Raw genomic sequence first — 56,874 nt, forward strand, 5'->3', positions numbered from 1 at the left:
CGAGGCTGCGTCAGCGGCCTCCCTGACACCCCGCAGACGCAGCCTCGCTTGCGCTCGGCAGCTGCTACTTAGGGGACAACAGAGCAAAAAAGGGCGGTACCCTCACAGGTACCGCCCTTTTTGCCGCCTGCGCCGTTTACAGCTTGGCGGACAACAGCGCCTCAAGCTTCTCCTGGTCTCGAGCAAACTGACGAATCCCCTCCGCCAGCTTCTCGGTCGCCATCGCATCCTCGTTGGACTCCCAACGGAACTGCGCTTCAGTCAGATGCACCCGCGCTTCCCCGGCATGCCCTGGCGACAACTTACGCTCCAGCTTGCCTTCATCCGCCGCCAGCTTCTCCAGCAGGTCCGGGCTGATGGTCAGGCGATCACAGCCGGCCAGCTCTTCAATCTGGCTCAGGTTACGGAAGCTCGCACCCATCACCACGGTCTTGTAGCCATTAGCCTTGTAGTAGTTGTAGATGCGCGTCACCGACTGCACGCCCGGATCATCCGCGCCGGTGTAGTCGTTGCCATTGGCTTTCTTGTACCAGTCGTAGATACGGCCTACGAACGGTGAAATCAGGAACACCCCGGCTTCTGCGCACGCTACCGCCTGGGCAAACGAGAACAGCAGGGTCAGGTTGGTCTGGATGCCTTCTTTTTCCAGCTTCTCCGCCGCGCGGATGCCTTCCCAGGTGGAGGCGATCTTGATCAGCACGCGGTCACGGCTAACGCCAGCTTTGTCGTACAGGTCGATCAGACGGTGCGCACGCTTGAGTACGGCGTCAGTGTCGAACGACAGGCGCGCGTCCACCTCAGTGGAGATACGCCCTGGCACGACTTTCAGGATCTCTTGGCCCACGGCCACCGCAAAACGGTCGCTGGCCAGGCCGACATCGCCGTTGCAGTCCTGCACACACTCATCCAGCAGCTTGGCATAGCCCGGAATCGACGCAGCCTTGAGCAGCAGGGAAGGGTTGGTAGTGGCGTCTTGAGGCTTGAGCTTGGCGAGGGTAGAAAAATCGCCGGTATCGGCTACGACAGTAGTGAATTGCTTGAGTTGTTCCAGCTTGGAAGTCATGGGCGTGCTCTGTCCTATGGGTCTGATGACATTACCCGAGCGCTGGCAGGCGCTCAAGGGCGCAAATGCGTTCGATCGTTTGCGAGGGCAACAACCTGAAAACAGCCGTTTGAATGCCCGGCCGTACTGCTGAATAGGAGGCCAGAACGGCCGACAGGTTCAACCCAACTGCCCGATGTCGGATATCGCCTTCATGCCAACTGACGCCTTCCCTGGCACACACTGCACCAAATGTGGGAGGGGGCTTGCCCCCGATGGCGGTGTGTCAGCTCATCCAATAATCAACTGACCCCCTGCAAGCTATCCAATCAACGCCCTTCCAACAATGCCCCAGCCTGATCCAACAATGCCAGCGGATCCGCAGCCTTATGAATATCCACCGACAACAACTGCCTGAATCTGCGCGCCCCAGGGAAACCGGTGCCCAACCCCAGCACATGCCGCGTAATGTGATGCATCGTCCCGCCAGTCGCCAAATGCTCAGCAATATAAGGCCGCAACTGCGCCAACGCCTCAGCCCGGCTGATCACCGGCGATTCACTGCCAAACAACTGCTGATCCACCTCCGCCAGCAGATACGGATTGTGATAAGCCTCCCGGCCCAGCATCACCCCATCAAACGTCTGCAAATGCTCATGGCAGTGCTCCAGCGTCTTGATGCCGCCGTTGAGAATAATCTCCAACTCCGGGAAATCCTGCTTCAACTGCGCCGCCACGTCATAACGCAACGGCGGAATGTCGCGGTTCTCCTTCGGCGACAACCCCTCCAGAATCGCAATCCGCGCATGCACGGTAAAACTGGTGCAGCCGGCGTCCTTCACCGTTCCGACGAAATCACACAGCTCGGCGTAACTGTCCCGGCCGTTGATCCCGATACGGTGCTTTACCGTCACCGGAATCGACACCGCATCACGCATCGCCTTCACGCAATCGGCCACCAGGGCCGGGTGAGCCATCAGGATCGCGCCGATCATGTTGTTTTGTACGCGGTCGCTGGGGCAGCCGACGTTCAGGTTTACTTCGTCGTAACCGGCGGCTTCGGCCATACGGGCACAGGCGGCCAGATCGGCGGGGACACTGCCGCCGAGCTGGAGCGCCAGAGGGTGCTCGGCTTCGTTATGACGCAGGAAACGGTCGTGGTCGCCATGGAGAATCGCGCCGGTGGTGACCATCTCGGTGTAGAGCAGGGCGTGCTTGGAGAGCAGGCGCAGGAAGAACCGGCAGTGGCGGTCGGTCCAGTCCATCATGGGGGCCACGGAAAAGCGGCGGGAGAGGGCTTGCGGTGGAGCTATGACTGAGGGCATTGGGATCTGGGATGGAGAATGCGAAGGGTGGGCAGTTTATCAGGAATGGGTTGGAGGGGCTGGGTGTTGATCGTGCGATGCGAGGCCCAGTGTTAAATAAATCTGTCTCCTTTTTTGCTTTTTTTCGTCCCTTTTTTTCTTCAGATCGCAGGCGGGGGAAAATCATCGTGAAAAAAAGTCTTTATGGTGGGATAATAATGGCTCAATGCCATTATTTTTTATAAGTACTATTAATGAAAACGACATTTTCCGCGAAATTGTTTATTGTTTTTATTGCTTTATTATTAGTCTGCGTTGTTTGTTTGTTGATCGAAGCATTGCTCTAGAACGTTCTACGAACGATTCGGCTGCTTATATTGCCGTGTGAGAAATCTGCCCAATACAAAAAAACTACCCAGAATAAAACCCAAGAAAGCACCCAGTACGATGAATGTTGTTGAGTTTTTGCTGTTAACGGTTTTGACTTCGTCGAGAACGTTGAACGCGCGGACGCTTTTTCCAGAAGCCAGCGGTGGCAAGTTAAGTGCGATGGCTTCGTTGTTGGCCGTATCCAGTGCTGATTTCAGTTGCGCTCTTGCTGACTCTTCAGTCGTGGCTGTTGTCGATGCGACGTACAGGAAAGATTCGTTTTTGCCTGTCTTAGGTGGTGCTTCCTTCAGTGTAATGGCTTGAGCCGCCATTACGCCCATGGCGGTGTAGAACACATCGTTTTGTATTGAGCTGTACAGATCGGTTGCCAGCGATTGCGGGTTCGCAGCAGAGGCCGGTTCTTTTTGTTTGACTTCTTCATATAAGCTGTATAGCGAGGCTTTGGTGATGTAAGTGCTGGCAGTCCATTGTACGGGGGAGGTTGCATAGATTGCATATGAAACAATAGTGCCCACTACTGTTGTGGCTATAAGGATTTTCTTACTTGTCCATAAGGCTTGGATAAGTGGAATCAAATCTATTTCATCATTAGCGTGGTGGGTGTTCGAGTTTTTTGAAATGCTCACAAAAAAATTCCTTTACGTTACGTTTCCGAATTGTAGAGAAAAAAACGCAATACGGCATGTATTATTATTAGTCGATTCAGGTGTGAGTTATTCTTATTTGCATAAGTGGAGGTCGCTCTTTGTGGAGTCGTTCCTGCTTGCCACCGCATGAGCCGTAGCTGTCACGCATTGACGTTTCATCATGCCCTTGGCCTTACAGCATAGGATCGCCTGCACGATAAAATCGAAATATCGGGGGGGCAGGCCACGATATCCTTGTCTCAGTCCACTATGCTTTCCGGGAAATCTCCCACACTTTTCTCGGCTTGCCCCTCAGACCACCCATAGCTAACCTCCTCAAGCTGCTGCCAACCCAGCGGCCGGATGTGGAAGTCCGACCAAGCTGAAGGCGCTCAATCGCCCATAAACACCTACCGGCGTTTTTTTACGCCTGTATTATGTGTTTCGGCGGCTGTGCGCGGGGCACTTCGGTGCGCCGGGTCCTTAGCCCTGGTCTTCCACACCTGCGTACAGCTGCCACCCTCATGTGGAAGTGAGTTTGGCAGTTCCTGAATAGTTAAGGAGCTTCGCCATGTACAAGGTCACACCTAACCCACCTCATGCTTCAAACGCTGCACCAGCCGAACAACCCACTGGCAACGTCTTCCTCGTCAGCCCCAATATCGACACCGAAACCCTCCTGGCCAACGCCGCCGAAAACCTTGCATCCGCTAACCAAATGGCAACAACCCTGGCTTTCGACCTCGACGAATCCCAGCGCTCCATTGCCTTGGGCATTCAGCCGCTAATCGAGTTGAGCTCTCTGCTCGTCGACCGAGCCCAAGAGCAAGTAGCCCCGGCAGCCAGCGCGACCACATCCTGACACCCAACCTTGCCGCCTTAGCCCAAGAAGGCTGCAACCTGTTCCCCCCCAGTATTCCTTAGGGGAATGCTTGCTCACGTTCAAGTAATTACTGCGCACTGACACCGAGTGAATCATGCAATAAATGCATGCTTACATGGCTAACCTCTCCACTCTCTATATCTATCAAACTCAACGCACCGTCCGAAAAAGAACAACCGGTATCGATATAAACGACATTGCCCAATGGATGCACATGGGGGACTGTCGAGTGGCCCACATATAACGTATCCAAACCTGTGATCGGTGCCTGGTTTTGCTGCTCTATTTTTTCCCTGGCATAGAGTGCGGTTTTCAACGCTTGTTGTTGGGCGGATTCCCCTCGCACACCACTGATAGCGTCTTTGGCGTCTTGCCAACTATGGGTAGCACATGAAAGAAACGCTTCAGCATGGACAATGCCGATTTTTCGACCATCCGATAAGCCGATCTCAATCATTACTGGGAGGGTTTGCAGTACGTTGTAAATCTCGTTCTGGACGCTGGGAGCCAGCGCGTACAGCCACGCTCCGCCGTTTCGCGTGTGCCTGTTAATGTCGCCGCTTCCCGAGAGGCAATCAATCAGCATCTGTTCGTGGTTGCCGCGTACGCCGTAGAACCAGGGCTCGCTGAGCCACTTCAATACATCAATAGAGTCAGGGCCTCTATCAATAAGGTCGCCCACACAAAACAAGCGATCCTGTTGGGTGTTGAAGTTTACTTTTTCCATGAGTGACGCGAGTAGCTTGAAATGCCCGTGAATATCACCCACCACGAAGTCGCGGCCCTTTGGGTTGGATTCAAATACGTCGATGGTGTACATGTTCAGGCTTCGGTGGGGTGGACATTAATGGACTATATCATTGCCACTGCCTGCGAAAACCTGGCATCCCCCCGAATCAGGCAACCTGAACCCACCCTGTCACCCAGTAAAGTTTCATAATTCCCTACACCGTTGAGGTCTACGATCTTGCTCAAGAGAGGACCCTCGCGCCTCCAGTCCACAGGGAACTGAAAAAATGATCTCGAACCTCCTCAAAGTCGTGATGATTGCTGGCACGTTGCTGTTGGGCGCTTGTTCTTCGGGTTCGTCCGGTGTGAGCAGTGACCCTTGTTTTTCAGGCGGATGCCAGGCGTTTGGGGACCACAGCCCCAGCAAGGCCGCGAAGATGAATTTTGGCGGCAGTGGGCTGGGGAGTAGTTATGGGGAGTATGGGTCGGGGTTGTTGCATGATGATTGATGGGGGGGTGGGTCAGTCATTGGTGTGTTGACTGACCCACTGCTATCGGGGGCAATCCCCTCCCTCAGGCGTTAGTGGCCGCCCTTCATCCGGCGGGCGATCAGGTAGAGGCCCAGTCCGACCAGTGCCGTAGCCGCGCCGATGTAGCCGGTGCTGGTCCAACCAAACCCAGCCGTAATCGCCATCCCGCCAAACCATGGTCCCAGCGCATTGGCCAGGTTGAACGCCGCATGGTTGGACGCTGCCGCCAGGCTCGGTGCTTCGTGGGCGATGTCCATCAGGCGGATCTGCAGCGGTGCGGCCAACGAGACCATGGTGCCGACCAGGCCCATGCTCAGCAGCACGCCCCATAGCGAGGACGCCGCGAGGGGGAAGAACAGCAACACGGCCATCGACCACACCAATATCCAGCCCACGGCGCGAAACTGCATGCGATCAAACAGCTTGCCGCCGGCGATGTTGCCGATAATCCCGCCCACGCCAAACGCTGCCAGCCCAAATGGAATCCACTGCGGCGACACCTTGGTCACTTCCAGCATGGTCGGCGCCAGGTAGCTGAACACGCAGAACATCCCGGCAAAGCCAATGGCACCAATGGACAGGGCCATCCACACCTGGGGTTTGGTGAAGGCGCGCAGTTCCTTGCGCGGGTCGCTGCGTTGTTCGTCGTGGCGGTGGGGCACGAATTGCCAGACCAGGGCGATGGTGCACAGGGCGATCACGCTCACCAGTGCAAACGCCGAGCGCCAGCCCAGGTGCTGGCCGAGGAAGGTGGCAATCGGGTTGCCGAGCAACATGGCCAGGGTCAGGCCCATCATGACCCGCGCCACGGCGCCGGCGCGTTTGTCGTTGGGCACCATGCTCGAGGCGACCACGGCGGCGATGCCGAAGTAGGCGCCGTGGGGCAGGCCGCTGATAAAGCGGAAGGCCACCAGTGAGCCGAAGGTCGGGGTGAAGGCGGTGGCGAGGTTGCCCAGGGCATACAGGCCCATCAGCAACAGCAGCATATGTTTGCGTAGCAGCTTGGCACCGAGGATGGCCAGCAGCGGGGCGCCGACCATCACGCCGAGGGCGTAGGCGCTGATGGCGTGGCCGACTTGGGGTTCGCTTAAGCCCAGGTTTTGGGCGATATCGGGCATCAGGCCCATGATGGCGAATTCGCCAGTACCGATCGCGAAGGCGCCCACGGCCATGGCAGCTTCCATTTTGGCGGCGCTGCGCGCGGGCAGTACGTGCCCGGGTGTTTGGTGGATAGACATGGATCGCTCTATGTTGAAGGGTGGCACGGGGGAGAACCGTCGATGCTACGCAAGCAACGGTGAAGGCGTCTAGAACAGCCATTTTTGGCAGAGTTCAGTTTCATTAAACACCCTGTGACCCCACGTCGCGCTTGCCACGCTTGACATCCGCGCGTTAAAACCCGCGATTTAGAGCTGTCAATTGGCCAAACGACGCATAAACGCCGTTTAGCGTGATATTCTGCGCGCCGTCTTGGTCTAGTCTTTCCCCGGTGCGTACACCCGTATACGTCCCGGCGGTTGGCTGTCGCCCAGGTAGCTGAAGCCAATAATGATAAGAAGTCAGCGCAGAAGGGACATAAAAGTGAGGTCGATACGTCGGCCTTGTGTGCCCACCCTGCGGTCCCCGTATATATGTGTAAACCTCGCGGTGCGTTGCCTGGCGCAGCGTGATTGAGGGTTGCCCATGATCCGGGACGGTAGGGCGGATGGCGTTTTATCATAGGTGCTACTGATGTTTAAGAAAGTAAACACTGCCCTGCTGGGGCTGGCTTTGTCGATGGGGATCACGTCCGTTCACGCGGAAGAGGCAAAGAAAGTCGATGTGCTGCTGATCGGCGGCGGCATCATGAGTGCAACCCTGGGTGTCTGGCTTAACGAGCTGGAGCCGGGCTGGTCGATGGAAATGGTCGAGCGCCTCGACGGCGTCGCCGAAGAAAGCTCCAACGGCTGGAACAACGCCGGTACCGGTCACTCGGCCCTGGCTGAGCTGAACTACACCCCGGAAGATAAGAACGGCAACGTTGAGATCCCGAAAGCGGTCGAGATCAACGAAGCGTTCCAGATCTCCCGCCAGTTCTGGTCCTGGCAGGTCCAGCAGGGCGTGCTGAAGAACCCGCGTTCGTTCATCAACTCCACACCGCACATGAGCTTTGTGTGGGGCGATGACAACATCAAGTTCCTCAAGAAGCGCTACGAAGCCCTGCAAGCGAGCCCGCTGTTTGCCGGCATGCAGTACTCCGAAGACCCGGCGCAGATCGCCAAATGGGTTCCGTTGATGATGGAAGGGCGTGACCCGAACCAGAAAATCGCGGCCACCTGGAGCCCGCTGGGTACCGACATGAACTTCGGCGAGATCACCCGCCAGTTCGTCGCTCACCTGCAAACCACGCCTAAGTTCGACCTGAAACTGTCGAGCGAAGTGCAGGACATCACCAAGAACGCCGACGGTTCGTGGCGTGTCAGCTACAAAAACCTGAAAGATGGCACCAAGACTGAAACCGACGCCAAGTTCGTGTTCATCGGCGCCGGCGGCGGTGCACTGCACCTGCTGCAGAAGTCGGGCATTCCTGAAGCCAAGGAATACGCTGGCTTCCCGGTTGGTGGCTCGTTCCTGGTGACCGATAATCCAACCGTCGCCGAGCAGCACCTGGCCAAGGCCTACGGTAAGGCTTCGGTTGGCGCGCCACCGATGTCGGTTCCACACCTGGACACCCGCGTGCTGGATGGCAAGCGCGTGATTCTGTTTGGCCCATTCGCGACCTTCTCGACCAAGTTCCTGAAAGAAGGTTCGTACCTGGACCTGCTGACCAGCACCACCACCCACAACATCTGGCCAATGACCAAAGTCGGTATTCGTGAATACCCACTGGTCGAGTACCTCGCCGGCCAACTGATGCTGTCGGATGACGACCGCTTCAAGGCGCTGCAGGAGTACTTCCCGAACGCCAAGCAATCCGACTGGCGCCTGTGGCAGGCCGGTCAGCGCGTGCAGATCATCAAGCGTGACGAAGAGCAGGGCGGCGTCCTGAAACTCGGTACCGAAGTGGTCAGCTCCGCCGACAACACCATTGCAGGCCTGTTGGGTGCATCGCCAGGCGCGTCCACCGCGGCTCCGATCATGCTGACCGTGCTGCAGAAAGTGTTCAAGGACAAGGTTGCCACCCCAGAGTGGCAGGCAAAACTGCACCAGATCGTGCCAAGCTACGGCACCAAGCTGAACGACAGTCCTGAGGCTGTTGCCAAGGAATGGGCCTACACCGCCAATATCCTGCAACTGCCTACACCGCCTGTTATTCCGCAAAAGGCTGCTGTCAAGGCGACCGAGGCTGCCAAGCCTGCGGCTGAACCGAGCAAGCCGGCGTCTGACCTGGCGCTGTAAGCCGCTGCGAGGTTCTGAGTCAGGACCTTGCCGGTAACAAAAAGCCCGCTGAACCGGTAACGGTCAGCGGGCTTTTTTTTGCGTGATTAACTGCGGGAGCGCTCGACAGGAGGCAGTTCAACCGTACGCTCGGCGGCAGCCAGCGCGGCCTTCAAACCAGCCTGGTCCAGGGGGACGCAATAGGCAGGCTTGCCCCGTTCCAACCGCCAGCTGTCATCCAGGCTACCGGCATCCACGGCGTCGAACCCCAGTTCGTCGAGTAGCGTGATGACGCGTGCCTTCGCTGCGGCGTCATCCGCGGCCACCGGCAACGCGCGGCGGTCGGGAGCGCCGTGGGGGCGGGCGTCCTGCGTCAGGTCGGGGGCGAAGATCGCGTTGAACACTTTCACTACATGTGAATGGGGCAAATGCTCGGCGAGCAACCGGCTGGTGGTGGTTTCAAAGCGATCCAGGGCCGGGATATGCCCGTCGCGGTTCGGGTAGTAATTATTGGCGTCCATCACGGTCTTGCCTTCCAGCCATTGCGCCGGGACGCTGCGGTAATGCTCCAGGGGGATCGCCACGAGCACCACATCGCCGAATCTGGCGGCGTCGTCGGCGCTGCCCACCTGCACGCCGAGTATGCCGCTCACTACGCTGCTCATGGTGTGTGGGCCGCGGGAGTTACTCAACATCACTTCGTGCCCGGCCGCCAGCGCCAGTTGGGCCACGGCGCGCCCGATAAAGCCTGCTCCAATAACACCAATCTTCATGGTCTTGCTCCAATGAATGGGGGAGCGGCTATGATGATTGGCAACTAATTGGCGATAAATCGTCGTTTTGGTGTGGGTGTTGTTACTGGGAGTAGGGAATGATGGATCGGCTGTCGAGCATGAATGCCTTTGTGATGGCTGCTGAGTTGGGCTCGTACGCGCGGGCTGCCGAGCGCTTGAGCATGTCGCCGCAGATGGTGGCCAAACATGTCGCCGCGTTGGAGCAACGGCTGGGTGCTCGCTTACTTAACCGCACCACACGAAGGCAAAGCCTGACGGAGTTGGGGAGCGCGTACTACGAGCGTTGCAAACATATCCTGGTAGAAGCCGAGGCTGCCGATTCACTGGCGCAGATCATGAACGACACGCCGCGCGGCAAACTGAAAATCACCGCTCCGGTAACCTTTGGCTCCAACAGCCTGATGCCGTTGATTACCGGGTTCCTGCGCGATAACCCGGATGTGGAAATCGACCTGCACTTGACCGACCGTTTCGTGGACCTGGTGGAGGAGGGCTATGAAGCCGCTTTTCGTATCGGCCCCCTGGCGACCACCGGTCTGACAGCCAGGCCGCTGGCACCTTACCGCTTGGTGGTCTGTGCTTCGCCGGAGTACCTGGCGGCACGCGGAACCCCGCAGGCTCCGGCGGACCTTGAGCGTCACGAATGCCTCGGATATGCCTTCTGGTCGCGGCCGGCGGATCGCGAGTGGGTGTTCTCCCAGGATTCGACGCCGTACAAGGTGCAGGTTGCCAGCCGTTTGCAGATCAATGAAAGCAGAGCCTTGATGTCCGCCGCGCTGGATGGCTTTGGCATCGTGCTCGGCCCCGAAGACTTTTTGCGTGGGGCATTGGCCAGGGGCGAATTGGTCCGGGTGCTGCCGGACTATGAAGCGCCGAGCCGGCCGATGCACCTTGTCTACACGGCGAATCGCCAGCGTACGGCCAAGCTGAGACGCTTTGTCGAAGCGGTGTTGGGACGCTTCGGTCACCCTTGATGCGTGCTGCTTCAGCAATCCGACAGACACAACCTGTTAAAAAAGTACCCAGACCTGAGCAGGAGCACGGCTAAAACACGGAGGCATTTTTTACCGGTGCAAGTGTGGGGCGATAACGCCCGAGGGGGTTGTATGTTGTTACGTTACGCGGCATTAGCGGCAGTTGTCGTCGCGGCGTCCGGGTGTGTGCAGGAGCGCGTGGTGCATGAGCGCCGGCCTGTGCAGCGTGAATATGTCGAGGTGGTGGCGCCACAACCGCCGCCGGTTCAGGTCATCGAAGTCGAGCCTGCCGTACGTGAAGGCTACATATGGTCACGTGGTTACTGGCGCTGGGAAGGCGGTCGCTACGTTGCCGTACACGGCCATTGGGAGCCGGTGCGCGAAGGCTATCGTTATGTGCATCCGCATTGGGTGCAGCGTAATGATGGTTACCACTGGCAGGGCGGTGGCTGGGTTCGTTGAGCCCCGACTAGGATGGCTTCCTTGTACCCAGGAACCGTATTTCCCGTAGCAGCGCGGCACCGAGTTGATCGGTGCCCAGCTCCTTGTATCCCACGGCCTTGACCTCTCCGTTCTCTTCGGCCTGGATGATGATCACTGGCGTCTGTTTGCCGGTGGCTTCGTCGATGTGTAAAGCGTATTGGGGAATATCCACCTTGATCGGCGTACCCGCCGCTTTGCCTTGCACATTGATCAGGAACGCTGCGCAGCCGGTGTCGACATCCACACTGGTGGCAGAGCGCCCGCTGACGAAGCAGCTCTTTGGCAGGTCGGGCCAGATGATCTCGGCCAGTGCGAGGGACGGCGTCAGGGCCAGGGCAGCAAGAAGAAGCGTGCGCACGTGGGGGCTTTCTCTCGATCAGGGATAAGCGCGATTTTTACCAAAGCCTGCCCGTTGCCGCAATGCTACGGCTCAGGCCAGACGCTCCATACCTGCTGCCTTGGCCGCACTGAGGTCAAAGGTGGCGGTGTATTCGCAGCCGGCGGCGTGGGCGCAGCGCTCTATTAGGCAGTCGGCAAAATCGGCGTTGTTGGCCGTGAACCGTCGAAGCGCCTGCCAGATGACTTCGGCATGTTCGATGGTCAGCTCACGGGTGCGCAGCAGGGTTTCCAGAACGACGACGATGTCATTTTTAGCGGATTGGTAGCAGCTCTGTAACACCCATACCAATTCCACCACGGAGACCAGGCTGACAAACCCTGGCGAAAGCGTGGTGAGGGATTCGATCAATTCGGATGCCTTGGGGGATTGAACGGGATCATCCTGGGTGACGTAGCGCACCAGTACATTGGTATCCAGTCCGATCATCCAGCCTTCGCTCCCTGCGCCGCGATGGCACGGTTCATGTCGTCAATGGACACAGCCCTGGCAGGCTTCTGGATCAGCCCCTTGAGGTCATGGACAGTCTTGCTCGCTGCAATGATGGAAAACTTGCCATCTTCCGTTTCGACGAACTCGACGCGGTCGCCTGTTTCCAGGCCCAGTGCAGCCCTGACTTGGACGGGGATGGTGATTTGCCCTTTTGAGGTAAGTGTGGCGGTCGCCATAGTAAAGATCTCCAACATAATATTCCTTACCTTAGGGTAAGGAATGATGGAGGACAATATCCGTTGGTCCATAGGTCGCTCTTCAGAGGAGGGGTGAGTCGGAGTCATAAAACCCTAGCCCGAACTCAGCCCCGCCACACGCTTACCCATGCCGCAAACAGATACAAACTATGACCGACCGCCCGTTGAAGCCTGGCGGCTGTCATCAAATGCGCGACAGTGCCGGGCTAGCTCACTGCACCACGCGATAGCACGGTACATACGCCGCGCCGCCCGGCAACTTCATGCGGTGCTGGGCGACAAACGCCTGCAACAGCTCATCCAGTGGCTTCATGATGGCCGGGTCGCCGTTGATCTCGTACGGACCGTGTTGTTCGATCAGGCGAATGCCCTTGTCCTTCACGTTACCCGCCACGATCCCCGAGAACGCACGGCGCAGGTTGGCCGCCAGTTCATGGGGCGGCAGCGTGTGGCTCAGCTGCAGACTGGCCATGTTTTCGTGGGTTGGGTCGAACGGGCGCTGGAAGCCTTCGTCGATCTTCAGCAGCCAGTTGAAGTGGAACGCGTCGTTGCGCTCACGGCGGAACTGCTTCACCGCCTTGAGGCCGGCAGTCATCTGGCGGGCCACTTCGGCCGGGTCGTCGATGATGATCTGGTAGTGCGCCTGCGCGGCTTCGCCGAGGGTGGCGCCGACGAAGGCATGCAGTTGTTGCAGGTACGGCGCGGCTTGTTTCGGCCCGGTGAGAATGACCGGGAAGGGCACGTCGCGGTTGTCCGGGTGCATCAGGATGCCCAGCAGGTACAGGAACTCTTCGGCCGTGCCGGCGCCGCCGGGGAAGATGATGATGCCGTGGCCCACGCGCACGAAGGCTTCCAGGCGTTTTTCGATGTCCGGCAGGATCACCAGTTCGTTAACGATGGGGTTCGGCGCTTCGGCGGCGATGATGCCCGGCTCGGTCAGGCCCAGGTAGCGCCCGCCGGTAATGCGTTGCTTGGCGTGGGAAATGGTCGCGCCCTTCATCGGGCCTTTCATCACGCCTGGGCCGCAACCGGTGCATACGTCGAGGCTGCGCAGGCCGAGTTCGTGGCCGACTTTCTTGGTGTATTTGTACTCTTCGGTATTGATCGAGTGCCCGCCCCAGCACACCACGATCTTCGGTTCCACACCCGGACGCAGCGTGCGGGCGTTGCGCAGCAGGTGGAACACGTAGTCGGTGATGCCCTGGGAGTTGCTCAGGTCGATGCGCTGGCTGTCCAGCTCGTTCTCGGTGTAGACGATGTCGCGCAGGGCGCTGAACAGCATTTCGCGGGTGCTGGCGATCATTTCGCCATCGACGAAAGCATCGGCGGGGGCGTTCAGCAGTTCCAGGCGCACGCCACGGTCCTGCTGGTGGATGCGCACTTCAAAGTTCTTGTAGGCGTCGAGGATGGTCTTGGCGTTATCGATATGCGCGCCGGTGTTGAGGATCGCCAGGGCGCACTGGCGAAACAGGGTGTAGATGCTGCCGGTACCGGCTTCGCTCAGTTGCTGGACTTCACGTTGGGACAGGGTTTCGAGGCTGCCCTTGGGGCTGACGGAGGCATTGATGACTTGGCGTTGGGGCATTCTGATTCCTTGAAAGCGCAGTCATCGCACCTGTTGAGGTGCGATGACTTGAGAATGGTGGGCGCAGGTTAGAGCGCACGAGCCGAATATTTACCTCAGGCGCAGGGCCGAGCGCAAATACCGTCCAACACCATCATGCCGCAGAACTTACTCAATCAGCTTCCAGTTTTTGTAGAAAACTCGACGCAGGGTGAAGACCAGCCCGGCAAATCCCGCGATGACGGCGTTAAGCACCGATGGCAGCGGCGTCGGCCGTACGATGTCGATAAACAGACAGTAGCGCTTGGCGTCATTTTTGTTGAAGGACGCATGCATCAGCGTGTCATCGAAGATAAACAGCGGGTCGTCATGCCAGTAATGCTTGTGCTTGCCGACCTGGATGTACACGCCGTCGTGATGGGGCGCCGGTGCCATGTTGTAGAGCACACGGAACATCATGCGCAGGGGGCCGAAGTGAAAGGACGTCGAGCGGTTTTCGTTGAATACCGACACACCGATGGTTTTCACGAATGGCAGCTTTTTGCGCAGTTCAGGAATATCCAGGGTGGTTTCGATCGGCCGCCCGTACCACTGGAAAAACAACATGCCGCGCTTCTTCTCGGCCATGCGTGCGTCCAGGTAGCCGATGATTTCATCCTTGTGGGACATGGCGTCATCGAGCACCTGTTGCAGGTCTGCGCGCCAGGCGGGCGGCAGGTCGCGCATCGTGTAAACGTGACGGTTGCGCGAGCTCAGCAGGTCGAACAGGGTGTTGAACGGCGCCAGCAGCCAGGTGTTACGGCCGCTGCCGATAAAGTATTTCTTGAAGGTGGGCTTGTCATACAGGCCGTTACGCAGGAAGTCGTAAACGCCACACACCAGGACCAGGCAGAGGAACACCAGCGTGGTTTCGGGGAACACATCGATAATCAGCAGTACGCCGAGCACCCAGGCGACCGATACGGCTTTCTTACGCAAAGCAGACTTGTTCATGCAACACAGCTCCAGGAGGACGCCATTCGACAGGTCCGGATCCGTGGCCGCGAGTGGTGGGTTTTGAAACATAATGAAACAACTCCGTCATGATAAGGCGTCCGGCAGCGGATTGGCGTTTTAAATAGTGCGAAATTGTGAAGGCTCGACACAGTTTTAACCCTTGTGGGCTTGTGTGGATTGGATTTTGTAAACAGAAGATTTGCGACTATCGTGACGCTTCGGTTTTTCGGACGTCATAGACCGGTACGATTGAAGTTGAATGGCCACCACTGGCCTTCGGCACCTTGGAAGAGGCAGAAATTTTATGATCATCAAACCGCGGGTTCGTGGCTTTATCTGTGTGACCGCTCACCCTGTTGGCTGTGAGGCGAACGTCAAGGAACAGATCGACTACGTAACTGAGCACGGCGCCATCCAGGATGGCCCGAAGAAGGTGCTGGTCCTCGGCGCTTCCACCGGCTACGGCCTGGCCGCGCGCATCAGTGCTGCGTTTGGCTGCGGCGCCGATACCTTGGGCGTGTTTTTTGAGAAAGAAGGCGAAGAAGGCAAGCTGAGCTCCGCCGGCTGGTACAACAGCGCTGCGTTCGAGAAGTTTGCGGTTGAAAAAGGCCTGTACGCCAAGAGCATCAATGGCGACGCGTTTTCCGACGAGATCAAGCGCCTGACCATCGAAACCATCAAGAAAGACCTGGGCAAGATCGACCTGGTCGTCTACAGCCTGGCCGCCCCGCGCCGCACCGATCCCAAGACCGGTGAAGTCTACAATTCCACCCTCAAGCCAATCGGCAAGGCCGTGACCCTGCGCGGTATCAACACCGACAAAGGCGTTGTAGTCGACACCACCCTCGAGCCTGCAACCCAGGAAGAAATCGACGGCACCGTGAATGTCATGGGTGGCGCGGACTGGCAGCTGTGGATCGACGCCCTGCGTGATGCGGACGTGTTGGCCGAAGGCGCCAAGACCACCGCCTTCACCTACCTCGGCGAGAAGCTGACCCAGGACATCTACTGGAACGGCTCGATCGGCGAAGCCAAGAAAGACTTGGACAAGAAAGTCCTGACCCTGCGCGACAACCTCGCGGCACTGAAGGGCGACGCCCGCGTATCGGTCCTCAAGGCCGTGGTCACCCAGGCCAGCTCTGCGATCCCGATCATGCCGCTGTACTTGTCGTTGCTGTTCAAAGTGATGAAAGAGCAGGGCACCCACGAAGGCTGCATCGAGCAGGTCTACGGCCTGTTCAAGGACAGCCTGTACGGCAGCCAGCCGAAGCTCGACGCTGACGGTCGCCTGCGTGCCGACCTGGCCGAACTGGAACCCAAGGTCCAGGACGCCGTGGCGGCCTTGTGGAACCAGGTCACCGACGAGAACGTCAACGAGATCAGCGATTTCGCCGGCTATAAGGCTGAGTTCCTGCGCTTGTTCGGCTTTGAAGTCGATGGCGTGGACTACGACGCTGACGTGAATCCGACCGTGAAGATCAATGGCTTGATCCAAGCGTAAATGATGTGACTGATAGCGGCCTGATCATCGGGTTATCAGGCCGCTGTCTTCCCAGTCATGATTCAGGCAAGGCTATTTTTTTTGCCTGGGTGAAGGCGGACCGCCTCACGTTGGTCACTTCTTTCTCCCACAGGGGATTCAGCGGTACGTAATAACCGCTGTCCTTGGCGGTCTTGATCAGTTCTGCCATTTCCCTGCTGTCGTGGATGATGCTGATTTCATCGAATCGACCCAGTTTTACCGGTAGGAAAAACGTCGCCGGGTAATTGGCAGCCACTTCCGTGGCCGGGCTGCCCGAGTCCGCGTTGTGATGAACCACTCTCTCTCCCTCGCCGACCAATTTTTGATTGATCAGCCCTATCATCTGCTCTATCCGTGGTGTTGCGTTGCCAAGGTGGGGATCTTCTTTCCGGTAGAAATGGCCGGGGCTGTCGAAGTCTGCGCGTAGTACCTCAGGAACTTGCTTATAGCGTTCAACTCGACCCTTGAAGACACTGTGGGCCACGTCCGGTACGGGGAGTTTGTCTTGGGGGCCGAAGTCGTTGATATGGGGCGCGATCAGGTGCAGGTCGTAATCGGCGGTCAACGGTTTGCCTTCTGCATGCTTGGCCAGCACTTCAAGGGGCTTGCCCTGATGGGTGATGAAGTAGCTGTCGCTTGAAGGTGACGTGCGATGGCCTTCGAATGTATAGGTTTGCTGACTGGGCCCACGGGCGCTTAATTGCAATGTGCCGTCAGCGCCTTGAACGGCCAGTTGGGTTATGTGGCCGAGCTTGACCAATACATCAAGGCGCTGGCTCGACAGCTGCAGGGGCGTTGCAACTGCATGGCCTTCTTGGATACACGCTTGGATTTGCTCATTGGCGTTGGCTACTTTGGCTGGTGTTTTTTCGGCAACTTGTTCAAGTTTGCTGAATGCCTGGTCTGTACAGATCAGACCTGCCTGAGGGCCCCAGTTGGCGCTCTTGCCTTTGATATGGAAGTCCTTGGTGGGGTGCCCGGCTTCTATCAGGCCTGTTGCGACGGTTTCGACCGGGCGTATGCCTATGATGGAGTTGGTGGTCATTGCGATGTCTTGCAAGGGGGCAAGATGGCTTGGCACGATGCCTGTTTCGTCCTTGACCCGATCGACCAGCACTGCTGTGGGAGTATTTGCGCCTTGGGCGAGATAGTTTTGCAGCGCGGCAAGGCTGTATGCGGAAGGGGAGGTCATTGAAGAGGTTATGCTTGTCATTGAAGTTTCTCCGAGTCATATCCACAGCGAAGTTCGATGATTCCCTCCAGACGCTAGCTCCTTGAGTTGGACGCCCGAGATTAAAGTGAGGGCGCCTTCAAACGGGAAGAACAAGTGTGACTATCTATGTGAGATAGAATCCGCGCCTTAAAGCTAAAGACCTTTATTAACAAGGGAAGCTGCGGGTTCCCCGCGCACGCCTTGTTTGAATCTCAGAACAATCCTACTCGTGCTTACTTGCTGTTAGGGGCCGGGTACATGCCAAACTGTCCTGACCCTGGCGTTGCACAAAAGGAGGAACCCATGACGATCCGCGCAGTAGTGTTTGACTTTGGCGGTGTACTGTTCGACTGGAACCCGCAACACCTCTACCGCAAGCTGATTGCCGACGATCAAGAGCGGCAGTGGTTCCTCGATAACATCTGTACCCAGGCCTGGAACACCGAGCAGGATGCGGGGCGGCCATTGGCCGAAGCCACGCAAATCCTGATCGATCAATACCCCCACCATGAACCCTTGATCGCGGCCTACTACGACCGATGGCACGAAATGCTGCGTGGCCCGTTGCCCGAAGGCGTGGCAATTCTCAACGCGCTGCATCAGGCCAACATGCCACTGTTTGGGCTCACAAACTGGTCGGCGGAGACCTTTCCCTATGCGCTCGCCAATTACCCCTTCCTTCGCAAATTTCGCAACATCGTGGTGTCTGGCGAGTTGAAGTTGATCAAGCCCGATGCGGCGATCTATCACGCCAGCCTCAGCCAGATACGGGTGTACCTGCCGGACATCCAGCCGGGGGAAGTGGTGTTTATCGATGATGTCGCCGGCAATATCGATGCGGCCATCGGCCTCGGCTGGCAAGGTATTCACCATGTGTCTGCCGAGCAGACGGCTGGGCGATTGCGCGAGCTGGGTGTGGGCTTCTAGCGCGCCCACTTTTCCAGGGCGAAATCGACAAAGGCGCGCAGCTTCGGCAAGCGATAACGATCCTGACCGTACAGCAAATGCATGGGCCGGCTGGGCAGTTGATAGGTGGTCAGCAAGGCCACCAGCTTGCCGGACTGCAGGTCCGGCTGCACCAGGGCATCCGGCAGCATGACGATCCCCATGCCTTGCACGGCTGCCTGGCGCAAGGCCTGGGAGCTATTGATGGTCAGCGAGCCGGACACCGGGATTTCCACTTCGCCTTCTGCGCCGGTCATGCGCCACAGCTTATCGGCGTTGCGCCAGTCGTCGGTGGAAGGATAGGCGAACGCCAGGCAGTCATGCTGTTGCAGATCCTCGGGCGCCTGTGGCGTACCCCGTCGGGCCAGGTAATCCGGTGAGGCGCACAGGGTGATGGTGTAGTCCTGCATCGGTCGGGCGATCAGGCTTGAGGGTTCCAGTTCGCCCAGGCGGATCGCTACGTCAAAGCCGCTGTCGACCATGTCCACGCGCTGGTTGCTGAGCACCACGTACAGCTTGATCAGCGGGTAGCGTTGTGAGAACTCGCTCAGGGCCGGCGCCAGGCGTTCGGTGCCGAAGGCGGGTGGCGCGGTGATGCGCAGGGTGCCTTTGGGGATGTCGCTGTGGGCCTGTTCGGCCAGTTGCTCGGAGTCGGCCACCAGTCCCAGCACTTCCTGGCAGCGCTGGTAATACTGGCCGCCGAATTCCGTGAGGCTCTGTTTGCGGGTAGTGCGCTTGAGCAGGCTGACGCCCAGGCGTTGTTCGAGGGCGCGCAAGTGGTTGCCGACCATAGTGGTCGACATCCCGCAGGCGTGGGCGGCGGCGGTCATGCTGCCGGCTTCTACCACCTTCACGTACACCGACATCGCTTGGAACAGATCCATTAACAAGCCCTGATTTAAAGTCATTGCAGGAAAGTGCAGTTTATCCAGCTGAGGTGGCTAACGATACTGCTGCTATCACAACGATGCACTGGAGCCTGCCACCATGACCGCCGCCTGCCTGATGACCACCTATCAACCCTTGGCCCTGAGTTTCACTCGTGGCCTGGGCACGCGCCTGTGGGATCAGCAGGGGCGCGAATACCTGGACGCGGTGGCGGGTGTGGCAGTGACCAATGTCGGGCATTCCCACCCAAAGCTGGTGGCGGCCATCAGCGAACAGGCCGGCCTGTTGTTGCACACCTCCAACCTCTACAGCATCGACTGGCAGCAACGTTTGGCCCAGCGCTTGACCCAGCTGTCCGGCCTGGACCGTGCCTTCTTCAACAACTCCGGCGCCGAAGCCAACGAGACGGCGCTGAAACTCGCGCGGTTGCATGGCTGGAAAAAAGGCATCGAAGAGCCCTTGGTGGTGGTGATGGAGAATGCCTTCCATGGCCGCACCCTGGGCACCATGGCGGCGAGCGATGGCCCCTCGGTGCGCTTGGGTTTCCAACGCTTGCCGGGGGATTTTCTCAAGGTCAGGTTTGGTGATCTGGCGGCGATCGAGGCAATCACCCAGACGTTCGGCACGCGAATCGCGGCGGTCTTGCTGGAACCCATCCAGGGCGAAAGTGGGGTATTGCCAGCGCCGCCGGGTTACCTGCAAGCCCTGCGTGACCACTGCACACGGCACGGCTGGCTGATGATGCTCGACGAAATCCAGACCGGCATCGGCCGTACCGGTGCCTGGTTTGCGTTCCAGCATGAAGGCATTGTCCCGGATGTGATGACCCTGGCCAAAGGCCTCGGCAATGGGGTGCCCATCGGTGCCTGCCTGGCCAGGGCTGTGGTAGCCGAGCTTTTCACGCCCGGCAGTCACGGCAGTACCTTTGGCGGCAACCCGCTGGCGTGCCGGGTGGGCTGCACCGTCTTGGACATTATCGAAGAGCAAGGCTTGTTACAGAACGCTGCGCAACAGGGCGAACGCTTGCTGGCGCGGTTACGCATGGAATTGGAAGAGCATCCGCAGGTGCTGGCGATTCGGGGGCAGGGCCTGATGATCGGTATTGAGTTAGCCAGCCCCTATCGCGACCTGGCCCAGCGCGCCGCCCAGGAGCATGGGCTGCTGATCAACGTGACGCGGGGTAAGGTCATTCGCCTGCTGCCGCCGTTGACCCTGGAGACCAAGGAGGTCGAGATGATCGTGCGGGCCATCACTCGGCTATTGAGCTAGGTCCCTGCCGTTGAGCCACTCCTGGTTCAGGGTGTCGGTATCCCCCAGGTACTCCAGCAACCACGTCATGGCCGGGGACAGTTTGCTCTGGGCCCAGGCCACGCACGACGGGCTGGCCGGGAACGGGCGCGTCAGTTGCAGCGCCACCAATTCACCGCGCTCGATCCACGGCAACACCTGATGCGCCGGTGCCATGCCGACGCACAGGCCATCGCGCAGGCAATCGATGGCGGAAGCCCAGTTCGGCACCACCAGCCGCCGTTGGTTATCCAGGGTCCAGGTGTCGCGCTTGGGCAGGTTGCGCGAGGTGTCGGTCATGCACAGCGAGGCGAAGGGGCGCAGTTGGTCGTCATTGAGCAAACCTTCCACCGCCGCCAACGGGTGCCGGGCGCTGACCACGCACAACCAGTTCAATAAGCCCATATCGCGAAAGGTGAAGTGACTGGCCACCGGCACGGCGCTGGTGGCGCCGATGACAATATCGGTGCGCTCATCCGCCAAGGCATCCCACACACCGTTGTACACCTCGTATTCCAGGAGCAATTCCACTTCGGGAAACTGCCGATAGAAATCCAGCACCAACTGCCGGCAGCGCTGGGGTTTGACGATGGAATCCACGGCCACCTTCAACTGGCCACTCCAGCCATTGGCCACCTGCTGGCACAGGCGCCGTGTGCCGAGCATTTTTTTCATCACGCCGCGGGCTTCGTCGATAAAAAGGCGGCCGGCGGGGGTCAGTTCCACATCACGATGCCGGCGCACAAACAGCGGCACCGCCAGCCACTCTTCAAGTTGACGTACGGTATAACTGATGGCTGACGGCACACGGTGCAGTTCCTGGGCGGCGGCGCTGAAGCTGCCATGCCGCGCTACTGCGTCGACGACATCCAGGGAGTATTCGGACCACATGAGGGTTGCCTTCAAAAATATTGATAACAGTCGCCAATTATTATCGCTTCACACAGAAACTGTCAGCTTCATAATGCGCGGCAGTCAGCAAATAGTTTGATGGCAAGGTTAACAAGGCTTCAATGAAAAATTCTTTTGGTTTCACCTGGTATCTGGCGGGGCTGAGCATGCTCGGTTACCTCGCCATGGACATGTATTTGCCCGCGTTCGGCGCCATGGGCGAGCAGTTGCATATTGGTGCGGGGGCGGTGGGCGCCAGCTTGAGTATTTTCCTCGCCGGCTTTGCGGTGGGGCAATTGCTCTGGGGACCGTTGTCCGACCGCCTGGGGCGCAAGCCGATTTTGCTCGCAGGCTTGAGCCTGTTTGTCGTGGGGTGCGCGGGGATGTTTTGGGTCGAAACCGCGCCGCAGTTGCTGGCCTTGCGCTTTATGCAGGCGATTGGCGTGTGTTCCGCCGCCGTGAGTTGGCAGGCGTTGGTGATCGACCGCTACCCGGCCGACAAGGCCCACCGCGTATTCGCCAGCATCATGCCGTTGATGTCGTTGTCGCCGGCGCTGGCGCCGCTGCTGGGCGCGATGGTGCTGAACCACTTCGGTTGGCAGGCCATCTTCGGCGTATTGCTGGGCGTGTCGTTGCTGTTGTTGCTGCCGACGTTGTTCCTGCGCTCCGTGCCGAAACCTCGGGCGCGGGAAGGCGAACCTGCGGGCCTTGGCTATTGGCAGTTGCTCACCTCCCGGGTGTTTACCGGCAATGTGATGATCTTCGCCGCCTGCTCGGCCAGCTTCTTCGCCTGGCTGACCGCTTCGCCCTTTATCCTGGGCGACATGGGCTACAGCCCGAATGACATCGGCCTGAGCTACGTGCTGCCAACCTTGGCGTTTCTGGTGGGGGGCTACAGTTGCCGCAGTGCTTTGCAGCGTTTCCAGGGCAAGACGCTGTTGCCGTGGTTGCTGCTGGCCTATTGCATCAGCATGGTGGCGTTGTACCTGGTCGCCACCTTGACCGTGCCGACGCTCACCACCTTGTTGATTCCGTTCTGCTTGATGGCGCTGGTCAATGGCGCCAGCTACCCGATCGTGGTGGCGAATGCGCTGATGCCGTTTGCAGAAAACTCCGGCAAGGCGGCGGCACTGCAAAACACCCTGCAACTGGGCCTGTGCTTTCTCAGCAGCCTGTTGGTGTCGTCGATGATCGAGCAACCGTTGCTGATCACCGCGATCGTGATGCTGGCGACCGCGCCCTTGGCCGTGTTGGGCTATTGGCTGGCGCGGCCGAAGGCAGACGATTCGGAACTGGCGGCTGCCTAGAACGTCACTTCCCTGTTCACCGTCGGCGTGACGCACTGCTGCCCCGGCCGCCGTCCACGCCGAACTTGTTGTGCCAGTCCTCGTAACCCACCCCGAGGTACAGGTTCGGCTTCACGCTCTTGCCCGGTCGTACCGCGACCATCAGCGCGCTGCGCATCAAGGCTTCCGGTGCCGTATCACGGCCGCGGTAGTCCTCGCCTTTTTCCCCCGACGTAATTGATGAACCCCTGGAATTTCGCCACGTCAGGTTGAGCATGTAGCGTTCTGGCTTATCACAGTCGAATTGTTTTTGTAACGCTGATGGAGGGTATTTTGTTCGATTGATTGTATACAACTCTATGGACATCCAGTCTAAAGATTGCATACAGTGGCCGCACAACAAAAACAGAGAACCCCTCACCATGACTATCCCGAAGGCGTCACCGCAGCGGCCGGAAGATGAGAATCTAGGCGTCGCCGCTAACATGGCTTACGGCCTGCAGCATGTGCTCACCATGTATGGCGGCATCGTCGCGGTACCGTTGATCGTTGGCCAGGCGGCCGGGTTGTCACCAGCGGATATTGGCCTATTGATCGCCGCATCGTTGTTTGCCGGTGGCCTCGCGACCCTGTTGCAAACCCTTGGCCTACCGTTCTTTGGCTGTCAGTTGCCGCTGGTGCAGGGTGTGTCGTTTGCCGGGGTGGCGACCATGGTGGCGATTGTCGGCAGCGATGGCGCCGGTGGGGTGCCGGCGATTCTCGGGGCGGTGATGGCCGCGTCGTTTATCGGGCTGTTGATCACCCCGGTGTTCTCGCGGATCACCCAGTTTTTCCCGCCGTTGGTGACCGGTATTGTGATCACCACCATCGGCCTGACCCTGATGCCCGTGGCGGCGCGCTGGGCCATGGGCGGTAACAGCCGCGCGGCGGATTTCGGCAGCATGCCCAACATCGGCCTGGCGGCGTTGACCCTGGTGCTGGTGCTGCTATTGAGCAAGATCGGCAGCGCGACTATCTCGCGCCTGTCGATCCTGCTGGCGATGGTGATCGGTACGGTGATTGCGGTGTTCCTTGGCATGGCGGACTTTTCCGGCGTCACCCAGGGGCCGATGTTCGGTTTCCCTACGCCGTTCCATTTCGGTATGCCGACCTTTCATATCGCGGCGATCATTTCCATGTGCATCGTGGTGATGGTGACGCTGGTGGAAACCTCAGCCGACATCCTCGCGGTGGGTGAAATCATCGATACCAAGGTCGACTCCAAACGCCTGGGCAACGGCCTGCGCGCCGACATGCTGTCGAGCATGTTCGCGCCAATCTTCGGTTCGTTTACCCAGAGCGCCTTCGCCCAGAACGTCGGCCTGGTGGCAGTGACCGGGGTGAAGAGTCGCTTTGTAGTGGCAACGGGTGGGGTGTTCCTGGTGATCCTCGGCTTGCTGCCATTCATGGGGCGGGTGATCGCAGCGGTACCGACCTCGGTACTGGGCGGTGCCGGGATTGTGCTGTTCGGCACCGTGGCGGCCAGTGGTATTCGCACCCTGTCCAAGGTGGACTACCGCAACAACATGAACCTGATCATCGTGGCCACGTCCATCGGTTTCGGCATGATCCCGATTGCCGCGCCGAGTTTCTACGACCAATTCCCCAGCTGGTTTGCGACCATTTTTCACTCGGGTATCAGTTCGTCGGCGATCATGGCGATCCTGTTGAATCTGGCGTTCAACCATTTCACCGCAGGTAACTCTGACCAGCAGTCGGTGTTTGTGGCGGGGACTGAGCGCAGTTTGTGCTTCCACGACGTAGCGGCGTTGCGGGATGGGGACTATTTCAGGGGGGGCAAGTTGTTCGATGCCGAGGGCAAGGAGATTCCATTGGTGGCGCAGGTGCCAACGAAAGCTGCACAAGCTGAAACCACGGAGGTCTAAAAATGTGGGAGGGAGCAAGCCCCCTCCCACATTCGGAACTCAACCAACCTTGCGGACTGTGTGCGGCATAGAACACGCCTCATCCAAAAACTTCACCACGGTACCCATGCATGCCTGGCGTTCTTCCACGTGGGGCATGTGGCTGGAGTCTTCAAACAGCGCCCAGCGCACATCCGCGATCTCATCCAGGAACGGCTTGACCACCAGTGGCGTGGCTTCATCATGCCGGCCGGAGATCACTAGGGTCGGCACCTTGATCGCCGACAAGCGGCCAATGGATTTCCAGTCCTTCAGGCTGCCGATCACGTGGAACTCGGTCGGACCGCTCATGGCGTGATACACCGTGGGGTCCGAGTCGACTTGGGCAAAGGTACGCGCCACTTCTTCCGGCCACGGGTTAACGCGGCACACGTGCTGGTCATAGAACACCCGCGAAGCGACGAGGTATTCCGGATCGTTGTAGGTGCCGGCGGCTTCATGCTCGAGCAGGGTTTCATGCACGCCTTGGGGCAGCAGTTTGCGCAGGCGGTTGGCCTCGCTGACCCAGGTGCGCATGCAGGTCGGTGAGTTCGCCGGGATAAACGCGCGCAGGCCTTTGGGTTGCAGGATCGCGTGCTCGCTGCCGAGCATGCCGCCCCAGGACTGGCCGAGGATCGCGTAGTTATCGCTGATCTGCAGGTGGTCCAGCAGGTTATCCAGTTCTTTAAGGAATAGATCGACGGTCCAGAAGGACGGGTCTTTTTCTGGCAAATGGGTGGAGCGGCCATTGCCCAGTTGGTCGTAATGGATGACCGCGTGACCGCTGGCTGCGACGTCCTTGAAGGCGTCGACATAATCATGGGTGCAGCCGGGGCCACCGTGGATGATCACCAGCGGCGTGCGGCCGCTGGACAGGTCGCCGGTGACGCGGTACCAGGTCTGGTAGGCGCCAAACGCCGCATACCCTTCGCGGATTTTTTCGATGAATTCCATTTCGTGCCCTGCTCTGAAAAAAGGATCAGGGACACGATAGTCTGCGCGCGAAATTTAGGTAACTAGCAAAACAGCTAGGTTTTGCCGGGGGATCAGTCTTCCAGCAGACGGTAATGGGTGGCGCGGACCACAGCTTGTACACGGTTCTTGGCCCCCAGTTTGTGCATCGCCGAGGCCAGGTGCAGGGTGACAACCGCCAGTGAACGGCTCAATTGCGTAGCGATTTCGGCGGCGGTGAGGCCGTCGGCGGCCCACTTGAGGCATTCGCGTTCACGTTTGGTCAGGTGAATGTGCGGGTAGGTGCGCAGCTCCTTGCCGAACAGCGGGTAGGCCGCTTCCTGCAAAGCGTGGGAAATCAGGCTGAAGTCAGACAAGGTCTGCTGTGCATCCGGCAATACGGTGTGAGCTTTGCCGATTCGCAGGCCCGTCAGCGAAGCGAAGCCGCCCCGAGGCAGATGGATCGGCACGCTGACGCCACAGGTCAGTTGCTGGTCGTGCAGGTAGGACGACACGGGGGCGTGGCACGGGTCGATGATCTTTTGCAGCGGGGTGTTGGCCTTGGCTTCGTAGGACCAGACAAACGGTGACACCGTGCTCAGGGACAGGTGTTGCACCGGGTCTATCTGGTAAAACCCTTCGCGGCACCACAAGGCATGCCAATCGGGCGGCGTATTGCGCAGCTCCAGCACCGAAGGGGTGATCAATGCACCCTCCTGGTCGATCGGCACCGGGCTGTAGTCGTACACCAGTGCATCGAAGCCCAACTGCTGGGCGAGGATGAACGTGTTGTCCATCTGCTCATCCAGGCTCCTGCCCGGCATCAGACGTTGATTGAAGGCAGTCAGCTTGGTCAGCATCCGTTCTGCTCCCGAATTCATTTGAATCTCGACTTGCTGCAAGTAGAATGCCACGCCCCGGCGAAGGACTGCCAGGCCAAACCTATAAGAAATACTAGGTTATGGACGCACGGCATCCTCGGTAGTGTTGGCCTGATAAACGGCCGCTACCCGCCAGGCCGATACAACACAAGGAATGTATGCATGTGGCGTGAAATTGCCCCCGACCAGCAGTACAACGTGCAAGTCGATGGCCACAACCTCGTGGTCTACAGCTTTGGCGAAGGCGATGAGGTGCTTTTGTGTCTAAACGGCGGGCCGGGCCTGCCGTGTGACTACTTGCGCGACGCCCATGGCTGGCTCAAGGACCATAACCTGCGAGTGGTTGCATTCGACCAGCTTGGCACAGGCGCATCAGCCAGACCGACCGATGTTTCCCTGTGGGAAATCCGCCGTTATGTCGAAGAAGTCGAAACCGTACGCCAAGCCCTGGACCTCGGCCGCGTGCACCTGCTCGGGCATTCCTGGGGCGGCTGGCTGGGCATCGAATACGCCATCCATTACCCCGACACGCTGAAAAGCCTGATCCTCGAGAACACCGTCGGCGACATTCCGCACCTGTCCCAGGAGCTGGAACGCCTGCGCGGCGCGCTGGGCAGTGAAACCGTGGCCATGATGCAGCGTCATGAAGCCATGGGCACCCTGGACCACCCGCAGTACCAGGCCGCGATCACCTTGCTCAACTATCGCCATGTGTGTCGTCTGGACGAATGGCCCGAACCGGTCAAGCGCTCCCTTGGCGACTGGAACATGGGGCCCTACGAAACCATGCAGGGCCCCAACGAATTCCTCTACGTCGGTAACCTCAAGGACTGGAACCGCATCCCCGAGATGGCCGCTTTCAACATGCCGATCCTGATCACCACCGGCCAGCACGACGAACTCACCCCGGCCTGCGCGATGCGTATGAAGATGGCAGCCAAGCACGCCGAACTGCATGTATTTCCCAACAGTAGCCATATGCCGTTCTACGAGGAGCCACACGCGTATTTTCCAGTACTGTTGGACTTTCTCGCTCGCCACCGAGGCTGACAGATGAACCTGGCGCGCTACCGTTTTGTACTGTCCCGGCCGCTGCAATTGCTGCCGGTACTGTTTGGCATCAGCCTGATCACGTTTGTGCTGGTGCGCTCGATCCCGGGCGACCCGGCACGCGCCTTGCTGGGCTCGCGCAGCACCCCAGACGCTTTGCTGAAAATCCGCGCCCAGTACGGCCTCGACCAGCCTTTGTGGCAGCAGTATTTCTACTTCCTGAAGAACCTGCTCAAGGGCGACCTCGGCCAATCATTGTTGTACAAAGTCGACGCCTTGAAATTGATCGTCACCCGTATCGAACCCACCCTGGTGCTGGTGCTCGGCAGCGTGGTGCTGGCGCTGCTGATTGCGCTGCCGCTGGCGACGCTGGCCGCGCGCAATAAAGGCGGGTGGGCGGATAACCTGATCCGCGTGTTCACCACCGTGGGCCTGGGCATGCCGGCGTTCTGGCTGGGCCTGATGCTGATCCTGCTGTTCAGCGTGCAATGGGGGCTGTTCCCGGTGTCCGGCTACGGCCGTACCTGGCTGGACAAGGCGCACCATATGGTCCTGCCGTGCCTGACCATCGCCCTGGCGCTGTCGGCGGTGCTGGTCCGCAACCTGCGGGCGAGCATGTTGATGGAGCTGCAGGCCGACCACGTCACCGCCGCTCGGGCGCGTGGGCTGTCGGAAGCAGCGGTGTTCCGTCGTCATGTGTTGCCCAATTCCCTGGTGCCGGCGGTCAACCTGCTGGCGGTGAATATTGGCTGGCTGATCAGCGGCACCGTCGTGATCGAAAGCCTGTTCGCCATTCCCGGCATTGGCCAGTTGCTGGTGCGCGGCATTTTTACCCGCGATTACATGGTGGTGCAGGGCGTGGCGATGGTGCTGGCGTGCGCGACGGTGGTGGTCAATTTTGTCGCGGACGTGGTCACGGTGGCCCTCGATCCTCGGGTGAAAATGCAATGAGCAGCCGTCCACTGATCGCACCATGGCGCCTGCGTCTGCGTTTTGGCTTTCGCAATGGCCGACTGACGGCCGCGTGGGGGCTTTTGATACTGCTTTTGTGGTTGGTCCTGGCGCTGTGTGCACCGTGGATCGCGCCCTATGACCCGATTGCGCAGAACACCGACATCAGCTTGGTGGGGCCGAGTCTGGCCCATCCGTTCGGTACGGATAACTACGGTCGAGACATCCTTTCGAGGGTGATTTGGGGCGCGCGCGTCGACCTGCAGCTTGCCATCATTGGGGTAATATTCCCGTTCATGATCGGCACGTTTATCGGCGCCGTTTCTGGCTATATCGGCGGGCGCTTCGACAGTTTCTGCATGCGCGTGATCGACGTGATCCTGGCGTTCCCGTTCCTGGTGTTGATGCTGGCGATCATGGCCATCCTTGGCCCGGGCCTGAAGAGTTTTTATATCGCCATGGCGCTGGTCGGCTGGGTGTCGTATGCGCGGCTGATCCGCTCACAGATCCTGGTGCTTAAGGAAAGCGACTTTGCCCTGGCGGCCAAAAGCCTGGGTTTTGGCCATGGGCGCATCCTGTTCCGGCATTTGCTGCCGAATGCGATGTTTGGCTCGATAGTGTTTTCCATGTCTGACGCGGTGCTGGTGCTGCTCAACGGTGCGGCCGTGAGCTACCTGGGCCTGGGCGTGCAACCGCCGACGGCGGAGTGGGGCACGATGATTGCCGAGGGGCAGGCGTTTATCACCACGGCCTGGTGGATCTGCACGTTTCCGGGGTTGGCCATCGTGAGCCTGGCCATGGGCTTCAGCCTGCTGGCCGATGGTGTGGCGCAAGTGTTGGGGGACCGCTCATGAGCCTGTTGCAGGTGCAAGACCTCAGCGTGATCGCCAACAACGCCGGGCGCGATGTGACCTTGGTCGACCGCGTGTCCTTTGACCTGGCCGAAGGCGAAATCCTCGGCCTGGTGGGCGAAAGCGGCTCGGGCAAGACCATGGCCTGCCGTGGCTTGATGCGCCTGTTGCCGTCGCCCAACCTGCGCGTGCAGGGCGGTGCGGTACGCCTGGCCGGCCAGGACCTGCTGCAACTGGATGACGCCGGCATGCGGGCGGTGCGTGGCGGGCAGTTGGGCATGATCTTCCAGAACCCCAGCAGTCACCTTGACCCGCTGATGCGCATCGGTGATCAGATCGCCGAAGGCATCCGCCTGCATCAGGGCACGTCGAAAAAAGACGCGCGCCGACAAGCCATCGAGGTGTTGCGCCAGGTGGGCATTCCCGATCCCCAGGTACGGGTCGACAACTATCCCCATGAGTTTTCCGGTGGCATGCGCCAACGCGCGATGATCGCCGTGGCCCTGGGCTGCAACCCCAAAGTACTGATTGCCGACGAACCGACCACGGCCCTTGATGTAACCGTGCAGGCGCAAATCCTGCGCCTGCTGCTGGACCTGCGTGACCAGCGCGGCCTGTCGATCATCATGATCACCCACGACCTCGGCGTGGTCGCGCAAACCTGTGATTCCATCGCCGTTATGTACGCCGGGCGCCTGTGCGAACACGGCAGCAAATACGACCTGCTCGCCCATCCGCAACACCCCTACACCGCAGGCCTGATCGATTGCCAGCCGGCCCACAGCAGTGGCCATGCGTTGCTGCGCACCATCCCCGGCCAGCCGCCCTTGCTGGATGCGCTGCCGGATGGCTGCCGCTTCAACCCGCGTTGCCCGCAGGTCGGCGCGTTGTGCACCGAACTGTTGCCCGAAGGCGCGCGCGTGGCGTGTCACTACCCGTTGGGAGCGCGCCCATGAGCCTGTTGCAGATCAAGGACCTGGAGGTGCGGTTCGCCGCGTCCGGCACGGGTGTGTTCGGCCTGAACAAGCAGTGGGTGAGGGCGGTGAACGGCGTGTCGCTGAACCTGGCAGCCGGTGAAACCCTGGGATTGGTGGGGGAGTCCGGCAGCGGCAAAAGCACCTTGGGGAGAGCGATCCTGCACCTCAACCCGATCAGTGCCGGGCAGGTGTTGTTCGATGGCATCGACATGGCCCATGGCAGCGCGGTCGACATCGCGCGCCTGCGCCATGAAACGGCGATGATCTTCCAGGATTCCTACGCCGCGTTGAACCCGCGCCACACCATCGGCGAAACCATCGCCGAGGTGCTGCGGGTGCAGCGCAAAGTCCCGGCAGAGCGTATCCCGACTCGCGTCAACGAGCTGCTTGAGCTGGTCGGCCTGCGCCCTGAACTGGCCAGTCGTAAACCCGGCTCCCTCAGTGGCGGCCAGTGCCAGCGTGTGGGGATCGCCAGGGCGCTGGCGTTGGAGCCGCGCTTGATCATCGCCGATGAATGCGTGGCGGCGCTGGATGTGTCGATCCAGGGCCAGATCATCAACCTGTTGTTGGAACTGCAACAGCGCATGAACCTGGCGATCCTGTTTATCGCCCACGACCTGGCCATCGTACGACGCCTGTGCGATCGCGTGGCGGTGATGTACCTGGGCAAGATCGTCGAGGAAGGGCCGGTGGAAGCGGTCTTCACGTCGCCGCGCCATCCGTATACGGCGGCGTTGATCGAGGCGATTCCGGAGATCGATCCGCATCGGCCTTTGCCTACGGAACCGTTGCCTGGCGAGCCGCCCAGCCCCCTGAATTTGCCTACTGGCTGTGCCTTCCACCCACGTTGCCGGTACGCCCGGACGATGTGTTCCGTGGTGTTGCCGCCTACCCATTCCCTGCACGAGCATCGGTACAGTTGCGTGCTTGAAGAACCGTTGACCCTTCCTGCCCATCATGAACAAGGAGTTATGACATGCAATCGCGCCACTTGAAGTTACTCGCCGCTGCTACGCTGACAGCCTGGTCGCTGACCGCCGGTCTTGCCCAGGCCGCCGGCGTCCTCACCATCGGCTGCCGTGAAGACAGCACCACGTTCGACCCGATCAAAAGCGCGCAAAACCGCGATACCTGGGTATTCGCCAACGTCTACGACACCCTGGTGCGCGTGGATAACCTGGGTACCAAGATGGAGCCGGGCCTGGCAGAAAGCTGGGACGTCTCGAAGGATGGCCTGACCTACACCTTCAAGCTGCGCGATGCGAAGTTCTCCGATGGTTCGGCGATCACCGCCGAGGATGCCGCGTTCAGCCTGCTGCGTATCCGTGACAACAAGGCTTCGTTGTGGGCTGACCCCTTCAACCTGATCAACACAGCCAAGGCATCAGACCCGCAGACCCTGGTCGTCACGCTGAAGACTCCGGCGGTGGCTTTCCTCTCGCAACTGGCCTCGCCGACGGTCTCGATCCTGTCGGAAAAAGCCATGACCAAAATGGGTGAGGACGCCTACTCGGAAAATCCGGTGACTTCCGGCGCGTTTACCGTGGACGAATGGCGCAAGGGCGACCGGGTCATCCTGAAGAAGAACCCGAACTTCTGGCAGGCCAAGAAGGTCAGCCTGGATGGCGTGGAGTGGGTCTCGGTGACCGACGACAACACGCGGATGCGCATGGTCCAGAACAACGAGTTGGACACGGCGATCTTCGTCCCCTTTTCCCGGGTTGAAGAACTGAAGAAAGACAAGAACGTGGTGATCCACTCCGACCCCTCCACCCGTGAAGATCACCTGCTGATCAACCACGCCCACGGTCTGCTCGCCAAGCAGGAAGTGCGCGAGGCGCTGGACATGGCGATCGACAAACAGTCGCTGGTGAAAACCGCCACCTACGGGCAAGGCACGGTGGCCTATTCCTACATCCCTAAAGGCTCGTTGTTCCACTACGCCAACAACCTGCAACGCCCGTATGATCCGACCGCCGCCAAGAAGCTGTTGGAAAAGGCTGGCGCGAAGGACTTGAAGCTCAACTATGTGGTCAACGCCGGCAACGAAGCCGACGAGCAGATCGCGGTGATCATCAAGGACCAGTTGGCCAAGGTCGGTGTGACCGCCAACCTGCAGAAAGTCGACCCGACCCAAAGCTGGCAGATGCTGGTGGACGGTGAGTACGATATTTCGGTGATGTACTGGACCAACGACATCCTCGACCCGGACCAGAAGACCACTTTCGTGCTCGGCCACGACACCAACCAGAACTACATGACCCGCTACAAGAACGACAAGGTCAAGGAGCTGGTGGCGGCGGCGCGCATCGAGGCCGACCCGGTCAAGCGTGAGCAGATGTATGTTGAACTGCAGAAACTGGCGAAACAGGATGTGAACTGGATCGACCTGTACTACAGCCCATACATCAACATCTCACGCAAGAATGTGAGCAACTTCCTGCAAAACCCGCTGGGGCGCTTCACGCTTGAGGAAGTGGTGAAGAACTAAGTTCCAAGTGTGGGAGGGGGCTTGCCCCCGATAGCGGTGGGTCAGCCAAAGATACAGTGACTGACAGTCTGCCATCGGGGGCAAGCCCCCTCCCACATTGGGTTCAACGGTGTGCCTTACTGCGCGTCAAACGCCTGCCCATTGATGCCGGTACTGTCCGGCCCCATCAGGTACAGGTACACCGGCATGATTTCTTCCGGCGTCGGGTTGTCGCTCGGGTTTTCCCCGGGATACGCCTGGGCCCGCATGCTGGTACGCGTGGCGCCGGGGTTGATGCTGTTGGCGCGTACCGGTGCGACCGTGTCGAGCTCATCCGCAAGGGTTTGCATCAAGCCTTCAGTGGCAAATTTCGACACACCATAAGCACCCCAATACGCCCGGCCCTTACGCCCGACGCTGCTGGAGGTGAACACCACCGACGCATCCTGGGACAGCTTGAGCAGCGGCAACAATGTGCTGGTGAGCATGAACATCGCATTGACGTTGATGTGCATCACCCGCATGAAGTTCTCACCGGACAGCTGCTCGATCGGAGTACGTGGGCCAATGATCGAGGCGTTGTGCAGGAGGCCGTCGAGGTGGCCGAATTCTTTTTCGATCATCGCTGCCAGCTCATCGTATTGATGGGGCAGGGCGGTCTCCAGGTTGAAGGGGATCACCACCGGCTGCGCATGGCCGGCCGCTTCGATCTCGTCATACACCTGGGCCAGGTTGGCTTCGGTCTTGCCCAACAACAGCACGGTCGCGCCATGGGCTGCGTAGGTTTTCGCCGCCGCCGCGCCAATCCCGCGACCGGCGCCCGTCACCAGGATGACCCGGCCTTTGAGCAGTTCTGGACGTGCAGAGTAATCAAACATAAAAAGCCTCGACAGAATTCAGCGGGTTACAAACACCCATCTTGAGCGCAGTGAAGATCCAAATGTGGGAGGGGCGGTGCGACGATTCGACTTGCTCCCTCCCACATTGGATCTTCCTTAGTCAGTAGAGCGAGTGAGCGATCAGCAACTGCACAGTGCGTTATCCAACACCTTGCGCAGTTCCAGCGGATGATCCACCACCACATCCGCGCCCCAGTGGCGTGGGTTGTCGTCCGGGTGGATATAGCCGTAGGTGACCGCCGCCGTGCGCGTTCCGGCATCGCGGCCAGACTCAATGTCGCGCAGGTCGTCGCCCACGAACAGCACGCTGGCCGGGTCCAGGTCGAGCATCTTGCACGCCAGGATCATGGGCTCCGGATCCGGCTTGCTGTTTTTCACGTGGTCCGGGCAGATCAGCAGGGCTGAACGCTCGGCCAGGCCCAACTGCTGCATGATCGGCTCGGCGAAGCGCAGTGGCTTGTTGGTGACGACGCCCCAGATCAGCTTGGCCTTCTCGATGTCTTCCAGAAGCTCGGCCATGCCGTCGAACAATTTGCTGTGGACGGCGCAGCCTTTCAGGTAACGCTCGAGGAATTCCAGGCGCAGTTCTTCAAAACCAGGCGTTTCAGGGTCCATCGAGAAGGTCACGGCGACCATCGCCCGCGCACCACCGGAGATTTCGTCGCGGATGTGCTCGGGGTTCATCGGTGGCAGGCCACGGTCCGCGCGCATGGCCTGGCAGATGGCGATAAAGTCCGGCGCGGTGTCCAGCAGGGTACCGTCCATGTCGAAGAGAACCGCTCGCAACTTCACAGGCTTACTCCTCGCGCAGGGTCTGGATCATGTAGTTGACGTCAACGTCGCTGGCCAGTTTGTAGTGCTTGGTCAGCGGGTTGTAGGTCAGGCCTATGATGTCCTTGACGGTCAGCCCGGCCTGGCGGCTCCACGCGCCCAGTTCGGACGGGCGGATGAATTTCTTGAAGTCGTGGGTGCCGCGCGGCAGCAGCTTCATGATGTATTCGGCGCCGATGATCGCGAACAGGTACGCCTTGGGGTTGCGGTTGATGGTGGAGAAGAACACCTGGCCGCCCGGCTTGACCATGCGGAAGCAGGCGCGGATCACCGAGGACGGGTCTGGCACGTGCTCCAGCATTTCCAGGCAGGTGACCACGTCGAACTGCTCGGGCATTTCTTCAGCCAGGGCTTCGGCGGTGATCTGGCGGTATTCCACGCTGACGCCGGATTCCAGCTGGTGCAGTTGGGCCACGGCCAACGGCGCTTCGCCCATGTCGATGCCCATCACGGTCGCGCCGCGCTGGGCCATGGCTTCGCTGAGGATGCCGCCGCCGCAACCGACGTCCAGCACCTTCTTGCCGGCCAGGTTGACGCGTTCGTCAATCCAGTTGACCCGCAGCGGGTTGATGTCGTGCAGGGGTTTGAACTCGCTTTCGCGGTCCCACCAGCGGTGGGCCAGGGCTTCAAACTTGGCGATTTCGGCGTGGTCGACGTTGCTCATGGTGAATCCTCTAAATCTGATAAATCGGTTTGTCGGTCCTGAACACGCGGGTTCAGAGCCAGCGTTATTCGGTGTGCCCGCTGATGCGTTTTCCCCAGGCAATGGCCGTGGCGGTCAACTGTTGTTCATTCATGCGGGTGAGTTGCCGGTCGTCGAGCAACTGCTTGCCGGCGACCCAAAGGTGTTTCACGCAATCGCGTCCGGTGGCATATATAAGCTGTGAGACCGGATCGTAGATCGGTTGTTGCGCCAGCCCCGTCAGATCGAAAGCGACCATATCCGCCGCCTTGCCCACTTCCAGGGAACCGATTTCGCTTTCCAGGCCCATGGCACGCGCACCGTTGAGCGTAGCCATGCGCAGCGCACGGTGGGCATCCAGGGCGGTGGCCGAGCCGGCGACGGCCTTGGCCAGCATCGCGGCGGTACGGGTTTCACCCAGCAGGTCCAGGTCGTTGTTGCTGGCGGCGCCGTCGGTGCCGATGGCCACATTGACGCCCGCCTGCCACAGACGCTCCACCGGGCAGAAGCCACTGGCCAGTTTCAGGTTCGATTCCGGGCAATGGATGACGCTGGTGTTGCTTTCTACCAGCAAAGCCAGGTCGTCCTCGCTGATTTGGGTCATATGAACGGCCTGGAAGCGCGGGCCCAGCAGGCCGAGGCGTCCCAGGCGCGCCAATGGCCGTTCACCGGTTTGTTCGACTGCCTGTTGTACCTCGAAAGCGGTTTCATGCACATGCATATGGATCGCGGCGTCCAGCTCTTCGGCGATTACCCGGATTTTTTCCAGGTTGGCATCGCACACGGTGTAGGGCGCGTGGGGGCCGAAGGTGATCTTGATGCGCGGGTGGTGCTTGAGGTCGCCGAACAGCTCGATGCCCTGGCGGATAGCCTCATCGGCGGTGCCAGCGCCGGGAATCGGGAAGTCGAGGATCGGAATCGCGATCTGTGCACGCATGCCGCTGTTGTGCACGCAATCGCTGGCGACCTTGGGGTAGAAGTACATGTCCGAGAAGCAGGTAATGCCGCCCTTGAGCTGCTCGGCAATGGCCAGGTCGGTGCCGTCACGCACGAAGGCCTCGTCGACCCACTTGGCTTCGGCGGGCCAGATGTGTTTTTCCAGCCAGGTCATCAAGGGCAGGTCATCGGCCAAGCCGCGAAACAGGCTCATCGCCGCATGGCCGTGGGCGTTGATCAGGCCGGGGCTGAGCAGCATGCCCGGCAGTTCGCGCACTTCACTGGCCGAAAGCTTCAACGCCGCAGCCCGTGGCCCGATAAAGGCAATCCGCCCATCGCGAATGCCCACGCCGTGTTGCTTGAGCACCACGCCGGCGGGTTCGACAGGTACCAGCCAGGTTGGCAGTAGCAATAAGTCGAGCGGGGCGGCAGTGGAGGTCATCGCAGGCTTCTTCCCGGGCAGCTATAAAAGAAGCGCGAAGTATACCCGAGCGTCCTGGCTGGCGGATCGCTATAATCGGCGGCTTTTGTTGATGAGTACGGGGTGAGGGATGCGCGATCGACTGTTGGCAGCGGAGAAAGTGAAGGCCATCGATTGGCGTGATGGCACGCTGCACCTGCTCGATCAACGTGCCTTGCCATCCCAGGAGCGCTGGGTGGCTTGCTCCACGGTCGATGAAGTGGCTGCGGCCATTCGCGCCATGGTGGTGCGTGGTGCACCGGCCATCGGCATCAGCGCGGCCTATGGCCTGGTGCTCGCCGCTCGCGAGCGCATCGCCGAGGGCGGTGACTGGCAGGCCGCATGGGAAGACGACTACGCGCTACTGGCCGATACCCGTCCGACCGCTTCGAACCTGTTCTGGGCGCTCAAGCGCATGCGCGATCGCCTGGACCGCGTCAGGAAGCACGCCGATCCGTTGGCGGTGCTGGAAGCCGAAGCTATCGCTATCCATGAAAGCGACCGGGAAGCCAACTTCGTCATGGCCCAGTTGGGCGTTGAACGAATTCGCAAGCATCAGGGCAACGCTCAGGCGATTTTGACCCATGGCAACGCCGGCGCCTTGGCGACAGGCGGTGTCGGCACGGCCCTCGGGGTGATTCGCGCCGCCTTCCTGGAGGGGTTGATCGAGCACGTCTATGTCAATGAAACCCGTCCATCGCTGCAAGGCTCGCGGCTGACCGCCTGGGAGCTGGCGGGCGAGGGTATCCCGGTCACAGTGAATGCCGACTCGGCCGGCGCGCATATCCTCAAGACCAAGGGCATCACCTGGGTGATCGTCGGCGCCGATTGCATTGCCGCTAACGGCGATGTGATCGGCAAGATCGGCACCTATCAATTGGCGGTGTGCGCCATGCACCACGGCGTGCGTTTCATGGTGGTGGCGCCGAGTTCGACCCTGGATCTGATGATGGCCACGGGGGAGGACGTTGCGTTGGAAGAGCGCGATCCCGGCGAGCTGCTGGAGGTTATGGGGCAGCACTTGGAGGTTAATGCGTTTAATCCGGTATTTGATGTGACTCCGGCCGACTTGATTGATGTGATTGTGACCGAGAAGGGCGTGGTTGAGCGGCCGGATACGGCGAAATTGGCCAGGTTAATGTGCCGTAAGCGGCTGCATTGAGGGCTGTGATGTGGGTGAAACGGCTGTCGGGGGCAAGCCCGTTCCCACACTTGAAGGGTGAACACAGTCGAAATGTGGGAGGGGGCTTGCCCCCGATTGGCCCTGAAAGTCAATAAAACCCACGGATCCGCCCTCAAAAAAAAGCACCACCCCATCTCTGAGCCCCTCTCGTCGCCCTCAAGCCTGTCATCCGTCAAATTACTAGTCTCCATGCGCATCAGGGGGATAGGTGCGTGGCGGCGATTGTGATAACATCCGGCGGTTTCCAGGGCCGCCCCCAGGGGTTGCCCATAACGTGCAGATCCGTGTCATAACTCGTTGATTTGTCGTAAGTCGTTGTCAGGCAGTGTGCCGGCAACGGCGAGCTTCGTTCGTCCCATATGGATGCGACGAGGTTTCACCCGAAAAAGGAATCAGGCTTCTCATGGGCGAACTGGCCAAAGAAATCCTCCCGGTCAATATCGAAGACGAGCTGAAACAGTCCTACCTCGACTACGCGATGAGCGTAATTGTCGGTCGGGCACTGCCTGATGCGCGCGATGGCTTGAAGCCCGTGCACCGGCGTGTGCTGTTCGCAATGAGCGAGCTGGGTAACGACTGGAACAAGCCGTACAAGAAATCTGCCCGTGTTGTCGGTGACGTGATCGGTAAGTATCACCCTCACGGCGACACTGCGGTGTACGACACCATCGTTCGGATGGCCCAGCCGTTTTCCCTGCGCTACCTGCTGGTAGACGGCCAGGGCAACTTCGGTTCGGTCGACGGCGACAACGCCGCAGCCATGCGATACACCGAAGTGCGCATGACCAAGCTGGCGCACGAGCTGCTGGCAGACCTGCATAAAGAAACCGTGGACTGGGTGCCGAACTACGACGGCACCGAAATGATCCCGGCGGTCATGCCGACCCGGATCCCCAACCTGCTGGTCAACGGTTCCAGCGGTATCGCCGTGGGCATGGCCACCAACATCCCGCCGCACAATCTCGGTGAAGTCATCGACGGTTGCCTGGCGCTTATCGACAACCCTGAGCTGACCGTCGATGAGTTGATGCAATACATTCCCGGTCCAGACTTCCCGACCGCCGCGATCATCAACGGTCGTGCCGGCATCATCGAAGCCTACCGCACCGGTCGCGGCCGCATTTACATGCGCGCCCGCTCGATGATCGAAGACATCGACAAGGTCGGTGGCCGTCAGCAGATCGTCATCACCGAACTCCCGTACCAGTTGAACAAGGCGCGTCTGATCGAGAAGATCGCCGAGCTGGTTAAAGAGAAGAAGCTCGAAGGCATCACCGAGCTGCGCGACGAATCCGACAAAGACGGTATGCGCGTGGTGATCGAGCTGCGTCGTGGCGAAGTGCCTGAGGTGATCCTCAACAACCTCTACGCCCAGACCCAACTGCAAAGCGTGTTTGGTATCAACGTGGTTGCACTGATCGACGGCCGTCCGCGCATCCTGAACCTCAAGGATCTGCTGGAAGCCTTCGTACGTCACCGTCGCGAAGTCGTTACCCGCCGTACCGTGTTCGAACTGCGTAAGGCCCGCGAGCGCGGCCACATCCTGGAAGGCCAGGCTGTAGCACTGTCGAACATCGACCCGGTCATCGCCCTGATCAAGGCTTCGCCGACGCCGTCGGAAGCCAAGGAAGCGCTGATCAAGATGCCGTGGGAATCCAGCGCCGTCGTGGCGATGGTTGAACGTGCCGGTGCCGACTCGTGCCGCCCGGAGACACTGGACCCGCAATACGGCCTGCGTGACGGCAAGTACTTCCTGTCGCCGGAACAGGCCCAGGCTATCCTGGAACTGCGCCTGCACCGCCTGACCGGCCTGGAGCACGAGAAGCTGCTGGCCGAGTACCAGGAGATCCTCAACCAGATCGGCGAGCTGATCCGCATCCTCAACAGCGCCGTGCGCCTGATGGAAGTGATCCGCGAAGAGCTGGAAGTGATCCGCGCCGAATACGGCGACGTGCGCCGCACCGAAATCCTCGATGCTCGCCTCGACCTGACCCTGGGTGACATGATCCCGGAAGAAGAGCGCGTGGTGACCATCTCCCACGGTGGTTATGCCAAGACCCAGCCATTGGCTGCGTACCAGGCCCAGCGTCGTGGTGGTAAAGGTAAATCGGCTACCGGCGTGAAGGATGAGGACTACATTGCTCACCTGCTGGTCGCCAACAGCCACACCACGCTGCTGCTGTTCTCCAGCAAGGGCAAGGTGTACTGGCTCAAGACCTACGAAATCCCGGAAGCCTCCCGTGCTGCCCGTGGTCGTCCGTTGGTCAACCTGCTGCCGCTGGACAGTGATGAATACATCACCACCATGCTGCCGGTTGAGGAATACACCGAAGGTCACTTCATCTTCATGGCCACCGCCAAAGGCACCGTGAAGAAGACCCCGCTGGAATCCTTCAGCCGCCAGCGCAGCGTGGGTCTGATCGCCCTGGAGCTGGACGAAGGCGACGTACTGATCAGCGCGGCCATCACCGATGGCGAGCGTGAAGTCATGCTGTTCTCCGACGGCGGCAAAGTGACACGCTTCAAGGAATCCGACGTCCGTGCCATGGGCCGTACCGCCCGCGGTGTGCGCGGCATGCGCCTGCCGGAAGGGCAGAAGCTGATTTCGATGCTGATCCCGGAAGAAGGCAGCCAGATCCTCACCGCTTCCGAGCGTGGTTATGGCAAACGCACCGCCATCAGCGAGTTCCCGGAGTACAAGCGTGGCGGCCAGGGCGTTATCGCCATGGTCAGCAACGACCGCAACGGCCGTCTGGTCGGCGCGGTCCAGGTGCTCGACGGCGAGGAAATCATGCTGATTTCCGACCAGGGCACCCTCGTACGTACCCGTGTGGCTGAAGTGTCGAGCCTGGGCCGTAACACCCAGGGTGTGACCCTGATCAAGCTGGCCAAGGACGAAAAACTGGTCGGCCTGGAGCGTGTCCAGGAACCGTCGGAAGTGGAAGGCGAAGAGTTGGAAGGTGAGGAGTTTGAAGGCGAGGTGATCGCAACGGGCGATGACAACGTCGACGAGCCAACCCTCGATGCTGCCGCAGACGAAGAAGAACCGCAGGAATAAGCGGACACACAGGGGGCGGATGAAGATTCGCCCCCTTGTTGTTTGTCCCCTTTGAAAGAACAACGCCGCCCCCTGTAGGAGCGAGCTTGCTCGCGAAAATCGTCAACGATAACGCGAGGTGCCTGATGCGCCCTTGCGCTCTCGGGTTTTTCGCGAGCAAGCTCGCTCCTGCAGTGTTTGATTTCAGTCCCACCAGATCAGAGAGATTGGATGTGAGCAAGAGAGCCTATAACTTCTGTGCCGGTCCCGCGGCGCTTCCTGAAGCAGTCCTGCAGCGTGCGCAGGGTGAACTCCTCGACTGGCATGGAAAAGGCCTCTCCGTGATGGAAATGAGCCATCGCAGCGATGAGTTCGTGTCCATTGCCACCAAGGCCGAGCAGGATCTGCGCGACTTGCTGGACATCCCATCCAATTACAAAGTGCTGTTCCTGCAGGGGGGCGCGAGCCAACAGTTCGCCCAGATCCCGCTGAACCTGCTGCCGGAAGACGGCACTGCCGACTACATCGACACCGGTATCTGGGGGCAGAAGGCTATTGAAGAGGCCTCGCGCTACGGTCACGTCAACGTGGCCGGCACCGCTAAGCCCTACGACTATTTCGCCATTCCAGGTCAGAACGAATGGAAGCTGTCGAAGGATGCGGCCTACGTGCACTACGTCGCGAACGAAACCATTGGTGGCCTGGAGTTCGACTGGGTGCCGGAAGTCGGTGACGTCCCGCTGGTGTGCGACATGTCCTCGGACATCCTCTCGCGGCCTATCGACGTGTCGCGCTACGGCATGATCTACGCCGGCGCGCAGAAGAACATCGGCCCGAGCGGCATCCTGGTCAACATCGTCCGTGAAGACCTGCTGGGTCGCGCCCGCTCGCTGTGCCCGACCATGCTCAACTTCAAGGTCGCAGCCGACAATGGCTCGATGTACAACACCCCGCCGGCCTTCGCCTGGTACCTGTCGGGCCTGGTGTTCGAGTGGTTGAAAGAGCAAGGCGGTGTCGCCGCCATGGGTAAGCTCAACGAAGAGAAGAAGCGCACCCTGTACGACTTCATCGACGCCAGCGGCCTGTACAGTAACCCGATCAACCTGACTGACCGCTCGTGGATGAACGTGCCGTTCCGCCTGGCTGACGACCGCCTGGACAAGCCATTCCTGGCTGGTGCCGACGCACGCGGCCTGCTGAACCTCAAGGGCCACCGTTCGGTAGGTGGCATGCGCGCCTCCATCTACAACGCTGTCGACATCCACGCGATCAACGCGCTGGTTGCCTACATGGCAGAGTTCGAAAAGGAACACGGCTAATGTCTGAACAAGAACTCAAGGCCCTGCGGGTACGCATTGACAGCCTGGACGAAAAGGTCCTGGAGCTGATCAGCGAGCGTGCGCGCTGCGCCCAGGAAGTGGCACGGGTGAAGATGGCGTCCCTGGCTGAAGGCGAAGTGCCGGTGTTCTACCGACCGGAGCGTGAAGCCCAGGTGCTCAAGCGCGTCATGGAGCGTAACAAGGGCCCGCTGGGCAACGAAGAGATGGCGCGGTTGTTCCGTGAAATCATGTCGTCGTGCCTGGCGCTCGAGCAGCCGCTGAAAGTGGCTTACCTAGGCCCGGAAGGCACCTTCACCCAAGCGGCGGCCATGAAGCACTTCGGCCACGCGGTGATCAGCAAGCCAATGGCGGCCATCGACGAAGTGTTTCGTGAAGTGGCGGCCGGTGCGGTGAACTTTGGCGTGGTGCCGGTGGAAAATTCCACCGAAGGCGCGGTCAACCACACGCTGGACAGCTTCCTCGAGCACGACATGGTGATCTGCGGCGAAGTCGAGCTGCGCATCCACCATCACTTGCTGGTGGGTGAGAGCACCAAGACCGACAGCATCAGCCGCATCTATTCCCACGCCCAGTCCCTGGCCCAGTGCCGCAAGTGGCTGGACGCCCATTACCCGAATGTCGAGCGCGTGGCGGTGTCCAGCAACGCCGAAGCGGCCAAGCGGGTCAAGGGTGAGTGGAATTCGGCGGCGATCGCCGGTGATATGGCGGCTGGCTTGTATGGCCTGACGCGCCTGGCCGAAAAAATCGAGGATCGCCCGGACAACTCCACGCGCTTCCTGATGATCGGCAGCCAGGAAGTGCCGCCGACCGGCGACGACAAGACCTCGATCATCGTCTCCATGAGCAACAAGCCCGGCGCGCTGCATGAGCTGCTGGTGCCGTTCCACGACAACGGGATTGACCTGACGCGTATCGAGACGCGTCCTTCGCGCAGCGGTAAATGGACTTACGTGTTCTTTATCGACTTCATCGGCCACCACCGCGACCCGCTGGTCAAGGGCGTGCTGGAGAAGATCAGTCAGGAAGCCGTGGCGCTCAAGGTGCTGGGCTCTTACCCGAAAGCGGTTTTGTGAGGCTTTAACATGAGTGGCAACTTCCTCGCCCTGGCTCAGCCGGGCGTGCAACAACTGTCGCCTTACGTTCCGGGCAAGCCTGTGGACGAGCTGGCGCGTGAGTTGAACCTGGATCCTTCCAAAATCGTCAAGCTGGCGAGTAACGAGAATCCACTGGGTCCAAGCCCCAAGGTATTGGCGGCGATTCGCGAAGAGTTGGCCGAGCTGACCCGTTACCCGGACGGCAATGGCTTCGCCCTCAAGTCGCTGCTGGCAGAAACATGCCGGGTCGAGCTGAACCAGGTAACCCTGGGTAATGGCTCCAACGACATCCTCGAGCTGGTCGGCCGTGCCTACCTGGCGCCGGGGCTGAACGCCGTGTTCAGCGAGCACGCGTTTGCGGTTTACCCGATCGTCACCCAGGCAGTCGGTGCCGACGCCCGCGTGATTCCTGCCAAGGACTGGGGCCATGACCTGCCGGCCATGCTGGCCGCCATCGACGCCCAGACCCGCGTCGTGTTTGTCGCGAACCCAAACAACCCGACCGGCACCTGGTTCGATGCGCAAGCGCTCAACGACTTCCTGCAAGACGTGCCTGAGCATGTGCTGGTGGTGTTGGACGAAGCCTACATCGAGTACGCCGAAGGCAGCGACCTGCCGGACGGCCTGGATTTCCTGGCGACCTACCCAAACCTGCTGGTGTCGCGAACCTTCTCCAAGGCCTATGGGCTGGCGTCGTTGCGGGTTGGCTACGGCTTGTCGACGGCGGTGGTTGCCGATGTGCTGAACCGTGTGCGCCAACCATTCAACGTTAACAGCCTTGCCCTGGCAGCCGCCTGTGCGGCGGTGAAGGATGCCGAATACCTGGAAGAAGGTCGTCGCATCAACGCAAGCGGCATGCTGCAGTTGCAGGATGGCTTCCGTGAACTGGGCCTGGGCTGGATTCCCTCCAAGGGCAACTTCATCTGTGTCGACCTTGGCCAAGTGGCTGCCCCGGTATTCCAGGGGCTGCTGCGCGAAGGTGTGATCGTGCGGCCGGTGGCCAACTACGGCATGCCGAACCACCTGCGGATCACCATCGGGTTACCGGCTGAAAACAGCCGCTTCCTGGAGGCGTTGGCCAAGGTCCTGGCTCGTGGTTGATGTCACTGCATTGCAACCTGCTGTGCCTATGATCGGTCGCCTGGTGGTAGTGGGGCTGGGATTGATCGGCGGCTCCTTTGCCAAAGGCCTGCGCGAGAGCGGGCTATGTAGGGAAGTGGTCGGGGTGGACCTGGACCCGCAATCACGCAAGCTGGCGGTGGAGTTGGGCGTGGTGGATCGCTGTGAGGCGGACCTGGCGCTGGCGTGTCAGGGTGCTGACGTCATCCAGCTCGCTGTGCCGATCCTGGCGATGGAGAAACTGCTGGCGGTACTGGCCGGCATGGACCTGGGCCAGGCGATCCTGACGGACGTCGGCAGTGCCAAGGGCAATGTGGTGCGTGCGGCGCAACAGGCCTTTGGCGGCATGCCGTCGCGTTTTGTGCCGGGCCATCCGATTGCCGGTTCCGAACAGAGCGGGGTGGAGGCGTCCAATGCGCAGCTGTTCCGCCGCCATAAAGTGATCCTGACGCCACTGGAACAAACCGATCCGGCCGCGCTGGCCGTGGTGGATCGTCTCTGGCGTGAGCTGGGGGCGGACGTGGAGCATATGCAGGTCGAACGCCACGACGAAGTGCTGGCGGCGACCAGCCATTTGCCGCATCTGCTGGCATTCGGCCTGGTGGACTCCCTGGCCAAGCGCAACGAAAACCTCGAGATTTTCCGTTACGCCGCCGGTGGCTTCCGCGATTTCACGCGGATTGCCGGCAGCGATCCGGTGATGTGGCACGACATCTTTCTCGCCAATCGCGAAGCGGTGTTGCGCACCCTGGACACCTTCCGCAGTGACCTCGACGCCTTGCGCGATGCGGTCGATGCCGGGGATGGCCATCAATTATTGGGCGTGTTCACCCGTGCGCGGGTGGCGCGTGAGCATTTCAGCAAGATCCTGGCTCGCCGGGCCTATATGGAAACCGCTGTGAACGCCGATGACCTGACCTTCCTCGCCAACCCAGGCGGCCGCTTGAGCGGGCGTATCCGGGTGCCGGGTGACAAGTCGATCTCCCATCGCTCGATCATGCTCGGCTCGTTGGCCGAGGGTGTGACGGAGGTGGAAGGGTTCCTTGAGGGTGAAGACGCCCTGGCGACCCTGCAGGCGTTTCGCGACATGGGCGTGGTGATTGAGGGGCCGCACCATGGGCGCGTGACTATTCATGGCGTGGGCTTGCATGGCTTGAAGCCGGCGCCGGGGCCGATCTACCTGGGTAATTCCGGTACGTCCATGCGCCTGCTGTCCGGGTTGTTGGCGGCGCAACGCTTTGACAGCGTGTTGATCGGCGATGCTTCCCTGTCCAAGCGCCCGATGAACCGCGTGGCCAAGCCATTGCGAGACATGGGCGCGGTGATCGAGACCGGGCCGGAAGGGCGTCCGCCGCTGACCATTCGTGGTGGCCAGGCGCTGAAAGGCATGAGCTATGCAATGCCGATGGCCAGCGCCCAGGTCAAATCCTGCCTGCTGCTGGCAGGGTTGTATGCCGAAGGTAAAACCGCGGTGACCGAGCCTGCGCCGACCCGTGACCATACCGAGCGTATGTTGCGCGGGTTTGGTTACCCGGTTGCGGTGGAAGGTGCTACTGCGTCGGTGGAGTCGGGTCATGTACTGACGGCGACCCATATTGAAGTGCCGGGGGACATCTCCTCTTCGGCCTTCTTCCTGGTGGCGGCTTCGATTGCCGAGGGTTCCGAGTTGCTGCTGGAGCATGTCGGCGTCAACCCGACCCGCACCGGGGTGATCGATATCCTGCGATTGATGGGGGCAGATATCACCTTGGAGAACCCGCGCGAAGTGGGTGGCGAGCCTGTCGCTGACCTGCGTGTGCGGGCGGCTGCGTTGAAAGGGATCGAGATCCCTGAGGTGCTGGTGCCGTTGGCGATCGACGAGTTCCCGGTGCTGTTCGTCGCGGCGGCCTGCGCTGAAGGGCGAACCGTGTTGCGGGGGGCGCAAGAGTTGCGTGTGAAGGAGTCCGACCGTATCCAGGTCATGGCCGACGGTCTGCTGGCGTTGGGGGTGAAGTGTGAACCGACCCCCGATGGGATTATCATTGACGGTGGCCTGATGGGCGGTGGTGAAGTCCATGCCCATGGTGATCACCGGATTGCCATGGCCTTCAGTGTGGCTTCCCTGCGGGCGGCTGCGCCGATTCGTATCCATGACTGTGCCAATGTTGCTACGTCTTTTCCGAACTTTCTTACACTGTGTGCCCACGTCGGCATCCGTGTTGCCCAAGAGGCTCAATTGTGAATATCAAAGCACCGGTGATTACCATCGACGGGCCAAGCGGCTCGGGCAAAGGCACGATCGCCGGCATCCTGGCCAAGCGCCTGGGCTGGTGCCTGCTGGATTCCGGCGCGCTGTACCGCCTGCTGGCGTTTGCCGCACGCAACCATGGCGTCGACCTGACCAACGAAGAATCCCTGAAGCTGTTGGCCGCGCACCTCGATGTGCAGTTCGTCGGCGCGACGGAAGGTCATCCCCAGCGCATCATCCTGGAAGGGGACGATGTGACCGATGATTTGCGTAACGAGCAGGTCGGCTCCTGGGCTTCCCAGGTTGCCGCGCTGCCGGCTGTGCGTGATGCGCTGTTGCAGCGTCAGCGGGCTTTCCAGGAGCCGCCGGGCCTGGTGGCCGATGGCCGTGACATGGGCACGGTCGTGTTTCCCGAGGCGCCGCTGAAGATTTTCCTGACCGCCAGCGCCGAGGAGCGGGCTCGCCGCCGCTACTTGCAGTTGAAGGGCAAAGTCGATGGTGTTAGTCTGTCGAGTCTGCTAGATGAGATCCGTGCACGCGATGAGCGTGATACCCAGCGCGCAGTAGCCCCGCTAAAGCCGGCGGCTGATGCCATACAGCTGGATTCCACGGAGTTGTCCATCGAGCAGGTGCTGGAACGCATCTTGAGTGAAATCGCCATTCGCGATATCGCCGGGTGATCAAGAAGGCCGCAGGGGACCAGTCATAGTCCTGCGGTGGCTTCTTTTAACTGAAACTGACCCACACCGTCTGGGGTGTGGAGATGGGCGTATTCTTCGCCCTTATCAACAGGAATTAAAATGAGCGAAAGCTTTGCGGAACTCTTTGAAGAAAGCCTAAAAACCCTGAACCTTCAGGCAGGCTCCATCATCACCGGTGTTATCGTTGATATCGATTACCAAGCTCGCTGGGTAACCGTTCACGCTGGTCTGAAGTCTGAAGCTCTGATCCCGCTGGAACAGTTCTACAACGATGCTGGTGATCTGACAATCAATGTCGGTGACGAAGTTCACGTTGCTCTGGACTCGGTTGAAGACGGTTTCGGTGAAACCAAGCTGTCCCGTGAAAAAGCCAAGCGCGCTGAATGCTGGATTGTTCTCGAAGCAGCCTTCGCAGCTGAAGAAGTGGTCAAGGGCGTTATCAACGGTAAGGTTAAAGGCGGCTTCACTGTCGACGTTAACGGCATCCGTGCGTTCCTGCCAGGTTCTTTGGTCGACGTTCGTCCTGTGCGCGACACCACGCACCTGGAAGGCAAAGAACTCGAATTCAAGGTCATCAAACTCGACCAGAAGCGCAACAACGTTGTCGTTTCCCGTCGCAGCGTCCTGGAAGCAGAGAACTCCGCCGAGCGTGAAGCTCTGCTGGAATCCCTGCAGGAAGGCCAACAAGTCAAAGGTATCGTCAAGAACCTCACCGATTACGGCGCATTCGTCGATCTGGGTGGCGTCGATGGCCTGCTGCACATTACCGACATGGCTTGGAAGCGTATCAAGCATCCTTCCGAAATCGTCAATGTTGGCGACGAGATCGATGTCAAGGTTCTGAAATACGATCGCGAGCGCAACCGTGTTTCCCTGGGCCTGAAGCAACTGGGTGAAGATCCATGGGTCGCTATCAAAGCCCGTTACCCAGAAAGCACTCGCGTCACCGCGCGTGTTACCAACCTGACCGACTACGGCTGCTTCGCTGAGCTGGAAGAAGGCGTAGAAGGCCTGGTACACGTTTCCGAAATGGACTGGACCAACAAAAACATCCACCCTTCGAAAGTCGTACAAGTCGGCGACGAAGTGGAAGTTATGGTTCTGGACATCGACGAAGAGCGTCGTCGTATCTCCCTGGGCATCAAGCAGTGCAAATCTAACCCATGGGAAGATTTCTCTGGCCAGTTCAACAAGGGCGATAAAATCTCCGGCACCATCAAGTCGATCACCGATTTCGGTATCTTCATTGGTCTGGACGGCGGCATCGACGGCCTGGTTCACCTGTCCGACATCTCCTGGAACGAAGTTGGCGAAGAAGCTGTTCGTCGTTTCAAGAAGGGCGACGAGCTGGACACCGTTATCCTGTCGGTTGACCCAGAGCGCGAGCGCATCTCCCTGGGTATCAAGCAACTGGAAAGCGATCCGTTCTCCGAGTACGTTCAAGAGAACGACAAAGGCGCAATCGTTAAAGGCACTGTGAAAGAAGTTGACGCCAAAGGCGCCATCATCGTTCTGGCCGACGATATCGAAGCGACTCTGAAAGCCTCCGAAATCAGCCGTGACCGCGTTGAAGACGCGCGCAACGTTCTGAAAGAAGGCCAGGAAGTAGAAGCCAAGATCATCAGCGTTGATCGTAAGAGCCGCGTGATCCAACTCTCCATCAAGTCGAAAGACGAAGTTGAAGAGAAAGAAGCAATCCAGAGCCTGAAATCGGCTCCGGAAGCTGCAACTGGCGAGACCACCATGGCCTCCCTGCTGCGCGAAGCAATGGCTAAGCAGAACTAAGTTCTGTAAGGCTGTAAAAAAGGGCGACTTCGGTCGCCCTTTTTTTTGCCTGAAATTCGTTGAATCGACAGGTAAGAACCAAGGCATGCAGCTTGGGGTCAGAGCTGAATACAGTATTGATAAAGGCGCTCCGGTGTTGTTAAGGATTTCAATGAACAGGCTAATCGTGGTGCTCGCAGTGGTAATGCTTGCAGGCTGTACCGCTACCAGCGCCAAAACTCACGCGAGGCGCGGTGTCAGCGGCATTGAGGTCGATTGCTCGGGGCTGGGCAATAACTGGGAGAAGTGCGAGAGACGCGCCGCACGCGAATGCAAGATGCAGGGCTATAAGGTCATCACCAGGTCCAGCGACGCCAAGGACGAAGAGGGTGATTACTTGTTCGGTTGGAACCCTGCTGGAGCGGTCACCCGTACCATGCTCGTGATCTGCAATTGAGCATGTTGATCGTTAATGGCGGGCCTTATTCAAACAGCAGATAAGTTGATACATGGGCTGTTCAAATTCACCAAGTCATGCTAAAACCTTCGAAGCGCTTTTCCTAGCTGCTTGAAAAAGAAGGGAAAAATATGACGAAGTCGGAGTTGATCGAACGAATTGTCACCCATCAAGGGCTGCTCTCATCCAAGGATGTGGAGCTGGCTATCAAGACCATGCTTGAACAGATGTCGCAGTGCCTGGCTACCGGGGATCGGATTGAGATTCGTGGGTTTGGGAGTTTTTCGCTGCACTACCGTGCGCCAAGGGTAGGGCGGAATCCTAAGACTGGGCAGTCGGTGAGTCTGGATGGGAAGTTTGTGCCTCATTTCAAGCCGGGGAAGGAATTGCGGGATCGGGTGAATGAGGATGAGGAAGAGAGCGTCTAAGTTTTTTTGGAGAGGGAGAACCGTATGTGCCGACTCGGGCGTTTTGTCCTGATATTGACAATTCTGATTATTCTCTTCGGCGTCGGGTTTTTTGTACTTGAGAATCAACAAGAGGTTGTCTTGTCGTTCCTTGGGTGGGGGACTTTACCCTTGCCAGTATCCTTTTTTGTTGTACTCTCTTTGATTGTGGGGATGGCCATTGGGCCAATCCTTGGTGTCTTGGTCAGGCAAAAAAGGCGCCGTAGCACGACTTCGAATCGTACGAAAGGCGAGCGATTGACTTAGATTCTGGTCTCGCCGCGACAGCGGACGGTTTTTTGCATTTTTATTCGCTTCTGAAAAATCCCCGGCGGAGTCAAAGTTATCCTACAGACACGTCAAGTCTTGTAATGTGATGAGTAGATGGCAAAATGCTCTCTATTCTCGATTACAGTCGTTCTGTAGCTTTCAAGACTCGGCAGAGACGTAGAGCTTGTCAGCAAAAAAAATAAACTACAGAACCATTGCATAACGAGCCCGCAGTTTCTTTTTGAAGGCAGGTCCTTGTTGTGAGTAGTAGTTTCCGCGCCCCACCGATTCGCACATCCAGTGAAACAGACCTGCTAGCTCTTCTTCGAGTCGTATGGTTGCAGAAGGCAGTTATTGCGCTCGTCACGCTATCTATAGGAGTGCTTGCGGCTGTCTATGCCTTTGCCGCTGTCCCGGTATACGCGGTGTCCAGCGTTCTGCGTCCTACCGCCATCAATGAGCTTGATGCTCTCAATCGTTCTGGAGTCTATGCTCTTCTACCGAAAGATGCTCTGACGATGGTGGGTGCATCCTTGGAGGCTTATGACACCCGGCTCGGTTTTTTTCGTGCGAATCAAAAACTGTTTGAGACATTTGTGCGTCCCGGAAGAACTCTTGAGCAAAGCTTTGAAGAGTTCAATCGAAACTCCTTTACTCTTATATTGCCTGATCCGAAAAAGCCTGATGCTCTCAATGCCTTTGTAAAGGTCGAAATGAGTTACCTGAAAGGTGTAGATGGTGTCGCTATTCTAAATGGATTTGTCAACTATGCTATTACGCTGGAACGCGCTCAAATTGCTTCTGATTTGGGCGTAATTGTTAAAAATCGTCTTGTCGAGCTTGATGGGAAGTTGGCGGCTGCACGCTCTACGTATTTTACTAAGAAAGAAGCCGAAATTGCGCTGCTGGCTGAAAAGGACTCGCTGCGTAAAGAACAGTTGCAGGATGAGCTCAGAGCGCTAAGGTCAGAGCTGAAGACCCGACGAAATGATCGTGTGGAGCAACTAAGTGAGGCGATTCATATCGCCAGGTCTTTGGGTATCATAAAGCCATCCACCCCTTCCTCGTTGAGTGAACTCGCTCTTAATGGTCGCTCAAATGTCATGCGCACCGAAATCAACACTCAGCAGATTCCTCTATATTTCATGGGTGTAGATGCGTTGGAGGCCGAACGATCTGCGTTGATGCGGCGTAAGTCTGACGACTTCAGCGAGGGTCGCATTGCGGAAATTGCTAAAGAGCTTCAATTGCTTCAATCCAATCGCCAAATAGAAATGCTGAATCGCCGCCAGGATGAGGACCTTTTTCTTGAAGGGGTAGAGCATATTCGGGCTGAGGCGGCTCGTCTTCGCAATATCAACGTCGATATGGGTCTTCTCAAGCTAGTGGTTATAGATAAAGAGGCTCTGGAGCCGTTGAGTCCGGTTTTTCCAAAAAAAGGACTCATTATTGCTCTAGGGCTGATTCTTGGATTCGCACTGGGTGTGATGGTTACGTTTGTTCGATCTATTATTCTGGCGCGTTGCGAATCCGGCCCTGGACATTTTTCGTATCCTGAGCCTGTTGTCGCTGTCGAAGGTGAAAATCGTCGGCTCGAGTAGCCATTGAGCTTCGGCGCTGTTCGGCTTGGTCGGCTTGACACGGCCGAGCCACCTTCCGTATGGGTGCAACGGGCTAGCGGGGTCGAACACGGAATCGATTGAATAGTTTTTCAAAAAATGCCCACTACGGCATCTATTATAGCATCGGGGTAGGCCGGGTGTATGATTGATGGCTTTGAGCTATTACCGGTTCAACGTAAGGGCTGAGTGCTAGTGTTGTCAGGTCAAAGACTGTAAATTGCTGAAAGAGAAATTCTATGCGGTCCGGGATTAAGCGTGTGATGCGTGTTCTGATGTAAATACCGATATGAGTGATACGGCTTTGTCAGTACGGATGAATACGATTGCAGTTGGATTTAAAGTTAAGGTGAAGTGATGAAAACAGTTTTGGTGACCGGAGCAGATGGATTTATTGGGTCGCACTTGACCGAAATGTTGGTGCGGGAAGGATACAAAGTCAAGGCTCTTTCTCAGTATAACTCCTTCAACTATTGGGGGTGGTTGGAGGACGTAGGTTGCTTGGAAGATATCGAAGTGTTGAATGGGGATGTGCGTGATCCTCATTATTGCAAACATATTACCAAAGGTGTCGATGCCGTATTTCATCTAGCGGCTTTGATCGCGATTCCTTATTCGTATGTCGCGCCCGATAGTTACGTTGATACTAACGTAAAAGGCACGTTGAATATTTGTCAGGCAGCGATCGATAATGGCGTGCAGCGAGTTATTCATACCTCAACCAGTGAGGTTTATGGAACTGCACAATATGTACCGATAGATGAAAATCATCCTCTTCAGCCGCAGTCACCCTACAGTGCGTCGAAAATGGGCGCCGACGCTATGGCGATGAGCTTTTTCAACGCCTTTGATCTTCCCCTGACCATTGCTCGTCCATTTAACACCTACGGTCCTCGTCAATCGGCGCGAGCGGTCATTCCTACGATAATCACGCAAATCGCCAGCGGTAAAAAGCAGATCAAGCTAGGTGATGTTTCGCCAACGCGTGACTTCAACTATGTGACTGACACGTGCCGTGGATTTCTTGACTTGTTACGCTGTGAGAAGGCCGTGGGTGAGGTGGTCAATATTGGTTCCAACTATGAAATTACCGTGGGTGACACGCTCAATCTCATACGCGAACTGATGAGCAGCGATGTTGAGTTTCTGACGGATGACCAACGGTTGCGTCCCGAGAAGTCGGAAGTGTTCCGACTATGGTGTGATAACTCCAAGATTCGCAGTCTGACTGGCTTCGAACCGCAATATTCGATCCGTCAAGGACTTCAGGAAACCATCGACTGGTTTACACGTCCTGAAAACCTGGCCAAATACAAAGCCGATCTCTACAATGTCTGAGGCCTCGCCATGCTCGACTCGCTTGTAAAGTTTGTGCGAGATCAATACCGCACTAATGAATTCATTCCATTGCATGCGCCCGTTTTTGGCGGGAACGAAAAGCGCTATGTGCTTGAAACGGTGGAGTCCACATTTGTTTCCAGTGTCGGTGCGTTCGTGGATCGTTTCGAGCGTGACATGGAGGCCTATACTGGGAGTCCACGGGCAGTTGCCACGGTTAACGGTACTGCCGCGCTTCACGTTGCCCTGATGCTCGCAGGTGTTAAGCCTGGTGAATTGGTTGTTACCCAGCCGCTCACCTTTGTTGCTACCTGTAATGCGATTGCTTACTGCGGCGCCGAACCGATATTTATCGATGTCGACAAGCACACGCTAGGCCTTTCGCCAGTAGCGCTCGATCATTGGTTGCACATGCATGCCTACTTAGACAATGACGGCGTTTGCAAACTAATGGGCGGTGATCGTGTACTTCGTGCCTGTTTGCCGATGCACACATTTGGTCACCCCGCAGATCTGAATGGGTTAGTCGAGGTCTGTGGCCGTTGGGGTCTTGCGTTGGTCGAGGATGCCGCCGAATCTCTGGGCAGTCTCTATAAAGGACGGCATACCGGTACGCTTGGTTGCGTAGGCACATTGAGTTTCAACGGTAATAAAACCATTACCACGGGTGGCGGAGGCATGGTGCTGACCAATGAAGCGTTGGGTGCTCGTGCGAAGCACATTACTACTACGGCAAAGAAGCCTCACGCCTACGAATATGTTCATGATGAGGTGGGTTATAACTACCGCTTGCCGAATATTAACGCAGCCTTGGGCTGCGCACAGTTAGAGCAGTTGGACTCCTTCATCGCCGCCAAGCGTATTCTGGCAGGGCGTTACCAGACGTTCTTTGAGGGCAGTCAATTCCAGTTCGTCGTTGAACCTGCGGGCTGCCGTTCCAATTACTGGCTCAATGCTGTTGTCTGTGAAGATTTGGTGCAACGGGACGAGTTGCTGGCATTCAGTAATCAGGCTGGCGTCATGACTCGACCCATATGGAAATTGATGAGCCACTTGCCCACCTACTCATCGAGCCTTAAGGGGGATCTTACCAACGCGCTATGGTTGGAGGAGCGCGTGGTCAATCTGCCAAGCAGCGTTGTACCGGAGTTGCAGGTTTGAAACTTAGTATTGCAGTGTTTACCGGAACCCGGGCTGAGTACGGTTTGCTCTATTGGTTGATGAAAGATATTAAGGCGAGCGAGCACTTGGAGTTACAAGTGATTGTGAGTGGTATGCACCTTTCACCCGAGTTTGGGGACACCTGGAAAGACATCGAGGCTGACGGCTTCGCAATTGACGCCAAAGTCGAAATGCTGCTGTCTTCCGATACAGATGTAGGGGTCGTAAAGTCAATGGGGCTAGGTACACTGGGTTTTGCTGATGCCCTGGACCGCTTGCGCCCAGATATTCTGGTGGTGCTTGGTGATCGGTTCGAAGCGCTGGCGATCGTACAGGCAGCCTTGGTAATGAAGATTCCGGTGGCGCATTTGCATGGCGGCGAGATAACCGAGGGCGCTTATGATGATGCTATTCGTCACGCCATCACCAAGATGTCCTATTTTCATTTTGTTGCCACCGAGCGCTATCGTCAGCGTGTCATCCAAATGGGAGAGTCACCTGATAGGGTGTTCAATGTAGGTGCTGTAGGTCTGGACCATTTACTTCGCAGCCCTCGAATGGGGCGAGATGAGTTGTCCGAAAGTCTCGATTTTAAATTGGATTCACCTTTTCTGTTGGTCACTTATCATCCTGTGACCATGGTTGAAGAGGATCCGAAGCAAAGTTTTGGTGCATTGTTGACCGCACTGGACCAGTTTCCTCTCCACAAGGTCATTCTCACCTACCCCAATGCCGATAACGGGGGGAGGGCCATTATCCCGTTGTTGGAGGACTATGCTCAACGCAACCCAGAGCGGGTCAAGGCAATCCCTTCGCTTGGGTTCAGGCGCTACTTGAGCACGGTGGCGTTGGCTGATGCGGTAGTGGGTAATTCCTCCAGTGGCATTATTGAAGTGCCAGCCTTCCATGTTCCTACTATCAACATTGGTGCGCGGCAGGCCGGTCGTCTCGCCGCCGGCTCCGTAATCAATTGCGCGCTTGATTCGCGTTCGATCGAAGATGCACTTCGTCAGGCACTTTCTGCAGAATTCGCCACTGTCTGCAAAATGGCGGTCAACCCTTACGGCGCTGGTAATGCCGCACAAAGCATTGTTAATGTTCTTGAGCGTTGCGACGGGGACCCCAATAAGTCATTTCACGATTTGAGTTAAACCATGAAGTCATCCAACGAAGATTCGGTATACATCATCGCTGAAGCGGGCGTTAACCATAACGGTGAGCGGGATCTTGCGTTCGCACTAGTTGACGCCGCCGCTGCTGCCGGCGCCGACGCGGTGAAATTCCAGACATTTGATGCCAAGCGTCTGGCCTCAAAGGCCGCCCCCAAGGCCTCGTATCAAAAGCAGAGCACCGATGCGTCGGAAAGCCAGTTGGCTATGCTGTCTAAGCTTGAGCTGCCCCGAGAGTGGCATGCAGGCCTGCAAGTGCATGCACACCGCAAAGGTATCGAGTTTTTATCCACCGCATTTGATACCGATAGTCTGCGTTTTTTGTGTGAAATGAATTTGCCATTCTTCAAGGTGCCTTCGGGCGAGCTGACGAATGCCCCTTTACTCTGGCAATTTGCACAAACTCGCAAACCTTTGGTCCTTTCTACCGGGATGGCCACTCTCAGCGAAGTCGAGCAAGCCCTGGCGATAGTGGCGCACGCAGTTGCTTATGTGCATGAACCAGCCGATATGGATGAGGTATGGAGTAATTGGAGCCAGGCTGAGGCTCGTAAGCGACTCCAGGGCCATGTCACACTTCTGCATTGCACCTCCCAATATCCGACGCCATGGGCCGAGGTAAACCTGCGGGCCATGGACACGCTTAATGCCTTCGGTCTGGCGGTTGGATATTCGGATCACACCGAGGGAGGCTTGATTTCAATAGCCGCCGTCGCGCGTGGTGCCAAGGTCATTGAGAAGCACTTTACTTTGGACCGTTCCATGCCGGGGCCCGACCACAAGGCGTCGCTGGAACCTGACGAGTTGAAGTCCATGATCAGCCAGATTCGCGCGCTTGAGCTAGCGCTGGGCGATGGTTGCAAGTCACCTCAACCCAGTGAGTGGGATACTCGCAAGGCTGCGCGTCAGCAGATAGTTGCAGCAAGGGCTATCGACGCAGGGTCGACCATTTGCAGGGAGGATTTGACAACCGCACGAAGCGGGGCAGGGTTGCCGCCGACCGCGTTGTGGGGGTTGGTGGGTACTCGTAGTCTACGCTCCGTCCAGGCCGGTGAGATTATTGAGCAATGAATACCAAGCCAACTGAACCTCAGTCGCTGGTGATGCTGGGAGCGGGCGGTCATGCAAAGGTACTGCTATCACTTGCCATCAGCAGTGGACTGCAGGTTCAAGGGGTGTGTGACCCAGAACTTAAGCGTTCCGGTGCCTCAACATGGCGCGGTATCAAGGTATTGGGTGGCGATGAGGTACTGGAGCTGCTTGATTGCACGGACGTA

At 58.7% G+C, this 56,874-nt stretch carries 53 protein-coding genes and 1 pseudogene (1 of these 54 only partly in view); 33 read left to right on the forward strand and 21 right to left on the reverse strand.

What is annotated here, in order from left to right; genetic code table 11:
- Window positions 1–136: 136 nt before the first annotated feature.
- The 3 genes from tal to AB1462_RS25115 form a co-directional block, all read right to left on the reverse strand.
- Entirely contained in the window at window positions 137–1,063 is a 927-nt protein-coding gene (tal, locus tag AB1462_RS25105; RefSeq protein ID WP_053136503.1) for a transaldolase, read from the reverse strand.
- 308 nt (window positions 1,064–1,371) lie between these two features.
- Complete coding sequence (gene dusA / locus AB1462_RS25110; RefSeq protein ID WP_367248154.1) at window positions 1,372–2,367, reverse strand: tRNA dihydrouridine(20/20a) synthase DusA; 996 nt, start codon at window positions 2,365–2,367, stop codon at window positions 1,372–1,374.
- A 332-nt stretch (window positions 2,368–2,699) separates the two neighbouring features.
- A complete protein-coding gene (locus AB1462_RS25115; protein WP_367248156.1) occupies window positions 2,700–3,362 on the reverse strand; it encodes a Wzz/FepE/Etk N-terminal domain-containing protein in 663 nt (220 codons plus the stop codon).
- 571 nt (window positions 3,363–3,933) lie between these two features.
- Here AB1462_RS25115 and AB1462_RS25120 point away from each other — a divergent pair.
- Complete coding sequence (locus tag AB1462_RS25120; protein WP_367248157.1) at window positions 3,934–4,224, forward strand: DUF6124 family protein; 291 nt, start codon at window positions 3,934–3,936, stop codon at window positions 4,222–4,224.
- Between the two features lie 88 nt (window positions 4,225–4,312).
- Here the strand turns inward: AB1462_RS25120 and AB1462_RS25125 are convergent, their stop codons facing one another.
- Window positions 4,313–5,065, reverse strand: coding sequence for a metallophosphoesterase (locus AB1462_RS25125; RefSeq protein ID WP_259193585.1), 753 nt, complete (start codon window positions 5,063–5,065; stop codon window positions 4,313–4,315).
- A gap of 196 nt (window positions 5,066–5,261) precedes the next feature.
- On the opposite strand from AB1462_RS25125, the gene AB1462_RS25130 reads away from it, so the two are divergent.
- Entirely contained in the window at window positions 5,262–5,483 is a 222-nt protein-coding gene (locus AB1462_RS25130) for a hypothetical protein (protein WP_090407549.1), read from the forward strand.
- A gap of 71 nt (window positions 5,484–5,554) precedes the next feature.
- Here AB1462_RS25130 and AB1462_RS25135 read toward each other — a convergent pair whose 3' ends face one another.
- Window positions 5,555–6,742: an MFS transporter gene (locus AB1462_RS25135; protein ID WP_259193584.1), complete on the reverse strand. Its 1,188-nt coding sequence runs from the start codon at window positions 6,740–6,742 to the stop codon at window positions 5,555–5,557.
- Between the two features lie 493 nt (window positions 6,743–7,235).
- Between AB1462_RS25135 and mqo the strand changes: the two genes are divergently transcribed.
- Complete coding sequence (mqo, locus tag AB1462_RS25140; RefSeq protein ID WP_259193583.1) at window positions 7,236–8,882, forward strand: malate dehydrogenase (quinone); 1,647 nt, start codon at window positions 7,236–7,238, stop codon at window positions 8,880–8,882.
- An 86-nt stretch (window positions 8,883–8,968) separates the two neighbouring features.
- Here the strand turns inward: mqo and AB1462_RS25145 are convergent, their stop codons facing one another.
- Window positions 8,969–9,694 carry an NAD(P)-binding domain-containing protein gene (locus tag AB1462_RS25145; RefSeq protein WP_367248226.1) on the reverse strand — a complete coding sequence of 242 codons (726 nt, stop codon included), beginning with the start codon at window positions 9,692–9,694 and terminating at the stop codon, window positions 8,969–8,971.
- Window positions 9,695–9,732: 38 nt separating this feature from the next.
- On the opposite strand from AB1462_RS25145, the gene AB1462_RS25150 reads away from it, so the two are divergent.
- Together AB1462_RS25150 and AB1462_RS25155 are read left to right on the forward strand one after the other, a co-directional pair.
- Window positions 9,733–10,629, forward strand: coding sequence for a LysR family transcriptional regulator (locus AB1462_RS25150; RefSeq protein ID WP_090407511.1), 897 nt, complete (start codon window positions 9,733–9,735; stop codon window positions 10,627–10,629).
- A gap of 132 nt (window positions 10,630–10,761) precedes the next feature.
- Complete coding sequence (locus tag AB1462_RS25155) at window positions 10,762–11,091, forward strand: YXWGXW repeat-containing protein (RefSeq protein WP_090407508.1); 330 nt, start codon at window positions 10,762–10,764, stop codon at window positions 11,089–11,091.
- Between the two features lie 7 nt (window positions 11,092–11,098).
- Here the strand turns inward: AB1462_RS25155 and AB1462_RS25160 are convergent, their stop codons facing one another.
- From AB1462_RS25160 to AB1462_RS25180, 5 genes are all read right to left on the reverse strand, one after another.
- Window positions 11,099–11,470, reverse strand: coding sequence for a hypothetical protein (locus AB1462_RS25160; protein ID WP_259193580.1), 372 nt, complete (start codon window positions 11,468–11,470; stop codon window positions 11,099–11,101).
- Window positions 11,471–11,542: 72 nt separating this feature from the next.
- On the reverse strand, window positions 11,543–11,938 hold the full coding sequence (locus AB1462_RS25165; protein ID WP_315337219.1) for a type II toxin-antitoxin system VapC family toxin: 396 nt from the start codon (window positions 11,936–11,938) through the stop codon (window positions 11,543–11,545).
- A complete protein-coding gene (locus tag AB1462_RS25170) occupies window positions 11,935–12,192 on the reverse strand; it encodes an AbrB/MazE/SpoVT family DNA-binding domain-containing protein (protein WP_090410115.1) in 258 nt (85 codons plus the stop codon). Before AB1462_RS25170 ends, AB1462_RS25165 begins: the two co-directional genes overlap by 4 nt.
- 217 nt (window positions 12,193–12,409) lie before the next feature.
- Window positions 12,410–13,783: a nucleotide 5'-monophosphate nucleosidase PpnN gene (gene ppnN, locus AB1462_RS25175; RefSeq protein WP_090407498.1), complete on the reverse strand. Its 1,374-nt coding sequence runs from the start codon at window positions 13,781–13,783 to the stop codon at window positions 12,410–12,412.
- Window positions 13,784–13,930: 147 nt separating this feature from the next.
- The gene (locus AB1462_RS25180) at window positions 13,931–14,755 is read right to left on the reverse strand and encodes an aspartyl/asparaginyl beta-hydroxylase domain-containing protein (protein WP_367248161.1); all 825 of its coding nucleotides are present in this window, start codon (window positions 14,753–14,755) and stop codon (window positions 13,931–13,933) included.
- Between the two features lie 307 nt (window positions 14,756–15,062).
- Between AB1462_RS25180 and fabV the strand changes: the two genes are divergently transcribed.
- On the forward strand, window positions 15,063–16,259 hold the full coding sequence (gene fabV / locus AB1462_RS25185) for an enoyl-ACP reductase FabV (protein WP_259193578.1): 1,197 nt from the start codon (window positions 15,063–15,065) through the stop codon (window positions 16,257–16,259).
- Window positions 16,260–16,314: 55 nt separating this feature from the next.
- Here the strand turns inward: fabV and AB1462_RS25190 are convergent, their stop codons facing one another.
- Window positions 16,315–17,493, reverse strand: a complete 1,179-nt coding sequence (locus AB1462_RS25190) for an anthrax toxin-like adenylyl cyclase domain-containing protein (protein ID WP_367248163.1) — start codon at window positions 17,491–17,493, stop codon at window positions 16,315–16,317.
- A 303-nt stretch (window positions 17,494–17,796) separates the two neighbouring features.
- Here AB1462_RS25190 and AB1462_RS25195 point away from each other — a divergent pair, with 303 nt between their 5' ends.
- Window positions 17,797–18,420 carry an HAD family phosphatase gene (locus tag AB1462_RS25195; protein ID WP_090407488.1) on the forward strand — a complete coding sequence of 208 codons (624 nt, stop codon included), beginning with the start codon at window positions 17,797–17,799 and terminating at the stop codon, window positions 18,418–18,420.
- On the opposite strand, the gene AB1462_RS25200 is transcribed toward AB1462_RS25195, so the two are convergent.
- Window positions 18,417–19,322 (reverse strand): LysR family transcriptional regulator, encoded by a 906-nt coding sequence (locus tag AB1462_RS25200; protein WP_259193576.1) that lies wholly within the window; start codon window positions 19,320–19,322, stop codon window positions 18,417–18,419. The two genes, AB1462_RS25195 and AB1462_RS25200, sit on opposite strands and share 4 nt — an antisense overlap.
- A gap of 103 nt (window positions 19,323–19,425) precedes the next feature.
- Here AB1462_RS25200 and AB1462_RS25205 point away from each other — a divergent pair, with 103 nt between their 5' ends.
- A complete protein-coding gene (locus AB1462_RS25205; protein WP_090407481.1) occupies window positions 19,426–20,595 on the forward strand; it encodes an aspartate aminotransferase family protein in 1,170 nt (389 codons plus the stop codon).
- On the opposite strand, the gene punR is transcribed toward AB1462_RS25205, so the two are convergent.
- Entirely contained in the window at window positions 20,584–21,504 is a 921-nt protein-coding gene (gene punR, locus AB1462_RS25210) for a DNA-binding transcriptional activator PunR (RefSeq protein WP_090407478.1), read from the reverse strand. The two genes, AB1462_RS25205 and punR, sit on opposite strands and share 12 nt — an antisense overlap.
- A gap of 122 nt (window positions 21,505–21,626) precedes the next feature.
- Here punR and punC point away from each other — a divergent pair, with 122 nt between their 5' ends.
- Window positions 21,627–22,811 carry a purine nucleoside transporter PunC gene (punC, locus tag AB1462_RS25215; protein ID WP_315337209.1) on the forward strand — a complete coding sequence of 395 codons (1,185 nt, stop codon included), beginning with the start codon at window positions 21,627–21,629 and terminating at the stop codon, window positions 22,809–22,811.
- On the opposite strand, the pseudogene AB1462_RS25220 reads toward punC, so the two are convergent.
- Window positions 22,808–23,050, reverse strand: a pseudogene (locus AB1462_RS25220) (nucleoside-binding protein); the annotation flags it as partial. The gene punC and the pseudogene AB1462_RS25220 sit on opposite strands and share 4 nt — an antisense overlap.
- Window positions 23,051–23,212: 162 nt before the next feature.
- On the opposite strand from AB1462_RS25220, the gene AB1462_RS25225 reads away from it, so the two are divergent.
- Window positions 23,213–24,715, forward strand: a complete 1,503-nt coding sequence (locus AB1462_RS25225; protein WP_315337207.1) for a nucleobase:cation symporter-2 family protein — start codon at window positions 23,213–23,215, stop codon at window positions 24,713–24,715.
- Window positions 24,716–24,754: 39 nt separating this feature from the next.
- Here AB1462_RS25225 and AB1462_RS25230 read toward each other — a convergent pair whose 3' ends face one another.
- The gene (locus tag AB1462_RS25230; RefSeq protein WP_259193573.1) at window positions 24,755–25,687 is read right to left on the reverse strand and encodes a proline iminopeptidase-family hydrolase; all 933 of its coding nucleotides are present in this window, start codon (window positions 25,685–25,687) and stop codon (window positions 24,755–24,757) included.
- Between the two features lie 92 nt (window positions 25,688–25,779).
- The gene (locus AB1462_RS25235; protein ID WP_090407469.1) at window positions 25,780–26,544 is read right to left on the reverse strand and encodes a LuxR family transcriptional regulator; all 765 of its coding nucleotides are present in this window, start codon (window positions 26,542–26,544) and stop codon (window positions 25,780–25,782) included.
- Between the two features lie 183 nt (window positions 26,545–26,727).
- Between AB1462_RS25235 and AB1462_RS25240 the strand changes: the two genes are divergently transcribed.
- The 6 genes from AB1462_RS25240 to AB1462_RS25265 are packed head-to-tail and all read left to right on the forward strand — an operon-like array spanning window position 26,728 to window position 32,885.
- A complete protein-coding gene (locus tag AB1462_RS25240) occupies window positions 26,728–27,615 on the forward strand; it encodes a proline iminopeptidase-family hydrolase (protein WP_090407466.1) in 888 nt (295 codons plus the stop codon).
- A gap of 3 nt (window positions 27,616–27,618) precedes the next feature.
- A complete protein-coding gene (locus AB1462_RS25245; protein WP_090407464.1) occupies window positions 27,619–28,566 on the forward strand; it encodes an ABC transporter permease in 948 nt (315 codons plus the stop codon).
- Entirely contained in the window at window positions 28,563–29,420 is an 858-nt protein-coding gene (locus tag AB1462_RS25250) for an ABC transporter permease (protein WP_090407461.1), read from the forward strand. The genes AB1462_RS25245 and AB1462_RS25250 overlap by 4 nt, the downstream gene beginning before the upstream one ends.
- Window positions 29,417–30,373 carry an ABC transporter ATP-binding protein gene (locus AB1462_RS25255; RefSeq protein ID WP_090407458.1) on the forward strand — a complete coding sequence of 319 codons (957 nt, stop codon included), beginning with the start codon at window positions 29,417–29,419 and terminating at the stop codon, window positions 30,371–30,373. Before AB1462_RS25250 ends, AB1462_RS25255 begins: the two co-directional genes overlap by 4 nt.
- Window positions 30,370–31,389, forward strand: coding sequence for an ABC transporter ATP-binding protein (locus AB1462_RS25260; RefSeq protein ID WP_367248167.1), 1,020 nt, complete (start codon window positions 30,370–30,372; stop codon window positions 31,387–31,389). Before AB1462_RS25255 ends, AB1462_RS25260 begins: the two co-directional genes overlap by 4 nt.
- Window positions 31,371–32,885: an ABC transporter substrate-binding protein gene (locus AB1462_RS25265; protein WP_367248169.1), complete on the forward strand. Its 1,515-nt coding sequence runs from the start codon at window positions 31,371–31,373 to the stop codon at window positions 32,883–32,885. The genes AB1462_RS25260 and AB1462_RS25265 overlap by 19 nt, the downstream gene beginning before the upstream one ends.
- A gap of 116 nt (window positions 32,886–33,001) precedes the next feature.
- Here the strand turns inward: AB1462_RS25265 and AB1462_RS25270 are convergent, their stop codons facing one another.
- The 4 genes from AB1462_RS25270 to AB1462_RS25285 form a co-directional block, all read right to left on the reverse strand.
- On the reverse strand, window positions 33,002–33,742 hold the full coding sequence (locus AB1462_RS25270) for a YciK family oxidoreductase (RefSeq protein ID WP_090407446.1): 741 nt from the start codon (window positions 33,740–33,742) through the stop codon (window positions 33,002–33,004).
- A 141-nt stretch (window positions 33,743–33,883) separates the two neighbouring features.
- Entirely contained in the window at window positions 33,884–34,555 is a 672-nt protein-coding gene (gene mupP, locus AB1462_RS25275) for an N-acetylmuramic acid 6-phosphate phosphatase MupP (RefSeq protein ID WP_259193570.1), read from the reverse strand.
- Window positions 34,556–34,559: 4 nt separating this feature from the next.
- Window positions 34,560–35,258: a bifunctional 2-polyprenyl-6-hydroxyphenol methylase/3-demethylubiquinol 3-O-methyltransferase UbiG gene (gene ubiG / locus AB1462_RS25280; RefSeq protein ID WP_003172645.1), complete on the reverse strand. Its 699-nt coding sequence runs from the start codon at window positions 35,256–35,258 to the stop codon at window positions 34,560–34,562.
- A 64-nt stretch (window positions 35,259–35,322) separates the two neighbouring features.
- Window positions 35,323–36,654, reverse strand: coding sequence for a TRZ/ATZ family hydrolase (locus tag AB1462_RS25285; protein WP_367248171.1), 1,332 nt, complete (start codon window positions 36,652–36,654; stop codon window positions 35,323–35,325).
- 109 nt (window positions 36,655–36,763) lie between these two features.
- Between AB1462_RS25285 and mtnA the strand changes: the two genes are divergently transcribed.
- The 17 genes from mtnA to AB1462_RS25370 form a co-directional block, all read left to right on the forward strand.
- Window positions 36,764–37,834 carry an S-methyl-5-thioribose-1-phosphate isomerase gene (mtnA, locus tag AB1462_RS25290; protein WP_367248173.1) on the forward strand — a complete coding sequence of 357 codons (1,071 nt, stop codon included), beginning with the start codon at window positions 36,764–36,766 and terminating at the stop codon, window positions 37,832–37,834.
- 424 nt (window positions 37,835–38,258) lie between these two features.
- Window positions 38,259–40,913 carry a DNA gyrase subunit A gene (gyrA, locus tag AB1462_RS25295; protein ID WP_090407433.1) on the forward strand — a complete coding sequence of 885 codons (2,655 nt, stop codon included), beginning with the start codon at window positions 38,259–38,261 and terminating at the stop codon, window positions 40,911–40,913.
- Between the two features lie 212 nt (window positions 40,914–41,125).
- Window positions 41,126–42,211, forward strand: a complete 1,086-nt coding sequence (gene serC / locus AB1462_RS25300) for a 3-phosphoserine/phosphohydroxythreonine transaminase (protein WP_053132455.1) — start codon at window positions 41,126–41,128, stop codon at window positions 42,209–42,211.
- Complete coding sequence (gene pheA / locus AB1462_RS25305) at window positions 42,211–43,305, forward strand: prephenate dehydratase (protein WP_053132458.1); 1,095 nt, start codon at window positions 42,211–42,213, stop codon at window positions 43,303–43,305. The genes serC and pheA overlap by 1 nt, the downstream gene beginning before the upstream one ends.
- A 9-nt stretch (window positions 43,306–43,314) precedes the next feature.
- Window positions 43,315–44,427: a histidinol-phosphate transaminase gene (gene hisC, locus AB1462_RS25310; protein ID WP_259193566.1), complete on the forward strand. Its 1,113-nt coding sequence runs from the start codon at window positions 43,315–43,317 to the stop codon at window positions 44,425–44,427.
- A 28-nt stretch (window positions 44,428–44,455) separates the two neighbouring features.
- Complete coding sequence (locus AB1462_RS25315) at window positions 44,456–46,666, forward strand: bifunctional prephenate dehydrogenase/3-phosphoshikimate 1-carboxyvinyltransferase (protein ID WP_367248228.1); 2,211 nt, start codon at window positions 44,456–44,458, stop codon at window positions 46,664–46,666.
- Complete coding sequence (gene cmk / locus AB1462_RS25320; protein WP_003172653.1) at window positions 46,663–47,352, forward strand: (d)CMP kinase; 690 nt, start codon at window positions 46,663–46,665, stop codon at window positions 47,350–47,352. Before AB1462_RS25315 ends, cmk begins: the two co-directional genes overlap by 4 nt.
- A 120-nt stretch (window positions 47,353–47,472) precedes the next feature.
- Entirely contained in the window at window positions 47,473–49,158 is a 1,686-nt protein-coding gene (gene rpsA, locus AB1462_RS25325; protein ID WP_027604177.1) for a 30S ribosomal protein S1, read from the forward strand.
- 151 nt (window positions 49,159–49,309) lie between these two features.
- The gene (locus AB1462_RS25330; protein ID WP_315337383.1) at window positions 49,310–49,594 is read left to right on the forward strand and encodes a hypothetical protein; all 285 of its coding nucleotides are present in this window, start codon (window positions 49,310–49,312) and stop codon (window positions 49,592–49,594) included.
- A gap of 131 nt (window positions 49,595–49,725) precedes the next feature.
- Window positions 49,726–50,022 carry an integration host factor subunit beta gene (gene ihfB / locus AB1462_RS25335; RefSeq protein WP_008437689.1) on the forward strand — a complete coding sequence of 99 codons (297 nt, stop codon included), beginning with the start codon at window positions 49,726–49,728 and terminating at the stop codon, window positions 50,020–50,022.
- A 24-nt stretch (window positions 50,023–50,046) separates the two neighbouring features.
- Window positions 50,047–50,307, forward strand: a complete 261-nt coding sequence (locus tag AB1462_RS25340) for a lipopolysaccharide assembly protein LapA domain-containing protein (protein ID WP_367248175.1) — start codon at window positions 50,047–50,049, stop codon at window positions 50,305–50,307.
- Between the two features lie 263 nt (window positions 50,308–50,570).
- Window positions 50,571–51,911, forward strand: a complete 1,341-nt coding sequence (locus AB1462_RS25345; RefSeq protein WP_367248176.1) for a Wzz/FepE/Etk N-terminal domain-containing protein — start codon at window positions 50,571–50,573, stop codon at window positions 51,909–51,911.
- A 375-nt stretch (window positions 51,912–52,286) separates the two neighbouring features.
- On the forward strand, window positions 52,287–53,267 hold the full coding sequence (locus AB1462_RS25350; protein ID WP_367248177.1) for an NAD-dependent 4,6-dehydratase LegB: 981 nt from the start codon (window positions 52,287–52,289) through the stop codon (window positions 53,265–53,267).
- A gap of 9 nt (window positions 53,268–53,276) precedes the next feature.
- Window positions 53,277–54,428 carry a LegC family aminotransferase gene (locus AB1462_RS25355; protein WP_367248178.1) on the forward strand — a complete coding sequence of 384 codons (1,152 nt, stop codon included), beginning with the start codon at window positions 53,277–53,279 and terminating at the stop codon, window positions 54,426–54,428.
- Window positions 54,425–55,579: a UDP-N-acetylglucosamine 2-epimerase gene (neuC, locus tag AB1462_RS25360; RefSeq protein WP_367248180.1), complete on the forward strand. Its 1,155-nt coding sequence runs from the start codon at window positions 54,425–54,427 to the stop codon at window positions 55,577–55,579. The genes AB1462_RS25355 and neuC overlap by 4 nt, the downstream gene beginning before the upstream one ends.
- Window positions 55,580–55,582: 3 nt before the next feature.
- The gene (neuB, locus tag AB1462_RS25365; RefSeq protein WP_367248182.1) at window positions 55,583–56,668 is read left to right on the forward strand and encodes an N-acetylneuraminate synthase; all 1,086 of its coding nucleotides are present in this window, start codon (window positions 55,583–55,585) and stop codon (window positions 56,666–56,668) included.
- On the forward strand, window positions 56,665–56,874 hold the 5' portion of the coding sequence (locus AB1462_RS25370) for an acetyltransferase (RefSeq protein WP_367248184.1). Its footprint extends 459 nt past the window's final position; only the first 210 of its 669 coding nucleotides appear in the window; it begins with the start codon at window positions 56,665–56,667; its stop codon lies beyond the right edge, outside the window. The genes neuB and AB1462_RS25370 overlap by 4 nt, the downstream gene beginning before the upstream one ends.

Origin of the sequence: Pseudomonas sp. SB113, assembly GCF_040754745.1 — a bacterium.
In the GTDB taxonomy this organism is placed as follows: Bacteria; Pseudomonadota; Gammaproteobacteria; order Pseudomonadales; family Pseudomonadaceae; genus Aquipseudomonas; species Aquipseudomonas grimontii.

Excerpts from the sequence above, each read along its gene's own strand:
- tal (WP_053136503.1), bottom strand. The coding sequence starts at position 1,063 with ATGACTTCCAAGCTGGAACAACTCAAGCAATTCACTACTGTCGTAGCC.
- dusA (WP_367248154.1), bottom strand. The coding sequence starts at position 2,367 with ATGCCCTCAGTCATAGCTCCACCGCAAGCCCTCTCCCGCCGCTTTTCC.
- AB1462_RS25120 (WP_367248157.1), top strand. The coding sequence starts at position 3,934 with ATGTACAAGGTCACACCTAACCCACCTCATGCTTCAAACGCTGCACCA.
- AB1462_RS25125 (WP_259193585.1), bottom strand. The coding sequence starts at position 5,065 with ATGTACACCATCGACGTATTTGAATCCAACCCAAAGGGCCGCGACTTC.
- AB1462_RS25130 (WP_090407549.1), top strand. The coding sequence starts at position 5,262 with ATGATCTCGAACCTCCTCAAAGTCGTGATGATTGCTGGCACGTTGCTG.
- AB1462_RS25135 (WP_259193584.1), bottom strand. The coding sequence starts at position 6,742 with ATGTCTATCCACCAAACACCCGGGCACGTACTGCCCGCGCGCAGCGCC.
- mqo (WP_259193583.1), top strand. The coding sequence starts at position 7,236 with ATGTTTAAGAAAGTAAACACTGCCCTGCTGGGGCTGGCTTTGTCGATG.
- AB1462_RS25150 (WP_090407511.1), top strand. The coding sequence starts at position 9,733 with ATGATGGATCGGCTGTCGAGCATGAATGCCTTTGTGATGGCTGCTGAG.
- AB1462_RS25155 (WP_090407508.1), top strand. The coding sequence starts at position 10,762 with ATGTTGTTACGTTACGCGGCATTAGCGGCAGTTGTCGTCGCGGCGTCC.
- AB1462_RS25165 (WP_315337219.1), bottom strand. The coding sequence starts at position 11,938 with ATGATCGGACTGGATACCAATGTACTGGTGCGCTACGTCACCCAGGAT.
- ppnN (WP_090407498.1), bottom strand. The coding sequence starts at position 13,783 with ATGCCCCAACGCCAAGTCATCAATGCCTCCGTCAGCCCCAAGGGCAGC.
- AB1462_RS25180 (WP_367248161.1), bottom strand. The coding sequence starts at position 14,755 with ATGAACAAGTCTGCTTTGCGTAAGAAAGCCGTATCGGTCGCCTGGGTG.
- fabV (WP_259193578.1), top strand. The coding sequence starts at position 15,063 with ATGATCATCAAACCGCGGGTTCGTGGCTTTATCTGTGTGACCGCTCAC.
- AB1462_RS25190 (WP_367248163.1), bottom strand. The coding sequence starts at position 17,493 with ATGACAAGCATAACCTCTTCAATGACCTCCCCTTCCGCATACAGCCTT.
- AB1462_RS25195 (WP_090407488.1), top strand. The coding sequence starts at position 17,797 with ATGACGATCCGCGCAGTAGTGTTTGACTTTGGCGGTGTACTGTTCGAC.
- AB1462_RS25200 (WP_259193576.1), bottom strand. The coding sequence starts at position 19,322 with ATGGATCTGTTCCAAGCGATGTCGGTGTACGTGAAGGTGGTAGAAGCC.
- AB1462_RS25205 (WP_090407481.1), top strand. The coding sequence starts at position 19,426 with ATGACCGCCGCCTGCCTGATGACCACCTATCAACCCTTGGCCCTGAGT.
- punR (WP_090407478.1), bottom strand. The coding sequence starts at position 21,504 with ATGTGGTCCGAATACTCCCTGGATGTCGTCGACGCAGTAGCGCGGCAT.
- punC (WP_315337209.1), top strand. The coding sequence starts at position 21,627 with ATGAAAAATTCTTTTGGTTTCACCTGGTATCTGGCGGGGCTGAGCATG.
- AB1462_RS25225 (WP_315337207.1), top strand. The coding sequence starts at position 23,213 with ATGACTATCCCGAAGGCGTCACCGCAGCGGCCGGAAGATGAGAATCTA.
- AB1462_RS25230 (WP_259193573.1), bottom strand. The coding sequence starts at position 25,687 with ATGGAATTCATCGAAAAAATCCGCGAAGGGTATGCGGCGTTTGGCGCC.
- AB1462_RS25235 (WP_090407469.1), bottom strand. The coding sequence starts at position 26,544 with ATGCTGACCAAGCTGACTGCCTTCAATCAACGTCTGATGCCGGGCAGG.
- AB1462_RS25240 (WP_090407466.1), top strand. The coding sequence starts at position 26,728 with ATGTGGCGTGAAATTGCCCCCGACCAGCAGTACAACGTGCAAGTCGAT.
- AB1462_RS25245 (WP_090407464.1), top strand. The coding sequence starts at position 27,619 with ATGAACCTGGCGCGCTACCGTTTTGTACTGTCCCGGCCGCTGCAATTG.
- AB1462_RS25250 (WP_090407461.1), top strand. The coding sequence starts at position 28,563 with ATGAGCAGCCGTCCACTGATCGCACCATGGCGCCTGCGTCTGCGTTTT.
- AB1462_RS25255 (WP_090407458.1), top strand. The coding sequence starts at position 29,417 with ATGAGCCTGTTGCAGGTGCAAGACCTCAGCGTGATCGCCAACAACGCC.
- AB1462_RS25260 (WP_367248167.1), top strand. The coding sequence starts at position 30,370 with ATGAGCCTGTTGCAGATCAAGGACCTGGAGGTGCGGTTCGCCGCGTCC.
- AB1462_RS25265 (WP_367248169.1), top strand. The coding sequence starts at position 31,371 with ATGCAATCGCGCCACTTGAAGTTACTCGCCGCTGCTACGCTGACAGCC.
- AB1462_RS25270 (WP_090407446.1), bottom strand. The coding sequence starts at position 33,742 with ATGTTTGATTACTCTGCACGTCCAGAACTGCTCAAAGGCCGGGTCATC.
- ubiG (WP_003172645.1), bottom strand. The coding sequence starts at position 35,258 with ATGAGCAACGTCGACCACGCCGAAATCGCCAAGTTTGAAGCCCTGGCC.
- AB1462_RS25285 (WP_367248171.1), bottom strand. The coding sequence starts at position 36,654 with ATGACCTCCACTGCCGCCCCGCTCGACTTATTGCTACTGCCAACCTGG.
- mtnA (WP_367248173.1), top strand. The coding sequence starts at position 36,764 with ATGCGCGATCGACTGTTGGCAGCGGAGAAAGTGAAGGCCATCGATTGG.
- gyrA (WP_090407433.1), top strand. The coding sequence starts at position 38,259 with ATGGGCGAACTGGCCAAAGAAATCCTCCCGGTCAATATCGAAGACGAG.
- pheA (WP_053132458.1), top strand. The coding sequence starts at position 42,211 with ATGTCTGAACAAGAACTCAAGGCCCTGCGGGTACGCATTGACAGCCTG.
- hisC (WP_259193566.1), top strand. The coding sequence starts at position 43,315 with ATGAGTGGCAACTTCCTCGCCCTGGCTCAGCCGGGCGTGCAACAACTG.
- AB1462_RS25315 (WP_367248228.1), top strand. The coding sequence starts at position 44,456 with ATGATCGGTCGCCTGGTGGTAGTGGGGCTGGGATTGATCGGCGGCTCC.
- rpsA (WP_027604177.1), top strand. The coding sequence starts at position 47,473 with ATGAGCGAAAGCTTTGCGGAACTCTTTGAAGAAAGCCTAAAAACCCTG.
- AB1462_RS25330 (WP_315337383.1), top strand. The coding sequence starts at position 49,310 with ATGAACAGGCTAATCGTGGTGCTCGCAGTGGTAATGCTTGCAGGCTGT.
- ihfB (WP_008437689.1), top strand. The coding sequence starts at position 49,726 with ATGACGAAGTCGGAGTTGATCGAACGAATTGTCACCCATCAAGGGCTG.
- AB1462_RS25340 (WP_367248175.1), top strand. The coding sequence starts at position 50,047 with ATGTGCCGACTCGGGCGTTTTGTCCTGATATTGACAATTCTGATTATT.
- AB1462_RS25350 (WP_367248177.1), top strand. The coding sequence starts at position 52,287 with ATGAAAACAGTTTTGGTGACCGGAGCAGATGGATTTATTGGGTCGCAC.
- AB1462_RS25355 (WP_367248178.1), top strand. The coding sequence starts at position 53,277 with ATGCTCGACTCGCTTGTAAAGTTTGTGCGAGATCAATACCGCACTAAT.
- neuB (WP_367248182.1), top strand. The coding sequence starts at position 55,583 with ATGAAGTCATCCAACGAAGATTCGGTATACATCATCGCTGAAGCGGGC.